Raw genomic sequence first — 56,679 nt, 5'->3', positions numbered from 1 at the left:
CTGAAAAAAGCAAGTGACGAAGATATCAAAGAAGCACTTATAAGTATCAAAGAGAGTGCTAAAATCTCCTCTATATTTATTGCTTTAATGATCTTAAGTACCCTGCTCGCGACAGTCGGCATCTTTCAGGACTCAACTCCCACAGTTATCGGAGCTATGATATTGGCTCCTTTGATGGCGCCTATCATCTCATTGTCCATGGGGATTGTGCGAAGCAACAAAACGATCACTCAAAGTGCCACCGTTACGTTGGCACTTGGTATTCTAAGTGCGCTGTTCTTCTCTTTTGCATTGACTTTTTTCATGCCTCTTGACATCATGACTTCACAAATGAGTTCACGCATCAATCCAAATCTGCTTGATCTCTTTGTAGCTATTTTTTCGGGTATTGCCGGTGCGTATGCAAGCTCGAAAGAAGAAGTGGCAAAATCGCTGGCCGGCGTAGCGATCGCTATCGCTTTGGTGCCGCCGCTTGCCGTTACGGGGATTGGGATTGGCTGGGGAGAGCTTTCGATGATCTACGGTTCTTTCTTGCTTTTTTTAACCAACCTTTTTGGCATGATCCTTGCCGCTTCTTTGACGTTTGTAATTTTGGGGTATGCTCCCGTCCAGCGCGCCAAAAAAGGTTTAGTTATGCCTGCGATCATGCTTGCTGCTGTGAGCATTCCGTTGATTTTTTCCTTTTATTCGCTTATGCTTCAAAGCAGCGATTATGCAAAACTCAATAAAATAAAAGAACTTTCCATGAAAGGGCAAAAAATAGAACTCAATATTCTTGCGATCCAGTCTTCGACCAAAAACAAAGCCGTCATTGAGTGTGAAGTAAGCGCCGATTCGCATTTGGATCAAGAAGCGTATCAAGCGCTTGGAGCGGAGCTCTCAAAAAGACTCCAAAAAAAAGTTACGCTGCATATTGTTCCAAAAATCGTAATTAAGCAAGAATGATATGCACACAATGTGATCTTTTCTTGCTCATTTGAAAGGACAATGTTTATTGATTAATGCAAATTTTCAAGATAAAACCATCTGCCATTCCGGGGTCATTCCAAAACCAAAGAGAGAGTTCTGTATAATTTTAGACATACATTTGCTTCACAGATGATATGTTCGGGTGTGGATATATAGAATTTGAGTATCAAAAACGCTAGAGCATAGAGATGCTTCAATCACACTTCCAACATACACAAAACTATCGAATAGCAGTTTCATGAAGAAAAAAGTTCCCTTGAAATTTTATCCAAGAAGATGAAGCAACAAGGTTTCAGAAATTAGAAAAATTTGGCACAGTTTTTGACATATTGACCAACACCGGACTGTCAAAGTTGCCTTAAATATAGGAGTTACAAGGTGCAGATACGAGTTTATTACGAAGACACCGATGCAGGCGGGATAGTTTATCATACCAATTACATCAAATATTGTGAAAGGGCGCGGTCGGAGATCTTTTTTTCCAAAGGATTGTGTCCGTTTGAGGAAGAACGAAGCGGTTTTGTGGTGCATAATCTCCATGCCGATTTTTTGGCTACTTCAAAACTGGGCGATCTGGTGGAGGTTAAAACAAGCGTTATTAAGATAAGCCGCTCAAGCGTTATGCTTCTCCAGGAGATTTTTAAAGAGGAGGTCAAAATATTTAGCATGAAAGTGACTTTAGTGTATCTCGCAGAAGGAAAGCCTGCACGCATCCCCGCTCTATTTAAAGAGATTTTTCAAAAAATATAAGCTTTCTATACACTCGCAGACAAAGAGATCTCTTTGTCTGCGAAAAAACAGCTTTCTTATCTCACCATCGCTTCAAGCGCTTCACTTGAAACCTGATCAAAATTAAGGTATTTATACACACTGTTTTTGTTGGCATCGTTGATCTTCTTAGTAACGATATTCATGTACTCCTCTTTGGTGGGGATTTTACCCAAGAGTGACGCTACGGCTGCCATCTCTGCCGAACCCAAATATACCTTGGTGTCTTTACCCAATCTGTTATCAAAGTTTCTTGTGCTGGTGCTAAAGACGGTTGCTCCTTTCGTGGCCTGCGCCTGGTTGCCCATACAAAGCGAACATCCCGGAATCTCCGTGCGTGCTCCTGCCGTACCGTAAATGGCATAATACCCCTCTTCAATGAGTGTTTTTTCATCCATTTTTGTCGGTGGAACAACCCATAGTTTGGTAGAAACCTGCCCTTCGCCTTTAAGCACTTCGCCCAATGCTCTAAAAAGTCCGATATTAGTCATGCAGCTTCCAACAAATACTTCGCTGATCTCTTTTGGTCTTTTCTCATCGGCCAATATTTCGCTCAATGTTGCAACATCGTCCGGATCATTCGGACAGGCAAGAATCGGCTCGGCAACTTCGTTAAGATCAATTTCGATCACCGCTGCATATTCTGCGTCTTTATCTGCCTCAAGAAGCTGCGGATTGGCAAGCCATGCTCTCATTTTGTCTGCCCTTCTTTGAAGCGTAGCCGCATCCTGGTAGCCCTCTTTAATCATCTCTTCGATAAGCGCGATATTTGAACCAAGATATTCCATTACCGGCTCTTTATCAAGCTTAACTGTACATGCTGCCGCTGAACGCTCCGCACTTGCATCGCTAAGCTCAAATGCCTGTTCGCATTTTAATGTTTCAAGTCCTTCGATCTCAAGTACGCGCCCTGCAAATATGTTTTTCTTACCTTTCTTTTCAACGGTAAGCAAACCTTGCTTGATCGCATAATAAGGAATCGCATTGACAAGATCGCGAAGCGTGATACCCGGCTGCATTTCACCCTTGAACCGCACCAAGACAGACTCCGGCATCGTAAGGGGCATCATGCCTGTTACACCCGCGAATGCCACAAGCCCAGATCCTGCCGGAAACGAGATACCGATTGGGAATCTGGTATGGCTGTCTCCTCCGGTACCTACTGTGTCTGGCAGACACAATCTATTGAGCCAAGAATGAATGACACCATCGCCGGGTCTCAGTATGACCCCTTTTCTGCTCGTCCAAAACTCAGGAAGTGTATGCTGAAGCTGAATGTCTGCCGGTTTCGGATAGGCTGCTGTATGACAAAAAGACTGCATTGTCATATCTGCGCCAAAGCTAAGTGCCGCAAGCTCTTTGATCTCATCTCTGGTCATAGGGCCGGTGGTATCTTGCGAACCAACCGTTGTTGCTATCGGCTCACAGTAAACGCCCGGCTTTACACCTTCCATGCCGCATGCTTTCCCTACCATTTTTTGCGCAAGCGTAAAGCCTTTGCCGTTATCCGCCGGTTGCTCGGGTGTCATAAAAATGCCTGAAGAAGGCAGACCAAGTGCTTCTCTGGCTTTGGCTGTTAATCCTTTACCGATAATCAACGGAATACGTCCTCCTGCCCTCATCTCATCAGGAAGTGTATTGGGAGTGATTTTAAATTCACTGACTGCTTTTCCTTCTTTTTCGATCACCCCCTTAAAAGGTTTCACCGTGATCACGTCACCCGTTTCCAGCGCATCGACGTTTGCTTCAATAGGCAAACACCCGCTGTCTTCTGCTGTATTGAAGAAAATTGGAGCGATAATAGAACCGATCACAACCCCGCCTGTTCTTTTATTGGGGATGCCCGGTATATCTTCACCCATATGCCACTGCACCGAGTTGATACCTGATTTTCTAGAACTTCCTGTACCGACAACATCTCCTACGTATGCAAGAGGATAGCCTTGTTCTTTTAAGCTTGCCATCGTTTCAAGCGGATTTTCCATACGTGAAACCAGCATAGAGTTTGCATGAAGCGGGATATCTGCTCTTGTGAATGCTTCAGATGCGGGAGAGAGGTCATCGGTATTGGTTTCTCCGGGAATTTTATAAACCGTAAGCGTAATTTCTGACGGAAGTTCCGGTTTATTGGTAAACCACTCGGCATTTGCCCAAGACTCAATCACCTCTTTTGCAAAAGCATTTCCATGATCCATAAGCTCTTTAACATCATTAAAGGAGTTATAGACCAAAATCGTATTTTTCAATTCATCGGCAGCTGCTTGTGCCACCTCAACATGAAGGTGTCTTAAGGCCTCCACTAGCGGACCAACGTTAAATCCGCCAAGCATTTTTCCTAAAATTTTGATCGCATGCACTTTATCAATGGCATGACATACCGCATCATCTTGAATGATGGCATTTAAAAATGCAGCTTTCACATACGCAGCATCATCGACACCTGCGGGAACTTTGTTTTCAATTAGATCCAAAAGATAGGTTTCTTCTTCCAATTTGTCTGCTTTGAGCAGCTCTACCAACTCTGCAGTTTGTTCTGCGGTAAGCGGCAACGGAGGTACACCAAGTTTTTCACGTTCTGCTGTATGTGCTTTATATTCTTCGATTAAGGCCATAATAAGGTCTCCTGAATGGGATTAAATTTTATACAGCAATAGTATCGTGATTGTGGGAAAATTTTATATGATATGGAAACAATAAAGAAGATATTGATTTTTTATGTAACATATAGTTACAAAATATGAGCATAAACCAGCTCATATCTACACAAAGATAAAAAAATCTCTTTTTACTTTTTCCTAAAGAGATGATATTGTTCTTTTTTGAGTAACTTCTCTACATATTCAGGATCGGCTTTTTTTACATTTTTCCAGATACCAGAAGGCAGCCTTACTTGCAGTTTGTTTTTCTCTCGCAGCTTAATAATCTTCTTGGGTGAAAGTATCTTGCCTACGGGAGAAAAATCTTCAGTACTCAGATCAACATCTTCTTTATAAAAAAGTGTCTGTTTTTTAAAATTTCCCCAGCCCGGTATCCCCTCTTCTGTGTAAGGCACCTCATAACCATTTTTAAACTCAACCACAATCGAATAAAAACTATCCGAAAACACGTTGACAATTTTTCCGGCTCCAAAAATAAGCCCGTATACTTTTTCTCCGACTTTAGCTTCTGTAAAATACGCCATTTTTACCCTCTTTTTTTATAGTATCTCTCTATTGCCTTTCGCATTGGGTTCGCTGAGTATACCCATCGCTTCAAGCTGCTCAATAATATTGGCTGATCTATTATAGCCTATTTGCAATTTGCGCTGCAAATAAGAGATAGACGTTTTATTGTCTGTCAAAATCACATTTTTTGCTTCTTCAAAAAGCGGGTCCAATTCCATATCGGCATTTTTCCCCTCAGAAGAGGCCCCTCCTGTAACTAAAAAACTTTCATCGTATTGCGGAACACGCTGCTCCTTAAGAAACTCAACAACTTCTTCTATCTCCTCTTCAGTGTTCCATGGTGCATGAATGCGCACAAGACCTACTGCTCCCGGGGGTGTAAAAAGCCCGTCTCCCCGCCCCAGCAAACTTTCCGCGCCCATCGTATCCAGGATGACTTTTGAGTCAATACGCTGTCCTACCCTGTAGCTCAGCCTTGAAGGCAGGTTGGCTTTAATGAGCCCGGTAACTACGTCCACACTGGGCCTTTGCGTGGCGACGATCAAGTGAATCCCGCATGCTCTTGCCATTTGGGCAAGTCTGGCAATGGAATACTCCACCTCCTTGCCTCCGTTCATCATCAAATCTGCCAACTCGTCTATCACTACTACGATAAACGGAAACGGATCGGCAGAACCGTCCTGTTTTACTTTTTCATTGTAATTATCGATATTTTTGGTGCGGTTCTTTGCCATCAGCTTATAACGGCGTTCCATTTCTCCCACCATGTTCGACAGGGCCGCAATGGCTTTTTTTGCCTCTGTAATCACAGGCGTAATAAGATGAGGAATATCGTTATAGATAGAAAACTCAAGCATTTTGGGATCTATAAGCATCAGCTTTAACTGATCGGGATCGTTTCTGTAGAGCAAAGAAAGTATCATTGCATTAATACCTACAGATTTACCCGAACCTGTTGTGCCGGCGATCAGCAAATGGGGCAATTTTTTAATATCCGTAATAAAAGGTTTCCCTACAATATCTTTACCCAAAGCCACCGTTAGAGGAGAGCTTGATTCTCTAAAAAGGTCGCTTTCAAGTATTTCACGCAAATAAATCGTTTCTATCGTGTCATTTGGTATCTCGATACCCACCACATCTCGACCCGGAATAGGCGCCTGTATGCGTATCGTTTCAGCACTAAGCGCCATGGCAAGATCATCTTGAAGGTTGAGTATTTTGGAAACTTTAACATTGGGAGCAGGCTTAAACTCAAAAGTAGTAACCAGCGGTCCGCTATACGTACGCACCACGTCTCCGTCTACATTAAACTGCTTAAGCTTAGAAAGCAAATCTTCTATTTTTCTGTCTATCTCGGCCTCATTGATTTTTTTGGTTGTCTTGGGTGCTTTTTGTAAAAAATCCAGCTTTGGCAATTTAAAGTTTTTTGGTTTGGCTACTGCGCCTTTTTCTATCTGTTCTAAAAGTTTTGAGTTTTCTTCCAGTTCTTCTACTCTTTGAACATGTGTGTTTTTAAGTTGCAAATCATGAAGTAATGAGTCTTCTTTTGCTGCTCGTTCGTCAACCACAAGATCATCTATCGGATGTATAGGTATTTTTTTGACCTCTTTCATGAAATGGTCTTCTTTTTTAAGAGGCATCTGAGAAATTCTTTGATTCTCAGAAGAAAACTGGAGTCTCTTTTGCGCTGTTTTGTCTTTTTTTTGTTCCAGAGGAGGCATCATGTCATTTTCCAAAGGCGGCGACGCAAAAGGATTGGTAAATAGCTTTCTAAAAAATACTTTTATTTTTTGCAAACTGTTTTGCAATCCCCGCCATATAGGTTTAAACGAAAATCGATGCAATTTTAAATCTCCGGGACTAAAATCATCATCCAGGATAAAAACCAAAGAGAGTGCTGTTATCATTAGCCACGAAAGCCACAATCCTGCTTTACCGATAAATGGCTGCAAAAACTCTACAATCTGTGTTCCGATATAGCCTGCCTCTTTGGATTCAACTATCAAAGATTGCAAAAAAATCAATCCTATAAAAAAGAGCAGCCATCCGAGATAAAAATCAATTTCTTTGAGCTTGCGAGAATCAGTAAAAAGCTTATACAGGGGATAAAAAAGTATTAAAATATTGATATAGGCCAAATACCCAAATAAAAAAACATTGACATCCCCGACCTTTTTTCCTATATTTCCAACCAATGCACTGTCATGAAATAACGTTGAAAACGCACCATAAATAAAAAGGACAGCAGTTATAATCAGTGTAATCTTCACGTGTACTCCCATATTAATAAATAATAAATGTATTATAACAAATTAAGATAAGTTGCCCTAGCCAAAGTATCAAATTGTCATAAAAATAAAAATTAGGCTGTTTTCTAAACATATTTTAAGAAAAAACATGTAGAATTCCGTTTACATTTTCAAAATGTATCTGCCTCGGTGGTGAAATTGGTAGACACGCCAGACTCAAAATCTGGTAAGCTTGCTTGTGTCGGTTCGAGTCCGACCCGGGGTACCATCCAATAAAATGTTTTTAATAAAGTAAAAAATTATGTTTAACCTGTATCGGCTTTAATAGCCAGATCACGGACTGATTGTATTTCATTGTTTAATAATCAGAAAACAACCAACAGATAACATTTGGTTTACCAAATAAACGGCGCGGGAGTAGCTCAGTTGGCTAGAGCGTCAGCCTTCCAAGCTGAGGGTCGCGGGTTCGAGTCCCGTCTCCCGCTCCACTTTTATTTTATTATTACGTTAGTTGCGGGCGTAGCTCAGGGGTAGAGCATAACCTTGCCAAGGTTAGGGTCGACGGTTCGAATCCGTTCGCCCGCTCCATTGATACTATTTATATTCATTTCTCATTCAAAAAACTAAATCAAACTTTCTTTTGCTATAATTCCCACAACAAAAAATAAGGCATTTTATGAAACTTGTAATAGCAATTACCGGTGCTAGCGGTGTTGATATGGGTAAAAAGTTTATCAACTGTTTGCCTCAGGACATCGAGGCACATGTAGTCGTTTCAGACAATGCCCTCACTGTAGAGTCGTTTGAAAACACGAAAGTTACTCTGCATCAAAACAACAACATTGCAGCATCCATTTCAAGCGGTTCATTTAAAGTGGATGCAACGGCCATCATTCCGTGCAGCATGAATACTCTGGCCAAAATAGCATGCGGCATCAGCGACAATCTTGCAACAAGAGTAGCTGCAGTTGCGCTTAAAGAACAAAAAAAGCTGCTGCTTGCTCCCAGAGAAATGCCCTTTTCCGCTATTGCATTAGAAAATATGCATAAGTTGGCTTCTTTGGGCGTTATTATCGCTCCGCCGGTGATAGGATACTACTCCGATTCGAGCACCCTTGAAGAGATGGAGCGCTTCATTATTGGAAAATGGTACGATGCGCTAGGCATTGATAACAGTTTATATAAAAGATGGGGAACACCATGAATACTTTTAGACGAGCAATCTATCCGGGAACATTTGATCCTGTCACCAATGGACATTTGGATATCCTAAGAAGAGCATGCAAAATGTTTGATGAAATTATCATTGCAGTAGCAGAAAGTGAAACTAAAAATCCTATGTTCAGCCTAGAACAGCGTATTGAAATGGCAAAAGCCGTCACCAAAATATTTCCTAAAGTAAAAGTGATCGGCTTCAACGGTCTGCTCGTTACCCTCTCTGACAATCTGGATGCCAATATTATCATCAGAGGATTGCGAGCGGTGAGCGACTTTGAGTATGAGCTGCAGATGGGATATGCCAATGCATCTCTTAAAAAAGATCTGGAGACCATCTATCTTATGCCTAGTCTCGAACATGCTTTTGTGAGCTCTTCTGTCGTGCGATCCATTTTGCATTTTGATGGAAAAATAGACCATCTTTTACCTCCGGAGGTCTACAAAATGATCCAAGGATATAAAAAATAATGTACATTTTGTTTGAAGGCATAGATACATGCGGTAAAACTACGCAAATTGAATTGATAGCCAAAAACCATCCTGAGGTAATCATCACAAAAGAGCCCGGCGGAACCTCATTTGGCAAAAAAGCCAGAGAGATATTGCTTAACGATTCACTTTCTTCCAAGCGAGCCGAACTTTTACTTTTTTTGGCAGACCGTGCTGAACATTATGAAGAGATTATCAAACCAAACAAAGACAAACTTATACTTTCTGACAGAGGTTTTCTCTCCGGTATAGGCTATGCCCTTGCCAATAGCGATTTTGACTTTGATCTGCTTGTCTCACTTAATAAATTTGCACTTCAAGATCACCTGCCCGATAAAGTGATATTGTTTTTGACAGATATGGAGACACTCAAAAAGAGAATATCACAAAAAAGTCTAGACGGTATAGAGTTAAGGGGCTTGGAATATTTGCTTCACGTACAAGAGCAGATGAAAAAAAGTCTTATCAAACTTAGCATCCCTCATCTTTTTGTGGATGCAACCCAATCCATAGACACCATACATACCCAAATAAACAACTTTTTAAGGAATACACTATGATCAATCCGCTTCGGGGCATGAAAGACCTTACTTTTGAAGAAAGCCGACGCCATGTACACATTCTTGATACTGCGGTAGATATTGCTAAAAGATACGGCTATAGCTATATAGAGACTCCTATTCTTGAAGAAACTGCGCTTTTCAAACGGTCCGTTGGCAACAGTTCTGATATTGTCAATAAAGAGATGTATCAATTTGAAGACAAAGGCGGATACGATGTCTGTATGCGCCCCGAAGGAACCGCCGGCGTAGCCCGAGCTTTCATCAGCGACAAACTTGACCGTCAGCCGGTCAAACAAAAATTCTACTATCACGGACCAATGTTTCGCTATGAAAGACCGCAAAAAGGACGTTTGAGAGAATTTCACCAATTTGGGTGCGAGAGTTTTGGAGAGGCATCGGTCTATGAAGATTTTACAATCATTGTGATGATAAGTCAAATCTTTGATGCTTTGGGCATCGGTTTTGATCTTCAAATAAACTCATTGGGCTGCACGGTATGTATGCCTCCCTATAAACAAAATCTTGTATCTTTTTTAACCGATATCAAAGAGGATCTTTGTGAAGATTGCAACAGACGCATAGACACCAATCCAATCCGTGTACTCGATTGCAAAAACAAGACATGCCAATTGCTTCTTAGCAATTCTCAAAAACTGATAGACAACCTTTGTGATGAGTGCGAGAACGACTTTAAAAAACTCACTATCTTGCTGGATCAGGCAGGCATTCATTACACAATAGATACCAATCTTGTAAGAGGATTGGACTATTACAATAAAACAGCATTCGAATTTGTAAGCAGCGAAATCGGATCGCAATCAGCCATTGCAGGCGGAGGGCGCTACGATCGACTTGTGGAGTTTCTTGATGGCAAACCCACTCCGGCAGTAGGTTTTGCCATCGGCATAGAGCGCATCATGGAGCTGGTAAAAATGCCGGAAACTGCACGTGAAGGCATCTATCTTGGTGCAATGAGTGATGACGCCATAGAACCGCTCCTCACCCTTGCCGCCCGAAAAAGACTGGAAACAAAAGTAACAATCGAATATAATGCAAAAGGCTTCAAGAGCCATATGAAAGGCGCAGATAAAGCTGAAGCCAGATATGTTGCGCTTATAGGAGAAGATGAATTCAAGAATGGCACCATCTGGGTCAAGGATATAGAAAGCCAAGAAGAAAAAATAGTTCCTTTGGAAACGTTTTAACTCTCCGCTTTTTTACTTTAAAGAACTCTTTCAAAAGTTCTTTTATGAAAAGAAAAATATATTTCCGCACTACCTCTCAAGCCAGGACACCAAATCCACACCTAGCTGATTGAGCGCTTTATTGGTGGCATCCGTATACCCTTTGGCATCTGTCGTTACTGTAGGAACCGCATAACCAAAGCGTCTGCTTTTAACCAATTTTCCGGAATCAGCATCAATAAGTGAAAAGTGAATTGAAACCACTGCCTCTGACACATCGCCTCTTACGCGATGCGAAAAGGCAAAAATAGTACTCTCCAGCCTGAAATCTTCGCGGACAGTTGAAGCAAAAGAGAGCACTGCGCCAAAGAGTCCGCTTTGCTGCAGTGTTTCAATAAAAGCACCTTGGAGTAATTGTCCTATATTGTTTGACCACCGGGCATTTTGATAACTTCCCTGTTCGCTGTCACTATAGGAAAAATTCATTTCTTGACCTATTTTCTCTTTAATGCTTTGGGGGTAGATCACTTTAACTGTTTTTTCTTTTAGTGAACTGCCGTGGGCTTTTATGGGGGCACCTATACTAAGAGTATAAATTTTCAAAGGGGGTTCTTTAATACTGCATCCCTGGAGCAATAAAACTATCGCCATCCATGACGTATTTTTAAAACTTAGCATTTGACATCTCCTCTTTGCTGAATTTTATTTCTTGTCATTCTCCGGGCCCCTTTCTTTGTTTTCTGGCTTTAAACAAGACGTCACTTGGACTTTGTTTTAACTGCTGTGCCAAATCATTGATCTGTGAAGAAAGTATCTGCACGTCCACCAATGCAGGCTCAAGAATATTTTTGATATTGTAGTCCCCTCTGTCTAGACTTTTTTCTGCCTTGGATATCAGCCTGTCAAGCCCTCTTGTAGTGACGGTAAGCTCTTCTAGAAGCGGATTGGCCCTATCTTTTATGGAGGCAAAATCTTTTGTTGCCCCCTCAAAAGAGTGCGTTGCGTCTTTCATGGAAACTCTCAGCTCTTGAAGTGTTTCATCCAATTGCGCCAAAGAGCCAATCGCTTTGATTTCCAACTCTTCACCGCGAGATGTTATTTTTTCTATATGGCCCAAGGTATTTTCAAAGGCTTGTATGTTTTTATCTGAAATGAGTTTTTTCGTTTGTATCAGAAATGCGTTTAAACTATCGGCAATCTCGCCCAGGCTTTCACTAACCCTTGAAACGTAGGAGGTTTTTGTTTGAATAAAAGGGATATATGTTTTGCTCGGCTGTAATGTCTTTGCGGTATTCGTTCCTCCGTCAATTTCGATCGACAAAAGTCCTGTGACTCCAAACATCTGTGTATGGGCCACCATATCCTCTTTGATGGGTGTGCCTTTTTTAATCTCCAAAAAGATTTCAACCGCTTCTATATTTTGAGGATTAATGCGGATTGTCTGCACCCTTCCGACATCTACCCCGCGAATTTTTACACTCGCATCTTCTGAAAGCCCTGAGACAGACTCTTTAATCTCTATTTTATAGATATCATACTCGTCCTGCAAACCCCACTTTGCGAGCCAAAAAGCAAACCATATCATGCCCGCTCCAAAGACCAATACAAAAATACCTACAACCATATAGTTTATTTTGTTATACATTTTTAATTTTGTCCTTGAATCTTTCTTTGGTGTATTTATTTTTGAAAAATGCCTCTACGAAAGGATGTTGTGATTGTAACACATTTTCAAGCCTGCCTTCTGCAACCACCTGCTTATCAGCCAGAACTGCCATCCTGTCAACAATTGTAAATATACTTTCTAGATCATGAGTAATCATTACCACCGTTATCCCTAGCAAATCCCGCAAATTAACAATCAGCTGATCAAAATTACGGGCGCCTATAGGATCCAGTCCTGAAGTAGGCTCATCTAAAAAAAGCAGTTTTGGCTCCATCGCCAAAGCACGTGCAAGCGCTGCTCTTTTTATCATCCCTCCGCTTAATTCGGATGGATATAATCCCCCCACATAGGCATCAAGTCCGACAAGATCCAGCTTTGAATAAATCAACTTATCTCTCATCTTTTTTGAAACATCGGTATACTCTTTGAGTTGAATCTCAATGTTTTCAGCGATCGTCAGCGAAGAAAATAGTGCGCCAAACTGAAAAAGCACCCCCCATTTTTTTCTTAGCTCTTGCGCCCTTTTTGCATTGATACTCTGAAGATTTTCCCCCAAAACATACATTTCTCCTTCTGTGGGCTCCAAGAGCATAATCATTTCTTTCATTAAGACAGATTTTCCAGAACCGCTTTCTCCTAAAATAGCATATATCTCATTTTCATTAATATGTAAATTTACGCCATCATGAATGGTTCTGTTGCCAAATCGTGTCACAATACCCTTTGCTTCAATTACACTCATAGATCAAGTTCCGTATAGATCACAGAAAAAAGTGCATCAAAAGCGATCACAAGAAAAATCGAATTTACCACGCTCTGCGTCGTATGCAATCCGATACTCTCTGTGTTTTCAGAAACCTGAAGCCCCCTAAAACTGCCTACCGCCGCAATAAGAAAAGCAAAAACAGGCCCTTTTATCATCCCTAAAATATAATGCTTAACCGCAACCACCTCCTGAGTACGGGCGATAAATTGATCGACAGAAATACCCAATTGCATTTTTGAAGCAACTATACCTCCAAGAATTCCCATTATATCAGCAAAAAAGATAAGCAGCGGCAATGCGATCATCAAAGCATAAATGCGAGGAAGCACCAAAAAATGGTACGGATCAAATCCCATCGTTCGCATCGCAGCTATCTCTTCGGTAATTTTCATGGCGCCTATCTCTGCGGTATAGGATGAACCGCTGCGCCCCGCGATCACAATGGCAGTGATCATCGGACCCAATTCTCTTGCAATGGACAAACCTACTGTATCAACGATAAAAATATCAGCGCCGAATTTGGCCAACTGAACAGATCCCTGATAGGCAATAACCATCCCCACCAAAAATGCGGTTAGGGAAACGATCACAAGCGCTGTAAAGCCGGAGTGATAGATATGATACACTGTTTCTTTGAAACGTATGCTTTTGGGATGAAGAACGTTATGAAGCATGGCCATAAAAAGCTCTCCCGAAAAATTAACAAACTCCTTAAAGTCGTTATAACGTTCCACGGCTTTTTTGCCTATATTTTCAATCCGGTTTTTTCGGGCAACCGGTATCGTCTCTTTTGATTTATACTCTGCTTTCAAGAGGCTATACATCTCTTTTTGCACAGAGGTATAGCCCGCAATCTCAACTTTTGTTTTTGCTGCAAAATAGGAAAAATATTCTATAAATAAAAGCATTCCCGCACTGTCAAACTCATCAATCAGCGAAACATCCCAAATAATTTTTTTATCACAGGGTATTTGGCGCAGCAAATTTTCTATTTTCTTCACGCTTTGAAGCATCCACTTGTCTTTTGAGATAAGCTTAATATAATCAGGATAAACTTCTAAAAAAAGATATTTTTCATTCATGATTAGATTATATTAAAGTTAATATTAAGTTTGGATATAATTGCATCTTAACAGTTAAACGAAGGCAGGTAAACATGAAACAATTTGGCTTGAATATTTGGGGTAATGATAATTTTATCATCAAAAACAATACGATAAATATCAATTATGCAAGCAAACCTTCTCTTTTGGAGATCGCCCAGGATATACGCGACAAAGGATACAAAGGCCCTCTTTTGCTTCGTTTTCCGCATCTGATAGAAAAACAGATTTCTACCCTTTTTACCGCTTTTGAAAAAGCCAAAAAAACATTTGGATATCAAGGAAAATTTCAAGCAGTTTTTCCGCTGAAAGTCAATCAATTCCCCAATTTTGTCCATGCGCTGATGGATGTTTCCCAAAAATACAATTACGGATTGGAAGCAGGAAGCAAGGCGGAACTTATCATTGCCATGAGCAAAACTCCCATTGGAGCACCTATTACGGTTAACGGATTTAAAGACAAGGAGATGATAGCGCTTTGTTTTATTGCTGCAAAAATGGGGCACAATATCACAGTGACGATCGAAGGTATCGGCGAACTTCAAACCATCATACAAGTCAATACGGAATTTAATGAAGATGTAGAAAATCCTATTCTTCCGAAAATAGGCGTACGGATACGGCTGCACAGCTCCGGTATTGGAATCTGGGCAAAAAGCGGAGGCTACAGTTCTAAATTTGGATTAACTTCCACTGAACTTTTGGAAGCCTATGAACTGCTTAAAAAACATAATCTTTTGACACATTTATCGATGATACACTTTCATATCGGTTCACAAATGAGTGACATCTCACCCCTCAAGAAGGCACTCAGAGAAGCAGGAAACATTTATGCGGATCTCAAAAAACGCGGTGCGGATGCACTATGTGCGATCAATATCGGCGGCGGACTTGCAGTAGAATACAGCCAGCACGCGCACAACAGAGACAGAAACTACTCTTTGGATGAATTCGCCAATGACGTAATTTATCTGATGCAAGAGATCGCCAAAAGCAGAGGAGTTGATGAACCTGATATTTTTACTGAATCCGGACGGTATGTTGCAGCTTCCCATGCTATACTTATCACTCCTGTGTTAGAACTTTTTTCTCAAGAATACCATGAAAAAAATCTTCGCCTCAAAGAGAACAATCCGCCGCTTATTCAAGAGCTTTACGATCTCTTCAGCTCGCTTACACGCGACAATGCCAGAGAGTATCTGCACGATGCCCTTGATCATATGGAGAGCCTCCTTACGCTGTTTGATTTGGGATATATTGACCTCGAAGACCGCTCAAATACAGAAATTTTAGTCAACCTTATCATCAAAAAATCGATTGCATTGCTTAAAAATGAAGATACAAACGAACTCAAAAGATTGCAAAACCGCATTCAGGAAAAATATCTCGTAAATTTTTCAGCGTTTCAGTCACTGCCTGATTTCTGGGGTCTCAAACAGCATTTTCCCATTATGCCTATAGACCATTTGGATGTCAGACCCACCAATCCTGCAAGCATATGGGATATTACGTGCGATAGTGACGGCGAAATCGATTTTAATCCTGATTTGCCTCTTTACCTGCACGATATTGACGTCAGCCAAGAAGAATATTTCCTTGCATTCTTTTTAACGGGTGCCTACCAAGAGGTTTTAGGAATGAAACACAATCTCTTTACCCATCCCACAGAAGCAGTAATTACCTTTGATGAAAAAGGGCATTATGCTGTCAACAATCTTATTGACGCACAAAACCTCATGGACGTATTGGATGACTTGGATTACGACACCAACATTGTGGATAAAGCACTCAAGTACAAAATCGAAGAATCAGAACATATCAGCAAAGAAGAAAAGAGAGAGCTTTTGGGAAAACTTTATCTTTATTTAAGTGAAAACAGCTATCTTAAAACCATTCAAGCCATTAGCGAAAATGATTAAGGAAGAACATTGAATCCATTGCGTCTGATCAAGGAGGATTTTGCAACGGTCAAAAAAAATGATCCTGCCCTCCATTCTACTTTTGAACTTTTTTTTAACTATCCTGGGCTTTGGGCACTCTTGTTTCATCGGATTGCCCACTGGCTGTATCAAAAAGAATTACGGTTTGTACCCCGTCTGATTTCGGCGCTAGGATTGTTTTTAACCACAATCGATATACATCCTGCAGCTTCTATAGGGCGCAGGGTTTTTATTGATCATGGTGTGGGAGTTGTCATTGGCGAAACAACTATTATTGAGGATGATGTGCTTATCTATCAACAAGTGACACTGGGCGGGGTAAGTCTTGAAAAAGGAAAAAGGCACCCTACGATTGAAAAAGGTGTTGTGATCGGTGCAGGAGCAAAAGTACTTGGCAATATCACCATCGGCGCAAACTCCAAAGTAGGCGCAAACTCGGTTGTCGTTAAAAATGTGCCTGCTGATTCTACGGCGGTGGGTATTCCCGCTCGTGTACTCAAACGCGGATTTGACAAAAACCCGCTCAGCCACAATAAGATTCCGGATGTCCATAAAGAGATTTTCGAATATCTTATCAAGCGTATTGAAGTATTGGAAGAAGCATTGCAAACAGGGGATTCCAAACATATCAAAGATAAAGACCATACCCTTGATGAAATTTATGATAATTTCATTCATTCTATGGATTAAAGAGATTCTCTATCCTTTTATATTAGCGAATTTAAGTTATAATTTTAATATTAGTCACATTCTATATATACAAGGTTTTTCATGCTATCTAAACGCATCAAATCATTATCGCCTTCATTGACCATCGCTGTTGCTTCACTTGCAAGGGATCTTAAAGCCCAAGGCAAAGATATTTTAAGTTTTTCGGCGGGAGAGCCGGATTTTGAAACCCCTTTGCTCATCAAAGAAGAAGCGATCAAGGCGATCAATGAAGGGTTTACGCGATATACCGCCGTAGCAGGCATTCCGGAGCTCTTAAAGGCAGTAAGCGGTAAACTAAAAAGAGAAAACGGATTAGACTATGCCCCTTCTGATATTATTGTCAGCAATGGAGCCAAACAGTCTTTATTTAATTTATTTCAGGCCACAATTGATCCCGGAGATGAAGTGATCATTCCTTCCCCTTATTGGGTGACCTATCCTGAACTTGTAATCTATTCAGAAGGTGTTCCTGTTATTGTTGAAACTGATGAAAAAAGCGGATTTAAAATGACTGCAGAGCAATTGAAAGCTGTGATTACCCCTCGGACCAAAATGGTCGTCTTAACTTCACCATCCAACCCTACAGGTTCGGTTTATTCAAAATCAGAACTTGAAGCTCTGGCGGAAGTTCTCAAGGGTACAAATATTATCGTAGCGAGCGATGAAATGTATGAAAAATTGCTTTACGGTATTGACTTTGTGGCTGCTGCAAGTATCAGTGAAGATATGTACCAAAGAACCGTTACCATCAATGGTCTGAGCAAATCAGTTGCGATGACGGGTTGGCGCTTTGGATACCTTGCGACTCCCAACAAAGAGCTTATTGCTGCTATGGACAAACTGCAAAGCCAAAGCACATCCAATATCAATTCTGTCACGCAAAAAGCAGCCATTGTTGCACTTACCGGTCAGGTAGATGAGGAGATTGAAACTATGAGAAAAGCCTTTGAAAACAGAGCGGAAGAGGCAGTAAGGCTTTTCAATGAAATTGACGGTCTTTCCGTACTAAAACCACAAGGTGCATTTTATCTTTTTGTCAACATCAAAGATATTTCCAACGATTCCATTACGTTCTGCAAAGAGTTATTGCAAGCTACGGGTGTCGCTGTGGTTCCGGGGATCGGGTTTGGAAGCGAAGGCTATTTTAGATTTTCATTTGCTACAGACATAACAACCATTCGTGAAGGCATCCGCCGCATAGAAAAATTTGTTAAACAGAAACGGTCTGTATAGGTCTTTATTTTTATCAGCATAAAGAGTATAATTTTTATATTTTTTGCAAAGAAAGGGATAGCATATGAAGAATTTTTATAAACTTTCTGTGCTTTTTCTTCTGCTCTCTTCTCTCTCTTGCGCCAAACCAAAAGAGATCGATGTTTCTATCGTGATCAGCGGCGGCGTCAGCTTAGGAGCTTATCAGGCGGGATACAACTGGGCTACGATCAGATTGCTTCACGCAGCACACCACAACAGTACCATTGTCCGGCCTCATTTGCGATCAGTAGCAGGCGCTTCTGCGGGCTCTATTAATGCGCTTTTGACCGCTATGTATTGGTGCCAGGAAGAAAGCATTCCCTATAAAAACAGCGTTGATGACAATCTCTTTTACGATACATGGGTTGACTTGGGACTGGAAGACCTTATCATAGAGGGAAAAGATCCGGTCAACAAAAGTACCCTCTTCTCAAGAAAAAAACTGCAAGAAAAAGCAGACAAGATCATTGAACACCTCAACAAACCCATTTACAGATCGGGCTGTGAAATACCGCTGGGCATCTCTGTCACCAAAGTAACGCCTATCATAGAAAAACTTCAAGGCATTCAAATTAAAAATCAAAATTTCTCTATTCCGCTTACGCTCAAAACAGATCACAAAAAAGCAAGTATACACAACAAAAAAATGCCTGCCAGTACAGATTTTTATCTTTCTGTCCCTGAAATAGAGAGAGAAAAAGAGAAAATCATCGATGTGCTTTTTGCTTCTTCTGCATTTCCGGGCGCATTCCAGCAGGTAAAGCTTGAGTATGACTATCAAGGAAAACAAGATTCCGATTACTTTATAGATGGAGCCACATACGACAACATCCCTTTGCAGCTCAGTATTGAACTCAATAAAAAATCGAAGTATTTTATTTATATGGATCCTAGCAACACAAGAAAACAACCCAAAGAACAAAAACAAGCCGAAGAAAAGTTTCCCATGGGATTTTTTAATGCCAATGCTATGCCCCTGCTCAATAGTTTAGAGATATTTCAATCGATGAAACTCTATCAGGCACTCCATCTCTACTTCAAAGACAGCTCTTCAAGAGTACTTGTTTTGTCCTCCAGACATCATCCGTTGGCAGGGAAATTTTTAGAGCATTTTGGCGCTTTTTTGGATAAAAATTTTCGTATCTATGACTATTACGTAGGTGTATATGATGGCATTTATCATCTTGCTGAGACCATGAAGAAAAATGGGTATTATCCCAACCTCACACAGATTGAACTTATGGATCAATTTAAAAAAAGTCTTGGTATAAACGAAAATCCCGAAGCGCTGGCTGCATACAATCTTTTTTTGGAAACAGAGTTCTATAGCAAGCATCCAAAAACGAACAATAAATTCACTGCTATTTACAATGCTTTCGATATCAAGAAGAGCGATTCAGTGCGCTACACACTCGATGAGTTTAAAAAGTTTCTTATTAGGCTGGATGCGAAATACCTTATGCCGGATAAAAAGTCGTTCCTTGGTTATGCCAAGAAAGATATTGACCAATGGTATAAGCAGCCGTTAAGAACGATTATCGGACGCATCACTACACTTGAAAACGAACGGGCTGAAGTGTACCCGGAATCAAGCTCCGTGGCCAAAGTAACAAGTATTGCCGCATGGGCAGGAAGCACGTTTGTCAAGGAGAAAGACGGATTTGACATTCTTCCCCTTAACGCTCCGGAGGATAAAGACAAGAAAGCTCTTAGAACTGCTCTAAGGCTCCTTCCCAATGAGATGGCAACCGATGTTAAAAACGGGGGTATCTCTTTGGGGTATAATGCCTATTGGTATAAAAATCTCATGATCATCAACGGGTTTGAAGCGAAAGCTGCTTACAGTTTCAATGACGGTATATCGGATTTTCTGCGCATTGACCTCAGCACCTTTAAAGAATATGATGATTTCATAAAGTTCGGCGCAGGAGTCACACTGTTTGGAGATATGGAAGGAGAGTTCTTTGACCCCGATACGGCTTATGGGTTCAATACCTATATTGACCTTATAGATATATTCAGGTTTACTTACGTCAGAAGATATGGCGATCCGGCACGAAACGACTATTTCTATTTTGGAGTAGAAAACATTCCAAGCCTGTTATATTGGCTTAATCGCTAGAGTATAAACGGAAAACATACCGGAAGAAGCGCGGCTACTTCTTTTTCGTCATTCTTTCCATTGCGTACCATATGATTCCAATGATACCAAAGACGATCACCGGCATCATCCAAGGGTTTGCTTTGATCTTATCAAAAAACGCCATAAACATTTCACCCGAATAATAACTTCCCGCACCAATCACCGATACAAACACAATCGAAGCGAATATATTAAAAAAGACAAACTTTTTAAAATCATATTTAGCCAGCGCCATCGAAAGGGGTATAAGGGTTTTAATGCCATAAATAAATTTTTGAATAAAGATTGCCAAAATTCCGTATTTGCGCATGATGAGCGTTGCTAAAGCAATTTTGCGTTTGTGTTTTGCAAAATAGGGGCGTACTTGTTTTTTTTGGTATTTTCCAAGATAGAAAAGAAAATTATCTCCCATAAAATTGGACACGGCGGCGACCGCCAAGGCTGTTGCCAAATCCATTTTCCCCAAATAGGATAAAATGCCCGCGGCAGCAACGACCACCAAAGATCCCCCGAAAGAGAAAAATGCGATAGCCAAATAGCCCCATGTCTCTAGTGACGTTAATGTACTTTCCAAACCATTCTCCTTCTAAAACAATACACGAATCATACCCAAAATATGCTATAGTTCCTCTCATGATTGACACACTACTCTCGCTCATCTTTGTGTATGTTTTTATTTTTCTTGGATACCTTGCAAAACGCATATTTAAAGAAGAGATGAATCCCAGGACGCTTACACTCTTTTCTGTCTATTTTCTCCAGCCATTCGTAACAGTGTGGGGCTTTAGTACTGCCAAGCTTCACGCTGAACATATTTTTGTACCCTTAATGTATCTGGGGATCATTTTTGCACTATTGATTCCCTCTTTGCTTATTGCCAAAATGCTTTTTGCTGACGCCAAAGAGAGAGCCATTTTTTCTATTGCGGGATTTGTCGGCAACACAGGAAATATCGGCATTCCTCTTGGGATAGCTCTTTTTGGCGAACAAAGCGTTATCTATACAACACTCATCAATATTGCTAATGTTTTTGTCGTCTATGTCATAGGGGTCTATGTTTACTCAAGAGGTTCTTTTAGCATCAAAAAGTCACTTTTGAACATTGTTAAAATTCCTATTATTCCGGCCTCATTGGTAGCTTTTATCATCAATATTTACGACATACCCCTAAGTTCATCTCTCCAGGAATTTTTTAAAATGGGCGCTTATGCGGGTATCGTACTTCAACTTTTTCTACTGGGCACATTTTTGTACGGCATTCGTCTCCAGGAACTTCGTCCCAAACTTTTTATTGGAACGATTTCGCAAAAATTCATTATCATTCCTTCTGCTGCAGCACTCCTTTTGAGCTTTACCTCTCTTTCGCCTTTTGTGCAGGGCATAATCTTTATGGAGATGATGGTGCCTATAGCCATCGCCAATATCAATCTGGCCTCCCTTTATGACTGTCGTCCCAAAGAGGTCACTTCGCTTATACTTTTAAGCACTTTACTCTTTATTCCTTTACTTTTTGTGTTAAGCTATGTTATAAATTTCTACTATTTATGATAAAATTGAACTTAAATTTTATTCTGTTTTTAAGACAAAAGTCAAAAAAATATACTAAAGGATCTCTATGTCAAAAAATACCCTCATCATCGGTGCAGGCGGTGTCGGAAATGTGGTTGCATTCAAATGCGCAATGAATGTGGACACTTTCGGAAATATTACTCTTGCAAGCAGAACTCTCAGCAAATGCGATGAGATTGCCAAAAACATCCAAGAGCGTCTGAGCATAACCATCGCTACAGCGCAGGTAGACGCAGACTCTGTTCCCGAACTCATTGACCTCATCAATAATACAAAGGCAGATATCGTCATCAATGTGGCGCTTCCTTATCAAGATCTGACCATCATGGATGCATGCAAAATCTGTCGAGTTGACTATCTGGATACCGCAAACTATGAGCACCCCGATACTGCAAAATTTGAATACAAAGAACAGTGGGCAAGAAATGAAGCCTTCAAGGAAGCCGGGATCATGGGTCTGCTTGGAAGCGGTTTTGATCCGGGGGCTACTAATGTTTTTTGTGCCTATGCGCAAAAACACTATTTTGACGAGATCCACACAATAGATATTCTTGATTGCAACGCAGGCGATCACGGCTATCCGTTTGCAACAAACTTCAATCCCGAAATCAACCTTCGTGAAGTCAGCGCCAAAGGAAGATATTGGGAAAACGGAACATGGATAGAAACTGAACCGATGGAAATCATGCAGGTATGGGATTATCCCGAAGTTGGACCAAAGGACAGCTACCTGCTTTATCACGAAGAGATGGAGTCGCTGGTTAAACACATCAAAGGACTCAAGCGTATCCGTTTCTTTATGACATTCGGGCAGAGTTATCTTACCCATATGCGATGTCTTGAAAATGTAGGTATGCTGGGTATCAAAGAAGTAGAACACAAAGGCATGAAAATCGTACCGATCGAATTTCTCAAAACACTTCTTCCTGATCCCGCAAGTCTTGGACCCCGCACTAAAGGAAAGACAAATATCGGTATCTTTGCCAAAGGAATCAAAGACGGCAAACCGCGGACCGTCTATATCTACCAAGTCAAAGACCACGAAGCATGCTATGCCGAAGTGTTGAGTCAGGGGGTAAGCTATACGACGGGCGTACCTGCAATGATAGGTGCCAAACTGATGCTTGAAGGCAAATGGCAAGGCAAAGGTGTCTTCAATATGGAACAGCTCGATCCGGATCCTTTTATGGAAGAAATGAACAAACAAGGACTTCCTTGGCAACTCATCGAGCTTGAAGCGGATGAAAGCAGAGAAGTGAAAGCTTAAGGCTTCTCTTCCTGTCCCCCCTCTTTTTTGTACTTTTTTTGCCTGCTTTTATCTGCAAAGAACCTCAGCTTATCCTCTATCTGATAACCGATACTTTTTTTAGGAAAATTACCTTTGCCATCTCTTTTTCCGCTTGCCATTCCTGTAAGTATTTCCATCCCCTCATCAACGTTCTCAATGGCATAAATTTCAAAGGTATTATTCCTTGCTGCAAGAAGCACTTCTTCTTTAAGCATTAAATGTTTTACATTTGACGCAGGGATGATAATACCATTTTTTTGGGTCCCGCCCAAAAGTCTGCACACATCAAAAAAACCTTCTATTTTCTCATTAATGCCGCCTACTGCTTGAACCTGGCCATTTTGATTTACGGAGCCCGTCACGGCTATAGATTGATCCAAGGCTATTTCACTCAGTGACGAAAGCAAAGCAAACAATTCTGCGCAGGAAGCGCTGTCGCCTTCGATCCTGCCGTATGACTGCTCAAATACCAAGGTTGCAGTAACACTCAGCGGAAAATCTTTTGCATATCGTGTAGCCAAAAAGGCTGAAAGTATCATTATTCCCTTATCATGCATGGGACCGCTCAGTTTTACTTCTCGTTCTATATTGACTATGCCATCTTTTCCCAATCTTGTTAAAGCAGTAATTTTAACAGGATGGCCAAAGGCATAATTGCCCAGATTTACAACCGAAACTCCATTTATTTGCCCTACCATCTTGCCTTTGGTTTGAATCAAAATGGTTTCTCTTTGGATCTCTTCGTAAATATAATCCTTAATCCTGTCTGATCTTTCAGTCTTCTGCGCAATAGCCTCATCTATTTCATTTTTAGTTATCTGTTTGATTTTTTTCTGTGCGGCAATAAAATCGGCTTCCTGAAGCAAATCGCCCAAACTTTTTAAATGTGTTGAAAGCTTCTGGCTGTCTTCGGCTATACGCGAACCATATTCAATGACCCTTCCGACGGCTTTTTTATCAAGAGGCAAAAGTTGATTTTTTTTAACCATCATCCCAATCATTTGCGCATACAAAAAACTATTTTGCTCATTTCGCTCAATTCGGTCTTCAAAATCTGCATTAACCTTAAAAAGTTCTTTAAATTCCGGATCATAATTATAGAGCAAATAGTAAAGCATTCTGTTGCCGATAAGAATAATCTTAACATCCAGCTCAATAGTTTGGGGTTCGAGCGTCAACGTACTGATCAAACTCAATGAGTGCGCTAATGATTCTATGCGAATGGCTCCGGCCTGCAGCATTCGCTTTAAACCGTCCCAGACAAAAGGCTGCAACAATACTTTTGAGGCATCAAGAATCAAATATCCCCCGTTGGCTCTGTGCAGTGCGCCGGGTTTAATCAAATTAAAATCAGTCAAAAGCATACCCATCTGCGCAACATGCTCTATCTCACCAAACAAATTTGCATAAGTCGGATTGTTCTCATAAGCAATCGGTACACTTTCTTTGTCTTTATGCGTCACTAGAACATTCACACGGTATCTGCTGAATATAGTGCTGTCACTTGCTGATCCTACTCCTATCGCTGAAAGCGCATTTTGTGCAGAGAGTAAAAAATCCTGGGCGTTTTTTATAATATCTTCTTTAACGCTCTGAAGATACATAACAACATTTGGGTAGGCTTCATATCTTTTTTTGAGCTCATCAATACTGTTATCCACTGCTTTTTTTGTCATATTTTGTTCGAGTTCTCTAATCTCTTTTAGTTGCACCTTGCTTTGGATAGCCATATCTTGTGCGGTATGCTCTATCTGAGTTTTAAACTTTTTGATTTTCTCTTGAATTTTCTCCTTCTCTTTATCGCTAAGAGCCACAAATTCTTGCGCTTCAAGAATTTTATTCTCTTTGCTCATAGGAGAAACCGTATAGCCTGTTGCTGTATAGTTAATTGCTATATATTCTTCTTTTGCTCTTTCTTTTATTTTTTGAAAAGATTCTTTCTTTATCTCATTAAGTTTGTCAACGATAGACTGTTTTTTTTCTCTATATTCTTCGCTCTCAAATACTGAGGGGATAATTCCCTGTAAATCCGCTATCAGTTCTTCCATGTCTTTTTTAAGTTGAACGCCCATGGAAGATGCAAGCTTCAATGAAATCGGTTTTCGCGGATCTTCAAAATTGTTAACATAACACCAATCTGCCGGCTTCTCCTGATCTTTTTCTTTTCCTTTGCTTTTAATAAACTGTTCAACAATACTATGCTTGCCGCTGCCAAGTTCGCCCATTACATAAAGATTGTAACCTTTTTGCTTGATTCCCACGCCAAAACTTATTGCTTTAAGCGCTCTGGCTTGCCCTATAATTGTGTCAAGATCCTTTAAATCTTCAGTGGTATTAAAATCGAATTTTTCTACATCACAATGATTATAAAGCTGATTAACATGAAGCGGTTTTATCATAAGTATCTCCGAATTTTGGACACATATCAATGACATCTTTTAACTCATGATATGCTATTTTATGCACCTTGGCCACAGATTTTTGTGTTACAAAGCCGCCTGCAACATTCACACCGCCATATACGGCATCATCTTGCAAACCGGCACTGCGCCATCCCAAATCCGCAATCTTTTTTACATAAGGTATCGTTGCATTTGCCAATGCGCATGTTGCAGTCACAGGATAGTCTCCGGGCATATTGGCAACGCAATAATGCACCACACCCCCCACTTCAAAAATAGGATCATCATGCGTTGTCGGTCTGGAAGTCTCCATACATCCGCCTTGATCGATAGCAACATCGACAAAAACAGCACCTTTTTTACACAAAGGGAGCATTTTTTTTGTGATCAAGTGGGGTGTTTTTTCACCGGTATTATAAACCGCACCTATCACAATATCTGCTGTAGGTAAAATTTTTTCCATATTATAGCGGTTGCTATAAACAGTTGAAACATTTGCCGGCATTGCCGATTCAAGTTCAGCCATGCTTTTTGGATTTCTTCCCATTACCACCACATTTGCACCCATCCCTGCTGCAATCTTGGCTGCATATTTGGCTACTGTACCGCTCCCCAAAATCAATACTGTTGATGGCGGCACGCCGCTGCATCCCCCCATCAGCACACCCATTGCATTTGCATGGGCCGAAAGAAAATAGGCTCCCGCCATCGGCGCCATTTTGCCTGCAATTTGACTCATGGGCTCAAGCAAAGGCGTCCGGTTTCCTTCCTGTATCGTTTCATATGCGATAGCTATCACTTTTCTTTTTTGAAGTATCTGGGTAAGCTCTTTTTGCGGAGCGAGATGAAGATAGGCAAAAAGTATCTGCCCCGCTTTTAAAAGATCATATTCTTGAGGCTGAGGCTCTTTGACTTTTAGAATCATTTCACAATTTTCATATATCTCTTTTGGATTTTGAAAGATAACAGCACCGACCTGCTTATACTCATCATCAGAAAATCCGCTTTTTTCTCCGGCATTTTTTTCTATGTACACCTCGTGCCCGTTTTGAACAAGCAAATCAACCCCCGCGGGAATGATTCCCACCCGATACTCCCTGCTCTTTATTTCTTTTGGAATACCAATTTTCATATCCCCTCCCTTGCTCTCTGCACTCAACAGAAAAACGTATTTAAAAACTTTCAGCTGCCATTTTAAAGCCGAACATTCTTTTTTTTAAAGCTGTCCAATTTTATGTTATTTTTATTGTACATTATGCAACATTTTTTCTCCCTGACGCCCTGCTTCTCTTTTATTTGCTGCCAAAGCATGGCTTGCCGGCCTATATGTTTTGCCTCAATCCTATCATGCTCATAAACCTTCCGCTGCACCCCTGCTCTTTTCGATAAGAAAAAAACCTCTTTGCCTCACATGCGGTACAGATACCGCTCATTTCTATATTCTCTTCAAGCAAACCTGCATTGAGAAGTTGAATTTTATTTGCTAAAGGCAAATCCAATCTGTATTTTTTATTTATCCGATCAAACACTTCGGTTTGTTTTAAAAAAAACTGCGCCACATCTTCTTCCACCTCATAGCAGCATCGTCCAATCGATGGAGCGATTCCTGCAACCATATCTTTGGGATTTGAATCAAATACCTCTTTCATCTTCTCTACTGTCTTCAAGACAATATTTGCCTGAGTTCCTCTCCAGCCTGCATGAATCGCAGCAACAACTTCCCGTCGGGTATCATATAAAAGTACAGGCACACAATCAGCGGTCAATACCGTCAAGATTAGACCCTTTGTATCCGTTATCAGAGCATCGCAATCCAAAACCGCATCATTCATAGTTTCCCAACCTCTATTTTTTCTTTTGGTTATCACTTCGATATGGGAGCTATGTGTTTGGCTGGCTGCGATAAAATGATATTTGGTGTCCAATTCCAGCAACGAAGCTATCTGCTTACGGTTTTGTATGATCTGGCTACATGCTTCTCCTGTATGAAGTGCCAAACTGCCCTCATGCGGTGCCTTGGGATTTTTGGTTGTCACGGCATGCACACACTGTTCATACTTTTGCAATCCCTTAAAACGATAAAATTCCGCCATTTTCTGCCTTAATGCATTTTCGATATAATATCCAAAAAAAGAGAGTACAAATGGAACATTGGTTTGATTTTGATAGACGCATCTTCAAACATTTTAATTATCTTCTTATGATCCAGCTTGTTCCTCTTTTTGTTATCTCTTCGTATCTTATACATGAGATGAACCCTTATCTTTTTAATAAGCAGATGGTGTACTATTTTCTTGCATCTATTGCTTTTTTTATTGCCGCATTTATTCCGTGGAGGCTTATCTTTTGGTGGTTTGTTCCTCTTTTTTACCTAGGCAATCTAGGCTTGCTCTTGGCAGTTGAATTCATAGGAAAAAGCATTCTTGGCGCCACAAGGTGGATTGAAATTCCGGGCATTGGATTAACCATTCAACCCTCTGAGTTTATGAAAGTCAGTGTCATCATGATGCTTGCCTATCTTATCAGCCGCAAACCTCCTTCTGCCAAAGGATATGGGATTTTGCAATTTATAAAACTCTCTATTGTTATTATCATTCCTTTTCTTCTTATCGCAAAAGAGCCGGACCTCGGTACAGCCTTGGTGCTTCTTATTGCCGGATATGGCGTACTTTTTATTGTAGGCATCAACTGGAAAATATGGATCACTCTTGCAGTTATAGGCGGTATCGGTGCACCGTTTATCTATCAATACGGCCTCAAACCTTACCAAAAAATACGTATCCATGACGCACTTAACAAACCAAGCTACCAGGTTAGACAGGCGCTCATTGCGATCGGTTCAGGCGGACTTGAAGGAAAAGAAAAAGAAGAAGCAACCCAAACCCAGCTCAAATTTCTTCCGGTCTCCTCTACAGACTTTATTTTTGCCTATCTTGGGGAAAGACTGGGCTTCAAAGGCATGACAACAGTGATTGCCTTGTATATCCTGCTCGTCTTTAATCTTCTCTATATTTCAGCCAAACACGCGCAGGATTATCTCATTAAGACATTCGCTGCAGGCATTGCTTTTTTGATCTTTGTCTATATGGGAGTCAATATCTATATGGTCATCGGATTGGCTCCTGTCGTGGGCCTTCCGCTTCCAATGTTTAGTCATGGCGGAACTTCTTTTATTATTTTTGCGATAATTTTTGGGATTTTGCAAAATTTAATTGCTTTTAAAGATTACAGCCGTTATAATGCGGACTCGAAAATCATTATGACTTCGAAAGACGAACCAACGATTAGATAAGGGTCTTTAGCTCAGTTGGTTAGAGCGCTCGGCTCATAACCGAGTGGTCCAGGGTTCAAGTCCCTGAGGACCCACCACTTATATTCCCCTACATATCGATATTGAATCAATATTCTCAAATATTTTTTTGGTTTAAGTTTTTATTAGGTGTTCACTTGGGTGTTCACTTTTAGTACTTCATACCAACAAAAAATTAACCACCTATCCCCCCATATACCCTATCTCGTCCATCAACGACACAAGCAATGCATCACACTCCTCTGCCGTTCCGCCATTGTCCCTCACGTATTCCACCTGCCTATATATGTTTCGTACCTGATCACTTGGCGCGATGAGCGCATCATAGGTTTGTTGATCTATCTCTGTAGCGTTTGTGCGTGGATCTTGGGCGGATATGAGTGCATCTATCGCTTCTTCCTCACCGCTAATTGCAACGACTGGTTTTTCTGTGTAGGTAAAGTAGCAGATCTTCACATCCTCATGCCCTACTCTCACTTCCAGCACTGTGTAGCTTGTTTCTACTTTTTCGTAGGTGTAGTATTTAAGCATGCAATGCTCCTTTGTGGTAATTTATTTAAAATCTCAGGTTCAGCCAACAGCAGTCTCGCGTAATACGTCATCGTAGCCGTTTTCTTAGCGTGCCCAATGAGCGAGACGATTGACTCAAGTTTAGATTTTTTCAGTGACATTTTAAATGTGTACATACTGTGCTTTCTCACAAATTTAACTGACTTCCATGTGCGGTATCCTACGAAGTTGATGCCACGTTTTATCTTTGCCATCATCCATCGTGAATACTCCAAACGAAGATATTGCTTTAAAAATGACTCTACTTTCCCTATGATCTCTTTTGCCTTTGATTTTTCAACGCCTATGATCACCATATCATCCACATAGCGCACATAGTGCTTCATTTTTAAGTCACGTTTGATATAGTGATCTACTGGGTTCATATAAATAAGTGCGTAAAGCTGACTAAGAAGGTTGCCTATAGGTATCCCTTTTGGATCATTCATCTCCGCAAAAGCGCACATGAGATCGACAAACCGTTTGTCTTTGATTTTTTTCTCAAAGAGGGCGCGCAGGATAGACCGGTCTATCGAGTAAAAAAACTTCTTAACATCGAGTTTAACATAGTAGTCTTCACCATCGTAGTGGCGCATTGCCTTTTGGGTATAGGCGCTTGCCTTATGTGTTCCACCACCTTTACGACAGGCGTAAGAAGTCGCAATGAAGCTTCGGTCAAAGAGATCGTATATCGCTGCATAGATGCAGTGTTGAACGACGAGGTCTCTGAACGCAGGTGCATTTATGACTCTTTTTTTTGGCTCATAGACTTCAAACTGTGCATAGGGTCTAGGCATGTAAGTGCCGTCATGCAGTTCATCGTATAATGCTTGAAGCTCTGCGCCTAGGTTGCTTTCGAACCTCATCGTCGCACGTTTTTTACGCTTCCCCTTTCGTGCGGTTATGTAGGCTTCATAGAGATTATCCATCGTGAATGTCAGTTCAAATAGACGCCCTTCACGTTTTGGTGCTCGAGAGACTTGGTGACGTTCGGCATAGCTACTTGAAACTCTGTCATCTCTTTTTATTTCGCTTATCGCAGGACAACATACCCCTCTGGCACCAGTATCTGCCATTGCAGTTTCAGGCTTGGTTCCGGAGTCGCGCGCCCCCACATTGTTGTTCGAGTTCGTACGGTTATTGTTCAGATTCATAGCGAACGGCCCCGCATTGGAAGAGTTGTTCCAATTCCCGCCACAAAACGCGGCCAATTCGTTTATTAGGTATTTGTATAATCCGTCGTTACCAAACTCCGCAGTTCCACTGCCACTTACACCATTTGCAAGCGGTATGCCTACAGAAGTTCGTTTGTATGCAGCTGAATTTCTATCTGTTGAAAAGCCGAACACATTACTCGTTCCGTTTCCGATGTAGGTCCATCCGCTATTAGTATTGATAAGATCGGAGATGTCTATGACATCATATAAATCGCGGTCATATGCACCACCACCGCCTGTTATGATTGAGTCGTTTAGGATGGTAGTGATGTCTACCGACTCTTTGATGACGAGGAAGCCAGTGCTATCAAAGCGTATGAGACCGCTTCCAACTTCAAACATATTTCCAGTCAGGTCTGCGATACCGCATTTTTGGCCGTTGTGCGTGGTTTTGGCGAAGTTTGATCCGCTGCCAGTCAATGCACAATTTGAGTATCCTGAAGCAGTGAAAGTGACGCTAGTGTCATTATAGTCTTTCAATGCGTTTGCCAAGTTTCCTTTTGGCATTTTTGGAACAACGTCTATGTAGGCGCACACGTCAGTCGTTAGAGAGGCCTCTCCGTGAGCTTTTGCCATACGGGCCAACATATTATATGTCCAAATTGGAGTGACAATGGCATCGATTGACATCGTCTTTACGGCCGTATAGAGTCCGCCGTAAGTATTTAAAGGCGTACCGTTGAGGGCTGAGATTGGATTGTGCGCACTATTCGTGGACAGCGGGTCTTTCCCTTGCTGTGATGAGAAGATACCGCCATTGTTTGTGCCACCGTATTTGGAAACGAAGATGCCCCTAATCTCTGCGCCAGCATTAATAAATGTGCGATCTAGTACATAGCCATCTGCCGCGGTATCTGAGTAGGTGAACGTGTTCCCGGCTATTTTGTAATAATGTTTTGGTATGTAGACGCAGATAGCACCAGAAGCAACGTGCAAATAGTTTCCATAGTTGTCGCGGCCTATTGTATTGTGACCTTCCAGCGGGATAAACCCAGCAGCAGTATACACACTCTCAGGCGCAGCAGCCACACCAAAACCAAGTTCGCCGGGCTTCCCTAAAAAATAAGCGCGGGAGAAGATGGAAATCTCACTCAGGGTGGGTCCAAGGAACAAGCGTAACATTTAATATACCTTGTAATAATATACAACAACATTATCGCCGAAAAAGTATGCCGTTTCGCCATCTGCGACGGTAAACCTAAAAGCCGCAGAGCTATCGATATGTATAGCATCTAAAACGTTTGTAGGTTGTGAAGGCCCTCTGCCAATGTATAGATCGCCGGTGCTTTTTTTCTGCATATCATATGTACCTGCTGGTATTGTTGCTGTCCATTCTGTATCAGTAGTTAATTTAGCCATTTCTTATCCTTTTATGTATTATTCGACTCTGTTTAAAAACCAGCCAAAAATAAATGCCTCATCTTTTTCTCTTCGTTCTGAAAGCTCAACATAGTAAGCACCCTGTAGTGAATTTAGCATACGTAGCAGCACTTTTTCACCGTCTAAGCCCCTTACTTTAAAGTATGATCTTAGGGCTATAAGCGTCTTACCCCCTATATCACCGTCTACTGTTAGATCATAGTAGTATCTCTGTCTATCGTTAAGCGCATTAAGAGACCTTTGTAGAAACTTTGCAGCAGTTCCTACACCCATATTTATAGCCGTATCTGCCAGCTCTGCTGCCAGTAAAGTAGATAAAGACTCTATGTTGTCTAGCATCAGCTTATCCCAGTATAGTTTGCTATAAATGGTAAACGCTGCAGATCTATGTAGTTTTTTCATCTCTCCAGTATAGCCGTATGCTCTGGCTACTGCTACGGTTATGCCATAATTTGTTTCGCCGCCACTGTCGCGTGGGTCATTTATGTAACTGCCCTCACGCTCGATGATATCGTTTATCACTTTTCTCTTTAAATCACTCATCATCAAGCTCTAAAAAAAGTTCTCTCATCGTGTTCACCTTTCTTGCCAACATTGAAACTCTCTACCGGTCTGTGATATCCCATCACTCTGGTATACACAAGGCACCTGGTTCTTTTGTCTTGATGCTCTTTAAGTGTTTTTTTACGTTCTGTTTTTGTCATTTTTTTGTCCTCCAAACTTTTTGTTATAGTCGTTGATCTGGTTATTTAAAAACTCATTGATCTTACGTAGTTCCCTGTTTTGTCTTCTTACCATAATATAGTTCTTGATAAGTATTTTGAACTTCTCTACACTAATCTCTACGATCTTTGCCATGCTGCACCCCCACTTCTTTTACTGTGTACTCCAGGTCAAAGTCAACTACTGGTTTTTCTGTATATTCCCAGGTTACCAGTTTGGGCCGTACTTCTATATTCTCACCTGCACCAGTGCCGAAAACACTACAGCCGTTTAGTATGAGTACCGATATTAGTATCGATAGTGCCGTTATACTCTTCATAGCTAATCCCTTTCAGTGCTTCTTTTTTCTCTATATGCTTCTCAGTGAAGAGCTTCGCCTTTTGTACAACTGTCTCTTTTTTTGCAGTTTTGGTAGCCTGTAACTGCTCTTGGTAAGCTGCTTCTATGTTAGCGATTGGTTTGTAATGCCAAAAGTAGAGAAACGCAGCCATGACGAATGCAGTCGCGGCATACAAATATAACCTTAATTTATAGATTAATGCCGCCATGTAAATAACCTTTCATTCTCTCTCTTAAAAGCAGCGCGGTGATAAATGAAGATCATGCCTATTATTAAGATGAAATGCGCCAGCGCTTCATTGATTCTCACTGCTATTACAGCAGCAAAAATCACATTTATTATAATGAATGTGGATAGGCTTTTTTTGTATAGCTTGTTCACGAAAGACAGAAACCATAAAAAAGTCAGAACAGCCTGTAAAGCAAAAAAACTCATCTTCTCCACTCCATAATCATGTTCTGCACCTTTTGTATTATTGTATCAAGCAGACGAATAATGTAATACGAAGCAAAAACACCGATAAACAGTCTCCCTGATACGTCATTTGTGATGTGTTCTCCGGCAGCTACGTACGCGCTTGGCAAAGCAAGTGTCCCGAACAAGATGTATTTTATAATCTCTGACATGCTATGCGCCTTGTCTTCTGTGTGCTCTATGTCGTAGTGATAACTCAGTATGCTCACTACAAGCCCTATCAACCCAAGTATGATAAGCTCTACGTTGATATTATCAAGAAACCCGACACCGATCATCCCTGCGCTTGTAGATGCTGCTAGCGCTTTTGCTCCAATTGTAGTAGTTTCATTTAGCATAATTTACCTTTTTTTGTTATCATTTTTAATGCTCCTTATCTTGTTATTTCTGCCCATGTAACCCACCCATTGCTGCTATCTATGGTATGGCTTATCCTTTTTATGCTGTACTCCCCGTCATCGTCCACAGTTCCTACCAACTCCACTACGCCTCCAGCATACATCACTGCCCCGTCTATCTCAAAGCTTCCGCCCACGTGGCATCCTTTTGTTTTCTCAAGCAAAGCAGTAGCTTTTGCAGCTGCTTCTGCTTCGTCCTTAAATTGTCCATAATGCACTATACTCGGGTCACCATCACCTACTATTACCTCTTTTTTTATATTGTCTATCGTGCAGTGCCAGCAGCATTTACAACTGTTATAGAGTGCTTTTTTGCTATGGGTTATGGTGAGATTGTGTACATCGTTCTTATGAACCATATACCTTGGCAGTTCATTACTTGCTTTACCGTCTTTGATGCGGTGCAGAAATATAAGCGTCCTGTTTTTGATGTTGAAAATAGCGTTATACTCACCGGCCACTCGGTTTAAAAAGTGTATGTCACTCTCTTTGTCCTGGCTTAGGCTTTTTATGGTGATATCATCATAGTCGCACTTAAGTTTAAGATCGTGACGTTTTGCAATTTGTGTACATATATCTTTGATGGTTACCTTTTCGTAAGTGATCTCACGCTTTACTTTAAGCGCGCTGGAAAAGTTTACGCCGGTTGCTTTTACCGTCAGTGTATAGTCATCATCCTTTGTAGTTTCCTGTACCACAAAAGACCCAAAATATACCAAGGTTAGACCGTACCCCATCCACAGTTCCAAGGTATCGTCTGCCTGTGGTCTTGCTATCGCGCCCTCTACGGTAATACACAGCTGATCTGCTTCTTCGTTTGCTTCATCTTCAAGAGAGATAGACGCGCTGTTATTTTGCAGTGTGGCAGTTATATCTGTACCGTTTGCCAGTATCTTATACGTGGGTTTTTTTGGGATGCCAAACAGTTCTACCATAGTGTTTTTACCTTGATCTCTTGTACTTGCATTGTTATGGTAGGCATATTTACGATATCGCCGTTTTCTAAGATAGGCTTTGCTGATAGGTGTAGGTTTGCATCCATCACCTTATTGAAGTATTCAAGCGTGCCATATTCGCTATAGGCGATCTGGTCTAACCTGTCACCGTGCTGTGCCGTAACCTGTTTCATAGAAGACCGCCTAAAAAGCTTGCTGCCATACCTGCTATGTCAAGATTGAAGCCGTCGCCGACTACAGCTATAGACAGCGCGTATTCCTGTCTTAGAAATTCACCCGTTTTTAAAAATGTAGATTTGTCTGTATCTAGTGTAGTTATAATGATAGTTTTGCACGTTCCGTCCGGCAGCGTCAAGATATGCTGCGTTTTCATCTTGCCAAGCAGCTCGAAGCTTTTTAGCTGATGCTGACTTTGGCAGATCAGCGTACCGTGTATAGTGATCTCTTCCTCGTATCTCCCTATGTTTTGGAAGCTATCAAAATTCCCAAGCTTTTCATGCCGTGCGAACTTGAAAGTAAGGTAGCTGCTGATGCTGTCTATATCTCTATTGTCTATGTCAAACGTGAAAAAATCTATCATAGCCAGCATAGTGTTACCCACCCCCTGCACATTTTCCCTATTTTAGTAAAAGTTTTCATATTTTTAAAGCCCTCTAAACATCATCGCTAAGCGATCTGCTGTTGCACATCCTTATGGCTTTCTGTACCGCCTTTTCTACATTTACGCCTTTTGCAGGATTATTTACGGTTAGATTTACATTATAGTTATGGTTTGAGCCAGCGCCGCTTTTTTTGCTCTTTTGCTGCTCTGGTGTGTATGCTGACTTCTCTTTAAATAGTGGCTCTGTTTTAAACAGCGGCTTTGATGGCTGCGCTGCAACAGCAGCACCAACTTTAGATGTTTTGCCGCCTTTGCTTGCAGCACCTGATGACTGTTGCTTGCCATCACCGCCACCAAGACCTAGCCAGTCTATAGTGCTACCTACCCATCCTGATACGGTGTTGAATTTATCTGCCAGCCACTCGAATTTCACAGAAAACCAATTTAGCAGCGTTTCCCACCCTGCTTTTATAGAAGCTATAGGGCTTTGTATCACTTCATTAATGTAGCTGCTTGATTTGCTAAAAATATCATTAATGCTAGTCCACAGGCTGCTAAACCATACTTTTAGCTTATCCCAGTTTGTATAGATAAGATATGCTGCTGCTGCTATCGCAGTAACGGCTAAACCTATTGGGTTAAGTAGTAGTATCTTACCTACAAAACCAAGTGCAGCACCAACAAATTTTATAGCACCACCCAACACTAAAAAGCCTTTACTAAGCATAGGTATAGCCATAGTCAAAGCCCCTATAGAGATAGCAACTGTACCAAGTACCACAGCAGTAGCACCAAACAGTGCTATACCACCAGTGACCCATCTTGTAAGCTCAGGGTATTCTTTTATCATCCCGCCAAGCTTCATGGTTACTTTCCCTATCACCTTTCCTATATTGTTCACTATGGGCGCAAACCCAGTGCCGATCACTGTAATAAGGTTACCTATGCGCTGCTGTAGCAGTTCCATTTCATGGCCGTCATTCATGGCTTTTGCCATACGCTCTACTTCATCAGTTCCGTTTGCCATAGAGTTGCTAACGCTGTTTATACCGTCTTTAAGTTGTCCTGTTTTGTCATAAAGCGCTGTTATATATCCAGCCGCCTCATCTGAGCCAAACGCTTTTGTAATTTCCATCTTTTCCATGTCATCAAGTACGTTGCCATAATGTGCATGGAGTTTTTCAAGTATCTGTGGCGTTGACAACAGCTGGTTGTTTTGGTCAACAAAACTCATATTTAAATCTTCTTGTGCTTTGGCCGCACCTTTTAAAAATGCCTTATATTTTGTAGCGCCCTCCGAGCCGCTCATGATCCCATTAAGCGTTCCAAGTATTGCAAGCTGGTTAGATAGCGGTACGTTTGATGTAGTAGCAGCTGCACCGAGCGTCTCTATTGCGCTTTGCATTTCGCTCCCAGTGGTTTTAAACTGCTTTACGGCTGCGCCGATACCTGCACTAAACGCCTGACCGAATTTGATATCTTTTTCTTCTTGGCTTAGTTTATTCCACCCGGCTGCCGTCTGGCTTTGCAGTTCGTCAAACTGTTTGGTATAAATACCGTACCCGGTAGCAAAAAAAGATGTCATCTGCTCTGTAGTTGACTTTGTGGCTTTACCGGTTAGGGATGCAAGCCGTGTAAACTCCGCTACCCCTGTATCGCTCAGTGAAGCGATACCACTTTTGATATCGTAAGAGGCGCGCACAAAGTCCGGGGCTGTAGTGCCGCTGAACGTGTTTGAAAACTTAACGGCTGCATCTGTGATCTTACTTATGCCAAGATCGCCTATATCAAGTGATTTTATCTCGCCCTGTGCTGCTTTAAGATCACTAAACGCCTCATAAGGCTGTTTGAGTGCAGCACCAATGGCCATACCAGCACCAAGCGTTACCGTGCCAAGCTTTGTCATGCTGCTGCCAAGCTTTTTGATTTTCCCCTCATACTTGTTTATAGCCTCTCCAGCCTTGCCAAGTGACGGTGTTAGCATATCTTTAGCCGATAGGATTATCCCAAGTGCCAGCATCTTTTCCATTTTTTACACTCCTGTGGTATAATAGACCTATGAAAGAGATTATTTTTTATATAAAGTCCTTGATAGGGCTATTTTTCGCTTGTATCATTGTATCTGTGATCGTTGGTATGCTGACAGGCTCTACTACTGCTGTATCGGTTACTGTGGTAGCTGCTACGGTAGTAGGCTTTGGGCTTATTGTTCGCTCAGCTCTTGTGCGATCTTCACAAACTCTCTAAACTCATCCGTTTCCATTTCTAACATATCGCTATAACTAAAGTGCATGGTATGACCCACCAGAGCCATACCCATACGCGCATCGTCATAGCTTATGATAAAAAACCCTGTAGCATCATCTGGTAGATAGCGTAGTCTTCAATGTCAAGTGCGTACAGTTCTTCTTCTGTCAGCTCTGTAAGATTACGCATCAAGATAAGCTCTTTTCCTGCATCGGTATTACCCTCGTTTGATAGCTTCATATCCCTAACGGTAGGCTTTCTCATCTTTGCAGTTTTACCGTTTGACAATATGTTACTGTCAGCTCTTTTTAGCTGTTCAAGCCTTTTTTCAAGTGCTTTACGCTGTGCTGCTTCTTCAAGTTCCGCTACCTCTTTTTCAAGTGCTTCTAGTGTTTTTGTTTCAGCCATGACTCACGCCCCCTTATAGTATATGCTGTCTGAGTACTTCAAGGTGATCTACGCCAGCGATCTTTGCGATCATATTGCGCGTATCCATGTGCACCAACTCTTCACCGTTCAACTCATATGAAAAACGCTCTGCTGTTCCCTTAAGCGTGGTAGTGCCTCCGTCACCTGCACCGATGCCGCCAAGCGCGACACCTGACTTACCTTGTATTGTCGCTACAAAAGGTATCTTAGTGCCATCCTGCAGGATAGACCCCTTAAGTACGATACCGATACCTTTCCCGCTGGCGATACCTGTAGAAGCAGCAGTATAGATGATCTTATTGAACTCTTTTACCCCTACTTCAAACTCCATTTTTTTGAATACGCCCGTATCTACGTCACGCTCAAAGCCGCCAGCCTTTGAAGTCTCTAAAATACGTTCAATGTCTGGTAGGCTGATCTTATCCGTAAGACCTGCAAACCCGTTGCCCTCGATAAATACAGAAACGTCCACTACGCTCTGTGGTAGTCTAACCTGTGTTCCCATTTCTCAACCCTCCTTAGCCGTTGATATAGTTGATAAGTGTCTCATTGTAAGCATCTGAGTAAACAAGCTCTATATTAAGCTCTCTGATACTTGGCATATCCTGTACCTCTACTGTCAAGTAGAATTTACCAGCCGTTACCGTTGCCAGTGTGTTTTTCAATGGGTCAAAGAATACATCAAACCCGATAACCACACCATTGCCTTTTAGCTCGTTCATAAACTCTACGATTGTCTTTTTGACCCAGATAAGCTGATCTGCTTCTCTATCCCTAGCCCACTTACTGGCTTTGATGATAGCATCAAGCAGCCTGTGAAATGTCCTTACCCTGTCTAGTGCTTGCCAAATAGGGTCAATGTCTGTAGTTTCAAACCCGTAAGTACGCCAGCCAACATCTTTGACGATACAGCCTACTCCACTTTGTCTAAGTCTTCTAGCCTCACAGTCCTGACCCTCTAGGTACTCTATGACCCTGGTCGTACCTGCCACACCTTTAGCGATACGGTTAGAGTGGTTTTGCGCCCATCCAAAAGGCGTATTACCGTCATGGTATGCGATCACTCCAGCCATCAAAGCACTGTAAGGTATCTCCAGCCCGTCAGCGTTGTACTTTCCAGTACCTACAAGCAGGTACATACTCCCGAAGTTTTCTACAAACGTAGCTACCCCTGCCTCATCTTCGCTAAAGTTATCTACGATACCAATACACCACAGTGCTGTAGCGATAGCATCCACTTTTGCCGCCACCGTAACGTCAGCAGAGTACTCCGGCGTAATAATCAAACCGTTCTTAAGCTCGATGCCAGTTACCGGGTCAGCTTGCTTAAGCATATCAAGACCGGCAAGCACATTAGTAATGTTATTCGCTTCTGTAGCATCTATCGTAGAAACGTGTACTACCAGTGGGCAGTTTACACCTTGGAGATAGATACCAGTTAAGGCAGCTTTAAGCGTTCCGTCTGTAATGTTGTTATCCGTGACATACTTTAGCCCCTCTTCTGCATTGTTGAATTTCATAAGCCCTGTAGTGCCAGCGTTAGCCGTTGCTACGATACCGATAGGCGCAGAGCTGCTTACCGTCACAGGTCTTGCAGCTGTTACACCAAAACTACCATTAATACCGTAATTCAAATCCATGTTTTTGTTTCCTTTCTTTATGTATTTAAAGTATTTATATTCTCACCAAAAGTGACACGCTTTTAAAACCCCTTTTTATATTGCAAAAAAACTCGTTATAGATAGTCCCATTCTTGCTTATCTATTGACTTAATGCAGTGATCTTTTTCATTAAAAACCACATCAAGCAACATGCAAAAGTACTTTCTCATCTTGCAGCATCCAAGCTTTCCTTTTTGCAGATAGTATCCATCCTCCCCGCTGACAGTCTCGTCTACTTTTCCCCCTCTTTTTGCATTTGAGTATTGATCTCTTCCTAAGGCTGCATTGTAGAAATATTGCGGTAGATTCTTTCTATTTATCAAGACGGCTCTTGGCATCATAAATAGATCGTATATTCCAAATACAATGAGTGAAGCAATGTATATAAAAAACGCCCTCATAGTTCCCCCATATTGAGCTGATCTTCTTTCGCTTGTCTTTCACCAGTAAGTTGAGCAATTGCAATAGTATAGGCATCTGCCTTTTCTATGATCTTCCCAATAAGATACACCTTATCAACTCCTCTTGCTGTTGCTATGCCGTCTATAAGTGGGGTTGATACCGTATTGTTGGCAACGTATGCCCTGGCTTCTGCTTCTTGTTTGCTCCATGTGCCTTTCTCACTATCGGGCACACCAGCAGTGAGTTGAGCAATTGCGCTTTCGTATTCCCTGTTAATTTTTTTGATATTCTTCGTATATATCTCTTCCGTGCTCATATCAAGCACATTCTTGGTGCGTGTGACTGTTCTTGAAGCTTCGTCTATCTCTATGACCTCTCCGCCAAGCCTTTGATACTCTGTTACTGTAGGAGCTACATCGATAAGCTTATACAATCCTGCATCAAAATACTCTTTGTCTTCTGCAAGTTTACCAAAAGAGATATTTTTATAGCTCCCGCCTACACTTACTATTTTCGTAACTTTTCCGTCTGTTATTTCTGCGTACATTTTAGTTTCCTCTTATTATTAGATACATTGCAACTGCTTGCTGGTAGACATCAGTCGCGTTGAAAGTGAATGAAGGCTGGGTATTATCATCAACATCGATCGTAAATATTTTAAACCTAGGATATGTTTCTGTTGTATCTGAAAACAGTAGGTTAACCTCGTGTGTTGTTGATGAAACGTTTAATGTGTCTGCATCTGCGCTATGCCGTATGTTCATAATAGCAACAATCAAATCACCTTTTTGTGCTTCAATGGGTGATACCGTAATAGGATAGAGAGTTGTTCCAGTGAACTCTTCTTGTTTTACAACTGTCATGTTTCTTTTTTTTAAAACTCTGCAATAAGATAGCCTGAAGTCAGTTTCTATATACTGATCTCCAAACGCTGTATTTTCTGGGTCAACATCAACAGAAATTGTCTTTATATAATCCCCATTGGTTATACTTTGAACTCCCACAAATATACCCATATGCTCTTCATCCGTATTATCAACCACATCATATAGAAAATCAGGAGTAACCCCGTCAATATGGAAATAATTAAGAACATCATACTCTGGGTCGTATGAGCTTGCAATTGCGATTAAAAGCATTTCTTCGTTAGGAATAGCACTCCCAGCAGTTGTATCCATTGTGATACCAGTAGCCCCGTCTGCTCTATGGTTTGCTCCAAATTCGATAAACAACTTCTTCTTGTTGCCAGCCATCAAAAGTGACCGTATCATACGATCACTCCTATATTTTGTGCAATTACAGACAGGGTATAGGTTCCGTTCTTATCTACTTCTATCGCTATCAAGTCCGTGCCACTCACGGTAAATTCTGGCAGTGCTCCGTCTTCTACTTTCAAGCCTGCGGGGAATGTGATCGTATATGCCCCCCAGTTGACCGCTTCAATGATGTACACGTTTTGATTTGCAGATACTCCTCCGAAAGCAATCGTGAAGTTACCACCAGCAGTGATTTTCTTCCTGTTACCATCTGAAAAGTATATCGTATGGGTTCCTGTAGATACAGTAACATCTGCAAGTTGGTTGTACCACACGTCTTTAATGTAGTTCCCGTCACCGTCCAAAGAGCCGCCTAGTTGTGGCGTTGTGTCTTCAACGATATTCGTCAACCTTAACGATATAGAATATAAAATTCCGGTAATATCGTTATCGTTTGCCTGTATCTCTTGCTGTAGCTCCAAAAGAGTATCATACGCCGCACCGGCACCGTTAGTAATAGCATTTATGATAAGCGTCTGTATATCTGATACTGTCTTACCCTGTAGTGTATTTGCGTCTACGATAGATAAACTCTGTGCCAGTGCTTCTATCTGTGCTTTTAGCCAAAGTGTTCTGTTTGCAAGGTGTTTATGCGGTGTATTATCTATACCGTTTGTGCCACCCTCTACCGGGTCTGTAGTTTCAAGCTGGTATATTCCATCTTCCCACTGTTCTGTCTCTGCTATGGTTGCCATATCGCTTATCCTCCTATTAGTTGATTAAGCCGTGGGTATGCTCAGCGTTATAGTAAATGCTTCCATCCCTAGCCTGCAGCGTGTCGTATACAAAACCAAGCAGCTTAGAGCGCACAGGTTTGTACATTTCGATAAGTTTGCGTGCCAGTTCCGCTTTTACCGATGTAAGCGGCACTTTAAGCTCTACGATAAATTCAGTCCAGTGTGTGAACTCTAAAGGGTATATAGGTGAGCCGTCATTATGAAGCACTGTAGCGTCATAACTGTAAGTACCGTCACGCTTTACAGTGTATTTTGCTTTTTCCCTGTCTTTGTATTCCAGTAGTATCGCCTCTTGCGATGCGCTACTAAGCCCTATGGCTTTAAGTATCTCCAGTACAGCCCAAACCGTACCCTTATGCCTGTGCAGGTTTTTACTCTGCAAAATAAGCTGCCGCTTTTCATCATCATGGAGTACGTCAGTCCATAGATCAGCTTTGTGTGCATACGCCAAAAACTGCAAAAACCTTGCATTACATAGCAGAGGGTCGCGCAGTTTTTTGATCTCTTGTATCTCAGTGCTAAGCTGCTGCCTCGTATCGTTGCTTATGTGGCTAAGAGCGTGCAGCTCTTTAGGCTCAAAGGACGGTAAAAGTGATAGTATTTGCGGCTGCATCGTTTATCCCTATTTTATTGTCATCTATGTGTATGTTTGCTGCTGGTGAAGAGATAACTACCTCTTTCACTCCATCCACTTTTAAAAATTCGTTGATCTCACTAAGCGTGATATCCGTACCGATCTGTTTAAGAGACTCCAGCCCTGCATTAAAGGCTGCAACGGCATTTGCATACACGGTTGCAGTATCAAGGTTTGGCAATATTTTTACCTGTGCTGTAACACTGTAGCTTACCTGTGTTGCTGGTGCTACCACTACGTCATCACTGATAGGGCGTACCTTTGTATCGTTAAGCGCATCTGTGATACGTGTAGTGATAAGCGCATCTTCAATACTGCTGTAGTAATACACGTTGACTACACCGTTTTCGCCCCTTAGTATCTTCACATCTTCTATACGGCTGTCTGCTTTGAGTGTGAAGCTCTCGTAGGTTTCCTCACTCCCTGCCGTTGACTTATCAGCTTTTGATATAAGCAGCCTGTAAAGTAGGCTTTTGTCATCTTCTGCATCTGCACCGTTTGTAAACTCTTCGAGTGCTTTAGGCTCTACAACGTAAGGCAGTGTTGTTGTAAGCTGCTCTGTTTTTACTTTGCTGCTGGCTGTGTAAACTTGCAGCTCTACAGTACCGTTTGCTTTTGTTTCGCCTGATATAATGGTAACATCGTCAAGCAGCACGCCTTGGTACTCACCCATACTGTCTTGCAGTACGATGTTTTTAGGTATCACAACATCAAAACCAAATGCAGCACTTAGTGAAAACTCGTACAGTGCGTAAGGCTTGCTGCCTTGTAACCTCTCTATACCATCATCTGCTGCGTGGTTATCAAGGTCTGCCCCGGTAGCGGTTGCAACAAAATATGCCAAAGTGATCTTGTTTAGTTCTGCTCTTAGGTTTAGCTCTTGGTATGCTGCATCCTCTAAGATCATTTTAAACTCATCACTCTCTAGCGGTTGCCAGTCTGGTACAAGCTCTTTAGCTTTTGCTATCTTATTTGCCAGTATGGTTTCGTAGCAAAGCTCTTGGAGTACTTTAGGCTCTGGTAGTGCGTTAATATCAATCATTTGTTACCTCTACTGTTTCACCGTTGGTAAGGTGTACGCTGATCTGTACCGTACCTTTTACAGGGTCCGTATCAAAATTTACTCGGTCTACTTTTACTCGCGGCTCGTTGATACTGATCGCTTCAAATACGTACCGCGTAGCCAAAAGCTGCCACTCTTTACTAAATTTTCTGTCTCTAAGCAGGTAAAGCCTAGAACCGTACAACGGCCTCATTACTCGCGAGCCTACTGGTGTCTTGAGAATACGGTTAATGCTGTCTGCTATGGTTATCAAGTACATCACGCGCCACCGTCACCGTCACTGTCTGTGACGCTACCGCCAGCAGTGATATTTCCATCTGCTGTAACGTCTTGTTTAAACGTAGTAGGTGCATCTATCACAACGGAAGCCGCCTTGATCGTCACAACACCTACACACTCTACGTTAAGCGCACCTGAGGCAGTAGAGTAGCTGACCCTAGTACCGTCGCTGTACTCTATTATCTCCGTACTTTCATCTGCACCTGCCGGCTCTTTCTCGCCACGGTTAAAGATACTCCTAAATACTATGCCGCTGCTGCTCTCTCCAAATGGTCTAAGCACTATGCACTGCTCACCGACTGTGGTAGGTATCCAGTGCTTTTTGAAGCCGTTAGATAGTGAAGATACTGGCAGCCAGTCGGTTTCCAAGTCCATTACTTTCACCCTTACAAGTGCCTTGCCATCTCCACTTTTTACCTGTGATACAGTGCCAAATGCTATGATGTTAGCGATACGTCTTTTTATCTCTGCTATCGGCATTACTGTTCCCACCTTTTGCTTTGGTATTCGATCTCAAATTCAAGCCTTACCCCAGCATAAAGTTTCTCTTTATGCTCGATTAAAGTCTCACTGCCTAGATACCTGCATACCTGCGATACCTCTTCTTCAAAAAGCCCAAATGCTTTGAGTATGTCAGAGCTTACCATTCTCATATCCATGGTAGTTTGCTTGCCGCTGCTTACAGCTATGTCTATCTCTATTTTGAGCTTATGCTTTAGCGTCTGGCTGTCATCTACTGCGTTGTCTTCAGGGTCGCATACTATAATGGCAGGTAGCAGGTCATCTTCAATGGCTTTTGCCCTCCACTCAAATACGTTTGCGCCGGCTTCGGTATAAAAACCGTTTGCACTGCTGATCTGCTGCAAGTGAGATATAAGAATTGTTACTATGTCATGTCTACGCATCTTGTACCTCTAGGTATATGGTCTTAGTACCATCCTTTTGCAGCGGCTTTTCAGTAGGTGCATACGTTTTGCCGTTTATGATAAATGAAGACTTTAGGTTGATATTCGCCGCCAAGTGTGCTGGAACTGAAAATGACGGTACAGTAACCGCTACGCCTGTATGGCTACTATCATCCAATACCACTTCTGTGAACTCGTCAAAGATAACAGCTAGCTGCTCACTTTCGCCAGCGAAAATATGCTCTATGGTCATGCTAAACCCTGCTGTGCTGTAGCACGCTTCAAGATCGGCAGCCACCATGTCTTCAAAACTCATTTGCTTACTCTTCGTCTTGCGCGTTGATTACTTCAATGATCTCTGCTTTTGTCATAGAGTCATCTGCTTCTACTCCGATGGACTCGGCATAAGTCAAAAGCTCTGATTTGTTCATCTTCTCGATAGGCTTTGTAATATCATTTTCAATACTGTAAATATCGCCTACATGATCTTCTATCGCTACGGCCGCACCGCGGCCAATAAGCTCTTTTGCTTCGCGCGGGTTTATCTTATTGTCTTTTATATCTGCACCGTCTTCTACCGTGAGAATTGTATTTTCTGCTACAATAACACCGTGTACAAAGATGGTTGCTGCCATCTTGATTCCTTTCATTTATCTATCTCCTTATTGATCGATATTGTTGGTTGCGCTGAACGATTCTGGATGTCTTATTGCAACATCTACAGATTGGAATGCCCGGATCACAACGCCGGCGCTGTCTGCTTTCGCATACGGATCTATCATGATATCAAGCCCGCCCCACAATCCGTATAAAAGCTGGCTGAAGTCTCCGAATATGAGAGTATTCGCAGGCACCTGGTTACTTCTTGTGTGGTTATATCCATTTACCTCGCCGTCTTTTAAAAGTTTTTCAGGATGGCCAGATTCTACAGGTATTTTTTTGAGCTTTCCTGTTACGGATGCACCTGACACATAATGCATATTTTCAACATCTGCATTCCCGTTTGCGATTGCTGTCTCAAGATCGACGACCTTGTTAAAATTGATGCCACCTAAAGCAGTAGAGCAGTCCACAGCTCCAATACCTGTAGTATATAGTATGCCTTTTGGTTGCCCGTCAAGCCCTGTTCCTGCAATTCCTGCTGCATCAATAGCTAAAGCGATCTCTTCGGCCAAGTCACTCATTAACAAGTTTTCGACATCTATATTCCCCTGCAGCAACATTTGTCTTGAATATCCTGTTTTTGCACTTACCGTTTTTGGTGTCAAAGGCAGCATACCGAGAACTAGATCACTTCCTGTTGTGTTGTCTTCTTCATTGATCCAATATGCGGTTGATTTGCCTGTCTTTTTTGGCACTGAAACATTACCGCTCAATCCTCCGATCACGACTGCGCCAAGTTTTTGTGTTACAAGTTTGTTTTTTAGAATATCGATAAACGAGATGCCGCCGTCATTAGTGCTGATTATTGCAGCGCCGCCTGTTGTATTTAGGTCTCTTTCAAGCACTTGATGTGGCACATAAAACCCTCTTGCATCTTTGCCTAACAGCTTAGCTACCTTTTGGCTTGCTCTTTGCTCAACCTGCGCTTCGCTCCAATCACCTATTAGTGCCGCACGTATCGCTTTGCCAAGAGAATACGCACGGACTTCTTTTTCATCCAATACATTATTTGCTTTAGTGTCTACCGGCTTTGCACTCCCTATCTTTTGCAGAACTAAAGCCCTAAATTCATCGACTGTCGTATCCTCTTCAATTGCTTTTTGCCCCTCTTCCTCCATGTCATGTTTTTTAGCGATAGCCGCGATCTCTCTTACTCTTGTTTTTTCAGCTGCTCTTGCTTCACGCTTAGCTGCTTCTTCTGCTACTCTTTTTTCTTCTTCATTCATATTCTGCTCTCCCTTTTTGTTTAGTTTATTGATTATCTTTACGTCAGACTCCTTAGGGTCTTCTGCGCCTCGTCCGATACCTACCGTGGTATCTGCCGGTATCGAAACTACCGATATCTCAAATGGCCGCCAAGAGGTGACACGATACGTTTCCATCCCATCCTTTTCACTCTCAAGTATCATTTCATCGATCTGATATCCCACAGATACATTTTTCATAATACCGTCAACCACATCACTAAATACCTCTTTGGCTTTAGCACTGTTCCCGAAACGTACTACAGCGATACCGCGCTTATCTGCGATCTTTGCAGATACTACCACCCCGATGACTTCATCCCTGTTATGGTTAAAGAGAAGCGGTGCGGCATTGTTTAAGCGGCTCATATCCACTGATGTAGTTGAGTGATCCAGTATCTCTACCCCCCAGTATCTCTCATACGGGTCTTCACTACTGAAAGACAGCTCTACGGTTTTTTCATCTTGGTTTATACTTCTTACTTCTAAATCTCTGAACTCTTTAAAAACTTTTTTTGTGTTTTCTATATATTGCTTATTCATCGTTATGTCCTCCTTGTTCACTTTGGATTACGACTGTCATGATCTGCGCTATCTCTGCTTCACTCATAGTAAGGATGCCGTACTGCTCTCTAAGTTTTTTCTCTTTTTGCAACTGCTGATATAGTTCTTCTAAGTCCATACCCATTTCATTAGCTATCTGTGTATCTGTCTTAAGACCCTCTTTTTTTGCCAGAATGTTCGCCAGCATATCTTTATATGGGTCAACCCAAGCAAACCCGCGCCCCAAAAATGAAGGTGCGTTGAATTTTTCATACTTTGAATACGGCAATGGAACGGCTTGCTTAAGTAGCGCCATATCCAGCCAGTCTCCAAACACTGGTGCGGCTGCATGATCTATCATCCACTGCTGTAGCTCTTTCCAGATGTCGCGCTCTTCAAGCTTCCCGCTTCTAAGGCTTGAAAAATTGACACCTTCAAGATCGTTTGCCAGGGAATTGTAACTGATATCAAGACCGCTTGATACACCGCGCAAAACAACTTTTATAAAGTCTTTAAACGCTGTAGTGGGGTGTGTCGGGTCATAACTTTGAAATTCATACCCGTCAGGCAATATCTCAAACTCCCCTGGGCTTAGTTCGTTAACAAAACCGCCATCAATTTTCTCATCACCCAAAAACTCACCGCTCTCGTTTTTAATGCGCTTGTAAAAGCCGCCTTTGCTGGCGGCTACGCGTGATGCTACCAGTTCTGCTTCTTCATAGCCGTTGAGCATCTTCATGCGCGTCATGGCTGTGTGCATCCAAGGCATACCACGTGAAGATGAAATTCGTGTAGGTAGAAACAAATGCACTATCTGATCGGCAGGTATGCGCTCTCTTGCTATATCCATACGCTGCATGCCGTTACTGTGTGGGTGTGATTTGTAAATATGATAAGCAATAGGCTTGCCCCATGCGTCGAACTCTATGCCCATCATAATATTACGTTCTGGGTCATTGAATTGTTCGTCAAGGTGATCTGCCTCTATAAGCTGTACGGCGAAACCAAACTTATTTGGGAACCCTTTTACCTTACGGATAAGCACTTCGCCGTCTTCTGCCGCTGCGCCTATAGCCATTTTCCACACGTCATCTATAGTGTATTTTCCTGTTACGTCACAGATACCTTTTTTACCCCACTCTTTCCAGGCCTCCTCTATTAAGTTGTTAGCCGCCCTGTCAAGGTTTCCGTTTGTGTCTTTAGCCCTGTTTTGAAGTCTAAGCCCTGTGCTTCCGATGACATTCGTTTTTAATATACGTTTAAATCGCTTTGCATAGTCATCATTCATCATTAAATCGCGGCTTCTGTTTCGCACGCTTCTTAGATCGCGCCTTATGCTTACGTCTGCTGTAGCTTGTACAGGTATCCAATTTGCGTATAGTGTGCCGGTACTGGATGCGTTAAAGTGTCTTTTCTGAGGGAGAGTTTGTTTTACCCTTGTAATCTCTAATCCAAATAATTTCAAGATGAAAACCTTACAAGTACACGGCGATTTGGTTTTATGCCTGCTTCAAGATTGGCGGCTGCCTTTTCTGCTGCCACCTCTTTTTTATACTTCTGTCTTAGGATTTCAAGATCACCAAAGGTATATTTTTTTAGCTGTCTGCCATTTATCTCATATTCAAGCACATCATTATCTGCTTTTTTGAGTAGTACTGCTTCTATCTTCGCTACCATCTGCTCTGCGAAAGTTTGAACGTCAGCCAAGAGTACCCCTTTGATGTATTATGGTGCTATTTTTGCCAAAAATACAGGTACTTAAAAAGCCCTAAAAAATAATTTCAATCTCCCAGATAGTTCTGTGCTCTTCCAGCGCTTTTTCTATGGCTGTTTCTACAAACTCTGTTTTTGAGACCCCCAAAGCATCATACGTTATATCAAGTTTGACAGCCAAAGATGATCGAAGTCTGACATTATCTAGCTTTACCTTCGGGTCTTCTGACCTTGGTCTTCCTGATCTTATGTCACATCTACCTGTACCCATTTACCCATCCCCCTTGTTTTTTTTGTTTTTTAAACTGCCTTTTCGGCTGTATTGCATCATCTTTTTGGGCCGGTTTTAAGTTTTCTTGTATCTTTTCATAGTTCGGGTTGAGTATTGCAAGCGCAGCAAGATTATATACGGTATAGTCTAGTGCTTCGTTTCTTGGTCGTGTAGGCTTCCATATGCGTAACGGTCTGCCTTTGCTGAATGTTGTTACAAGCTTCTCTGATGTTAGCTGCTTAAAGTACTCTTCATCATAGTTTTTATTGAAGTGCATGAAACCTTCTCCAAACTCTTCTAGATTCAGCCTGGAAAATATCAGCTCTTTTGCTGTATCAGTGCCTAAAGTAAAAAGTTTTACCTTACCTTTATTGCTTGTACTAGGCCTTGATATAAGAGGTTTCCCGATCACACTAGACCCCTTGATAGCGAACACTCTTTTGTGTTCACGTTTTTTGCAGTAATTGTATACCTGGTCTGTGAAGTGACCTCCTGAGTCTATGCAGGTACAGCTTACTCTTAGTTCTACCCCATCTTCACGTATGTATATAGCATCTATGATATTATCCAAGTCGTTCCATATCTGGCTTTGTGACGGTATACCCTCTATCCTGAATGGCTTGATACCCCAGCTCTCATGGCCTTTGCCCCATGCTTTGATTTCCCCCTCCAGCCTGTCATCTTGTACGTCTATACCGCAGGTAAGTATCACTGCTTCATTTGGTATTGCCATGTAGTCTTCACAGTTTTTAAGCAGGTTGTCATCTTCTATCTGTTTGCCTTGGTCTTCTATCCATGTTTCGCCTAGGGAGGTGTTAATAAAAGTCTTGAGGGTATACTGGCTTTTTTTTGCTTCCATAAAATTTTTTGCCATTTCCTTAAGTGTTACCCATGGGCTGTAAATCTCATTAAGCCAAAACCCGGCTACACCGTTAAATGGTTTTGTTGCCCTCCACTCCCCTTTTTTGATAGCGTTCCATAGTGCAGTATCATCCATGCCGACACCGCATTTTTCACAGTAGTACTTAGCTGTATCAGGCTGATCGTTAAATACTACATTTTTCCATACCAGTACTTGGCCCTCGTTGCACTCTTGGCAAGGTACGTAATACTTTCTCTGGTCGCTTGCCTCGTATGCTACCTCTATTCTGCTTATATCTTTAACCGTCGGTGTAGATACCAATATTGTTTTTTTGTTCCAAAATGTAGTACTACGTTTTATGGCAAGATTTACTGGATCACCCTCAGCGCCGGCGCTTGCAGGATATCTGTCTACCTCATCACACATGACTACTCTTACAGGTCTTGAAGCCAGAGATGCCGGAGAGTTTGCGCCAGCCATAGTGATATGGCCGCCTGAAAATGTCTTATGCAAAATAGTGTTGCCGCTATCTTTTGCCTTACTGTCCTTGATCTTATTGGTCAGTACTTTTGTGTCGCGCGTCATTGGTGCTAACCTATCCTTACTGAACGCCTGTGCCATATCTAGGGTTGGCTGTAGCAATAGCATGGGGCTAGGGTCTTGATCTACAAAATATCCTATGATGTTTAATAGCAGCTCTGTTTTCCCAACCTGTGCAGAACTCATAAAAACTATAGTGTGGACAGTAGGATCGCTGACTGCATTCATAATACCGCGCTGGTACTCAGCCCTGCTGGTGCGCCACTTTCCGCTTTCCGATGATGCTTCACTGCTCAGTTGCCTGTACTCATCAGCCCACTCTGATACAGTTAATTTCTTGGGTGGTTTAACAACTCTTACACAATCAGCTACTATCATTGATTTTCGTCCTCCAGTTGGCTAAGTTCCTCCAGTAGTTCATAGATATAGCTCTCTATTATTGCAGCTGCTTCTTTTTTGTCTTTAAGCCCTAAAAGGTCTAATGACATTTTTGTAGGTAATGCAAGTGCCTTGTCTCTAAAAGCTTTCAGTATCCTCTGGTTATCTTTGATTATCTGTTCTTTAGGCATGAGCCGCTTTTCACCCTCCATGTACTTTTGTTGGTTTAGCTTGCCTGCCCAAAATGTGTTGATGATCTGTACTTTTTGACCGCTAGTTAATTTTCCTCTAAGTAGTAACTTTAGCTCTCTGATGTTATCTCCGTTATAAAGATAACTATCTTTGATCTCGGTATCTGTGCCTGTCTCTATTTCTACAGTTGTCTCATCGATCTCTTTGTCTTTGTCTTTTTGGTTTGCTTCACGTTGCGAATCCCTTGCAGGATCCTTGCTAGAAATGTATGCCTGTAGCGCACAGTCGCGTAAAATTTTTTTGCCGTCCATGCAAGCATCAAAAATCCCGCGTTTTTTTAAATTCGTTATGTGCTGCTTGCTGACTCCGTTTGCTGCTGCCAGCTCTACTTGCGAAATGTACTTTTTCCCCATAAGTAAACCTTTAAATCCCAAAGTAAACTAAGTTTTGAACTAGTTTACTTTTTGGCTCCAGCCTCGGCATGATCGTGCTTTGATGGATAATTGCTAAACTAAAAAAGTAAACTAACTTTAAAATTTGTATATCTAGGACATTTTCGCACTCGCTAGTACCCTTAACTGCATAACCTCCAGGAAGTACCTTTTTAAGGGCTTTTCCACATATTGCTTTTATTTTTATATAATCCATAGAGTTATATTTATTAACGTCTTGACTAAATCTATTTGAAACAACTGCAGCACGGTTTGTAGCGCACTCTTTCGCTAGCGAAAATAATCTAAATTTTTCTAATCTATTTCTAACCATAACTTTTACGCCTTACCTATGTAGTAATTAAAGTTATTTTGTAGGCTTGTTCTAAGCTCTTTTTGGGCATGTTTATCTGCATCTTTTAGCAGCTTATCGTTAAACATTTGAGGTATAGAAACGGTAGTGACTGCTCTTATCTCCTGTGCACCTTTTACTCTCTGCAATACTGCACCATTCTTTGCCGTAAATGCTCTTTTCAATACTTTACGCCCGGTGTCTTTTCTGATCTTAACACTCACGTTACCGCGCTGTTTCAACACCTTAGCACCAAATCTCATAGCATTAAACCGTCTTGATCTAACATCTATGGTGTATCTTATGTCAGAGTACCGTGACTTTCGTACCTTCATAAACTTGTTAAGATCACCTGCTTTAATGTTATATGTACGTCTTACACCTTTTGATAGGCGCGTTTTTGTCTTGCTGCCTACATCGTTTATAGTACGGTTAAGTGCTTGCATATATGCGCGTGGGTTTAAATGCGCCAGCACCTTATCAACACCCTCTAATATTACTGCCTCCATTTCATCGTTTCCCTTTATAAAGTTTTTTTACGTGATCTCTCCCACTGTCCGGGGCTAATTTCGCGTATTTGAGTGTTTGGTTTATATCTTTGTGATTAAGCAGCTTTTGTATCTCCTGTATGCTAACACCAGAGATAGCCAAGTGTGAGGCAAAAGTATGCCTAAGCGTATGTATCACCACCCGGTGTTGCTTATCGTTTCCTGTCAGATCATCGTTAAATACTTCAAGGAATGGCTTAAGCTTTTTGTACAATGTTTGGTACTTTGTCTTTTTACCGTTTACAGATACCACATAGTGGTTTAGCTTCATGTTTTTCATGTGATCTACTAGCATCGTGAAGCTATCATCATCAAGGTAAGCCACATAGGTATTACCACGTTTAAAGTCGTTGATCGTGATACTTTTGTGTGACTGGTTTATGTGCTTCTTTTGTATTGCCAGCACTCCCTCAGCTCTAGCACCTGTACCAAGTGCCACAGCGGTAAAGAGTTTCAATACAAGATCATCATTAACCATGTCTCTGAGGTGTTCTATCTCTTCATGGCTTAGGTATCTAAGGCGTGTGTTACTCACTTTGAAGTGCTTTATGTTTCTAAACGGGCTGTACTTTATGATGCCGCGTTTTATGCCAAAGTTCACCAGCCTTACTATCAGCTTTATGATGCCGTTTATCGTAGACTTTTTAAGCCCATGAGCGATCTTGATAGTCTGTAGGTCCGTGATATCTTCATCATTAAGGTTTGCTACAGCTATATCTCCGAAATGCGGCTCTATGTGTTTTTTGTATGTCTGCTGGTACTGCTTGATACTCTTAACATGTACAGCGTTTGTTCTAAAATACGACTCTGCAAGTTTCCCGAAAGTAAGCCGCTTCATATCCTTTTGGCTAAGGTCTAAGCCGTGTCTTTGTTCGCTAAGCTTCTGGTTGCGTATCTCTATGCACTTTGCCTCTGTTATTCCCTCCGATCTCTTGCCGATCTTAAGCCAAGTGTTTTGGCTATCCCCTGCTGTCTTATAGACGATGAAGTAGCTTACATCACCGTCTATAAGTTTGTTTAACATCACCTTAGAGCCATAACGGTTACTTGTTTTCATGAGCTACCTCTTGAACAGATTTTTTAACATTCGAATACGCTATTCCCTCTCTAATTTCTCCTGCAAAAATAAGCCCGGCTATTTTTTGCGCATTGGCAAGATCGCGTACATATGCACGCTTTGTTTTTACCCTTGTAAGTGACATATCGGCAGATAGGTGCAGCGGTATACCGTCTATGCCGCTTGGCGTTGAAATAAAGTATCTTTTTTCATAGTCGTTTTCTTCTATGTGGATATCTACTACTGTACGCATTTCATCCCACCATACTTTTAGCTGTTGGAGTTACGAGGTTCATAACGTCACGCTGTTTACTGTCAAGCTGCTTATCTTTTGATGTGACAAGGTACTGCTTCATAAATGACTCTATAAGAGCTGTTTTCAGATCTCCTCTCTCACAAAGCTCTATGATGTGTGCTGCTGTGCGAAGCGTCGCAAGGGCTTTAAGCTCTTGTATCGTGAAGTATCGCACACCTTCCAAATGCAGCTTTGAAAAAGGTGACACTTCATCGTTTTCTATCATGTTCTTTATTTTGATGCGTGATGTGTTCACCTTTTGTACGATCTTATCGCAAAAGCTATCAGCGGTTGCGTGCGGCAGCTTTGTTTGCTGTTGCTGCTTTTTGTACCGTGTAGCCAGTGCATCAAGTCTCTCTGGTTTTGTAGTGTATTCTATGCCGTCCTTTTTATCTCTACAAAACTGTAAAAACGCTTCTGTATCTTCTATGCCTATGAGTGCTTCATCTATGGCTACGCTGTGCTGTGCGTTATTGATATCAAGCCCAACGATGTTTGCCAGCCTGATCTGTACCATTATTCAGCCTCCACATCTATGATGTTTTTATCTTCTGCTGCTTGCTGCTGCATCCTCCATCCTATACTGCCTACCTGAGGCTCTTTTGTGTTTATAAAACCTTGCTTTGGTGAGTAAAAATCTTTCCAGTTTGCATTGATCGCATTTTCTATCACTGACGGATTACGTCCAAAGTCATGGTATTTCCCAAGTAGCCTTTTATGTGACTGGTAAGATGTCTTTAGTTTCAATGAATTTCTAAGCTCTATGTACTCCAAATACAGTGCTTTTTCTGTATCGATGAGTACTTTGTAAAGCTCGATGTTTTTGAAGTCTTCATCTTTTTTTGTAGTTTTTTTATTCTCTGTAGTATTCTCTGTAGTATTCTCTGTCAAAGATAATACTATATTAGTTTCCACGTTTTGTGGCGTACAGTTTCCACCAATGGTGGAAACTGTGTTACCCGTTTCGGTGATACAAGTTACCCACTTTTCCCAGTCTATCTCATAGTATGTTTGAGCAGGTATGCCCTCTCTTGTTACAGTGATAAAAGGTAAGTTTTTGATGAGTTTTTTAGCGTTTTCAAGCTCTTTTTTTGTCAGTAGCGTTTCTGTTTTTATCTCTTCGTCTGTTTTATAAAACTTGTCAGATTTACTAAACCAGTACATAAGCTGAGATAGTAGTATTCCGCCAGTAGTAGAGTTTGTAATTTGTTTGTAAACCGGGTAGTAAGCTATGGGCTTATGGTTAAGCTGCTTAAATAGTTGTGTCATGTTTGTTTCTCCAGTTCCACCTAGGCATGAACCGATTAGACTTAAGCACAACAGATGGGCCATGCTTCAAGTTTGAGCCAGCCAGAACTGGATATAATAACTGGCTCATGTCTAGGTATTAGATATGATGTGGTAGAGGCTTCGGGGGCTAGTTTTTCCAGTTCCAGACCCCTTAGTCTCATCAAAACCAGCCAAAGCTGGCTTCAATGAGACTAATCAAGATCGCGCACTGCTATATGAAGCACGGTATCTTTGAGTTTCGCGTTTGCTACCTGCGCTTCGTCTATCTCCTTAAGTATTTTTTCGCGCTCTTTTCCATCTATGGCGCCGTCTTCTATCGCGTTTTTTATCACCCTGAAAACATCGCTGTTTTCCATGTTTGCCCGGTCTACAAGCAAGTTTATGTCTTTGATGTCTGCCTCCGCTGTTTTTCGCTTCACGGCAACCATATCAAATACTTTGGCAAAGGCTTCAAGTATCCTCATATCCCCGGTGAGCCTGGTGATGGCTATGCACCTGTCAATGCTAAGCGGCATAAGCGTATCATCCGGGTTTAGCTGCCGGTACAGCACGTTTTTTGTTGTACCAAGATCGGCTGCCACTACGTCTATCTTGCATCGTTTTTTCTCCATATAGTCAAACACCACGCTGTGTGCCGCCTCGTACACTTCCATAGTCGGCAGTTCGCCGCTTTCAAAGATATCGTTCATCATCTTTTCCCCTTTATTTTGATGTGCGTTTATTGTGCTAAAACATACGCATCGTTTATAGTTGCGCCAGTCTCAGCCTTTGGTATATAATTGGCTATGAAAGATTTGATATCTATCCAAACATCAAAAGGCACACCGTGAACTTTATGCAGCTCTACGATCACCGTGTACTCAGGCCTTCTTTCGCCGCGCAGTATCATGTTGCGCATAGACACGCTGTAATAGTTGTTAAGTATTTCTTTAAGTTTTTTTCGTTCCATAATGAATAATACATTTTGTACTCTTAATTAAAGATTAATAAAGGTACATTTTGTATTTTTTAATTTTATATAATAAAACTAATCAAATAGGGGGGGGTGTTTTGAAAAATGTAAAAGATTTGCCTAACCTTTTTTCAGCTAAATTGCGTTTTTATATGGATAAACGTGATTTTACTGGAGAGAAAATAGCAGAAAAATTAGGGGTGAGTAAGTCTACTGTTATACACTGGGCTAATGGTCGCAGGTTTCCTAATGACATTTTGAAAATATCAGAGCTAGCAGAT

The 56,679-nt window shown here is 41.6% G+C and carries 64 protein-coding genes and 4 tRNA genes (2 of these 68 cut by a window edge); 18 read left to right on the top strand and 50 right to left on the bottom strand.

Annotated features, from left to right (window positions below; all coding sequences use genetic code 11):
- Window positions 1-945 carry the 3' portion of a TIGR00341 family protein gene (locus CFH81_00650; GenBank protein DAB40848.1) on the top strand. Its footprint begins 1,074 nt before the window's first position, so the window shows 945 of its 2,019 coding nt (coding positions 1,075-2,019); the start codon falls outside the window, past its left edge; the stop codon is at window positions 943-945.
- A gap of 402 nt (window positions 946-1,347) precedes the next feature.
- Window positions 1,348-1,719 (top strand): acyl-CoA thioester hydrolase, encoded by a 372-nt coding sequence (locus CFH81_00645; GenBank protein ID DAB40847.1) that lies wholly within the window; start codon window positions 1,348-1,350, stop codon window positions 1,717-1,719.
- Between the two features lie 56 nt (window positions 1,720-1,775).
- Here the strand turns inward: CFH81_00645 and CFH81_00640 are convergent, their stop codons facing one another.
- The 3 genes from CFH81_00640 to CFH81_00630 form a co-directional block, all read right to left on the bottom strand.
- Window positions 1,776-4,349, bottom strand: coding sequence for a bifunctional aconitate hydratase 2/2-methylisocitrate dehydratase (locus CFH81_00640; protein DAB40846.1), 2,574 nt, complete (start codon window positions 4,347-4,349; stop codon window positions 1,776-1,778).
- 173 nt (window positions 4,350-4,522) lie between these two features.
- Entirely contained in the window at window positions 4,523-4,918 is a 396-nt protein-coding gene (locus CFH81_00635; protein ID DAB40845.1) for a hypothetical protein, read from the bottom strand.
- A gap of 15 nt (window positions 4,919-4,933) precedes the next feature.
- A complete protein-coding gene (locus tag CFH81_00630; GenBank protein DAB40844.1) occupies window positions 4,934-7,171 on the bottom strand; it encodes a cell division protein FtsK in 2,238 nt (745 codons plus the stop codon).
- Between the two features lie 162 nt (window positions 7,172-7,333).
- Between CFH81_00630 and CFH81_00625 the strand changes: the two genes are divergently transcribed.
- The 7 genes from CFH81_00625 to CFH81_00595 all read left to right on the top strand — a co-directional run bounded on the left by CFH81_00625 (window position 7,334) and on the right by CFH81_00595 (window position 10,625).
- A tRNA-Leu gene (locus CFH81_00625) sits at window positions 7,334-7,418 on the top strand.
- A gap of 143 nt (window positions 7,419-7,561) precedes the next feature.
- Window positions 7,562-7,638 (top strand) — tRNA-Gly (locus CFH81_00620).
- 25 nt (window positions 7,639-7,663) lie between these two features.
- A tRNA-Gly gene (locus CFH81_00615) sits at window positions 7,664-7,738 on the top strand.
- Between the two features lie 88 nt (window positions 7,739-7,826).
- Window positions 7,827-8,354 carry a 3-octaprenyl-4-hydroxybenzoate carboxy-lyase gene (locus tag CFH81_00610; protein ID DAB40843.1) on the top strand — a complete coding sequence of 176 codons (528 nt, stop codon included), beginning with the start codon at window positions 7,827-7,829 and terminating at the stop codon, window positions 8,352-8,354.
- On the top strand, window positions 8,351-8,836 hold the full coding sequence (locus CFH81_00605) for a pantetheine-phosphate adenylyltransferase (GenBank protein ID DAB40842.1): 486 nt from the start codon (window positions 8,351-8,353) through the stop codon (window positions 8,834-8,836). Before CFH81_00610 ends, CFH81_00605 begins: the two co-directional genes overlap by 4 nt.
- Window positions 8,836-9,417, top strand: coding sequence for a dTMP kinase (locus tag CFH81_00600; GenBank protein DAB40841.1), 582 nt, complete (start codon window positions 8,836-8,838; stop codon window positions 9,415-9,417). Before CFH81_00605 ends, CFH81_00600 begins: the two co-directional genes overlap by 1 nt.
- Window positions 9,414-10,625: a histidine--tRNA ligase gene (locus CFH81_00595; GenBank protein ID DAB40840.1), complete on the top strand. Its 1,212-nt coding sequence runs from the start codon at window positions 9,414-9,416 to the stop codon at window positions 10,623-10,625. Before CFH81_00600 ends, CFH81_00595 begins: the two co-directional genes overlap by 4 nt.
- A gap of 69 nt (window positions 10,626-10,694) precedes the next feature.
- Here the strand turns inward: CFH81_00595 and CFH81_00590 are convergent, their stop codons facing one another.
- The 4 genes from CFH81_00590 to CFH81_00575 are packed head-to-tail and all read right to left on the bottom strand — an operon-like array spanning window position 10,695 to window position 14,118.
- Complete coding sequence (locus tag CFH81_00590) at window positions 10,695-11,282, bottom strand: hypothetical protein (GenBank protein DAB40839.1); 588 nt, start codon at window positions 11,280-11,282, stop codon at window positions 10,695-10,697.
- Between the two features lie 34 nt (window positions 11,283-11,316).
- On the bottom strand, window positions 11,317-12,249 hold the full coding sequence (locus tag CFH81_00585) for an ABC transporter substrate-binding protein (protein ID DAB40838.1): 933 nt from the start codon (window positions 12,247-12,249) through the stop codon (window positions 11,317-11,319).
- Complete coding sequence (locus CFH81_00580; protein ID DAB40837.1) at window positions 12,242-13,012, bottom strand: sulfate ABC transporter ATP-binding protein; 771 nt, start codon at window positions 13,010-13,012, stop codon at window positions 12,242-12,244. Before CFH81_00580 ends, CFH81_00585 begins: the two co-directional genes overlap by 8 nt.
- Window positions 13,009-14,118, bottom strand: coding sequence for an ABC transporter permease (locus CFH81_00575; GenBank protein ID DAB40836.1), 1,110 nt, complete (start codon window positions 14,116-14,118; stop codon window positions 13,009-13,011). The genes CFH81_00580 and CFH81_00575 overlap by 4 nt, the downstream gene beginning before the upstream one ends.
- Before the next feature lie 74 nt (window positions 14,119-14,192).
- On the opposite strand from CFH81_00575, the gene CFH81_00570 reads away from it, so the two are divergent.
- The 4 genes from CFH81_00570 (at window position 14,193) to CFH81_00555 (ending at window position 20,166) form a co-directional block, all read left to right on the top strand.
- Entirely contained in the window at window positions 14,193-16,058 is a 1,866-nt protein-coding gene (locus tag CFH81_00570; protein ID DAB40835.1) for an arginine decarboxylase, read from the top strand.
- A 9-nt stretch (window positions 16,059-16,067) separates the two neighbouring features.
- Entirely contained in the window at window positions 16,068-16,769 is a 702-nt protein-coding gene (gene cysE / locus CFH81_00565; GenBank protein DAB40834.1) for a serine O-acetyltransferase, read from the top strand.
- Window positions 16,770-16,850: 81 nt separating this feature from the next.
- On the top strand, window positions 16,851-18,023 hold the full coding sequence (locus CFH81_00560) for an aspartate aminotransferase (GenBank protein DAB40833.1): 1,173 nt from the start codon (window positions 16,851-16,853) through the stop codon (window positions 18,021-18,023).
- Window positions 18,024-18,087: 64 nt separating this feature from the next.
- Complete coding sequence (locus CFH81_00555; protein DAB40832.1) at window positions 18,088-20,166, top strand: hypothetical protein; 2,079 nt, start codon at window positions 18,088-18,090, stop codon at window positions 20,164-20,166.
- A gap of 34 nt (window positions 20,167-20,200) precedes the next feature.
- Here the strand turns inward: CFH81_00555 and CFH81_00550 are convergent, their stop codons facing one another.
- Window positions 20,201-20,761, bottom strand: coding sequence for a hypothetical protein (locus tag CFH81_00550; protein DAB40831.1), 561 nt, complete (start codon window positions 20,759-20,761; stop codon window positions 20,201-20,203).
- On the opposite strand from CFH81_00550, the gene CFH81_00545 reads away from it, so the two are divergent.
- Both CFH81_00545 and CFH81_00540 read left to right on the top strand, forming a co-directional pair.
- Window positions 20,749-21,735: a transporter gene (locus tag CFH81_00545; protein DAB40830.1), complete on the top strand. Its 987-nt coding sequence runs from the start codon at window positions 20,749-20,751 to the stop codon at window positions 21,733-21,735. The genes CFH81_00550 and CFH81_00545 overlap by 13 nt on opposite strands.
- A gap of 67 nt (window positions 21,736-21,802) precedes the next feature.
- Window positions 21,803-23,023, top strand: a complete 1,221-nt coding sequence (locus CFH81_00540; protein ID DAB40829.1) for a saccharopine dehydrogenase — start codon at window positions 21,803-21,805, stop codon at window positions 23,021-23,023.
- On the opposite strand, the gene CFH81_00535 is transcribed toward CFH81_00540, so the two are convergent.
- The 3 genes from CFH81_00535 to CFH81_00525 form a co-directional block, all read right to left on the bottom strand.
- Window positions 23,020-25,443 carry an ATP-dependent protease gene (locus CFH81_00535; GenBank protein DAB40828.1) on the bottom strand — a complete coding sequence of 808 codons (2,424 nt, stop codon included), beginning with the start codon at window positions 25,441-25,443 and terminating at the stop codon, window positions 23,020-23,022. The genes CFH81_00540 and CFH81_00535 overlap by 4 nt on opposite strands.
- Window positions 25,421-26,578: an alanine dehydrogenase gene (ald, locus tag CFH81_00530; protein DAB40827.1), complete on the bottom strand. Its 1,158-nt coding sequence runs from the start codon at window positions 26,576-26,578 to the stop codon at window positions 25,421-25,423. The genes CFH81_00535 and ald overlap by 23 nt, the downstream gene beginning before the upstream one ends.
- Window positions 26,579-26,768: 190 nt before the next feature.
- Window positions 26,769-27,539 carry a hypothetical protein gene (locus CFH81_00525; protein ID DAB40826.1) on the bottom strand — a complete coding sequence of 257 codons (771 nt, stop codon included), beginning with the start codon at window positions 27,537-27,539 and terminating at the stop codon, window positions 26,769-26,771.
- A 50-nt stretch (window positions 27,540-27,589) separates the two neighbouring features.
- Here CFH81_00525 and CFH81_00520 point away from each other — a divergent pair, with 50 nt between their 5' ends.
- Together CFH81_00520 and CFH81_00515 are read left to right on the top strand one after the other, a co-directional pair.
- Window positions 27,590-28,738 carry a rod shape-determining protein RodA gene (locus CFH81_00520; protein ID DAB40825.1) on the top strand — a complete coding sequence of 383 codons (1,149 nt, stop codon included), beginning with the start codon at window positions 27,590-27,592 and terminating at the stop codon, window positions 28,736-28,738.
- Window positions 28,739-28,815, top strand: a tRNA-Met gene (locus CFH81_00515).
- Between the two features lie 124 nt (window positions 28,816-28,939).
- Here CFH81_00515 and CFH81_00510 read toward each other — a convergent pair.
- The 39 genes from CFH81_00510 to CFH81_00320 form a co-directional block, all read right to left on the bottom strand.
- Window positions 28,940-29,287 (bottom strand): hypothetical protein, encoded by a 348-nt coding sequence (locus tag CFH81_00510; GenBank protein ID DAB40824.1) that lies wholly within the window; start codon window positions 29,285-29,287, stop codon window positions 28,940-28,942.
- The gene (locus tag CFH81_00505) at window positions 29,257-31,644 is read right to left on the bottom strand and encodes a hypothetical protein (GenBank protein DAB40823.1); all 2,388 of its coding nucleotides are present in this window, start codon (window positions 31,642-31,644) and stop codon (window positions 29,257-29,259) included. Before CFH81_00505 ends, CFH81_00510 begins: the two co-directional genes overlap by 31 nt.
- The gene (locus tag CFH81_00500) at window positions 31,645-31,881 is read right to left on the bottom strand and encodes a hypothetical protein (protein ID DAB40822.1); all 237 of its coding nucleotides are present in this window, start codon (window positions 31,879-31,881) and stop codon (window positions 31,645-31,647) included.
- An 18-nt stretch (window positions 31,882-31,899) separates the two neighbouring features.
- On the bottom strand, window positions 31,900-32,448 hold the full coding sequence (locus CFH81_00495) for a hypothetical protein (protein DAB40821.1): 549 nt from the start codon (window positions 32,446-32,448) through the stop codon (window positions 31,900-31,902).
- A gap of 437 nt (window positions 32,449-32,885) precedes the next feature.
- Window positions 32,886-33,173 carry a hypothetical protein gene (locus CFH81_00490; GenBank protein DAB40820.1) on the bottom strand — a complete coding sequence of 96 codons (288 nt, stop codon included), beginning with the start codon at window positions 33,171-33,173 and terminating at the stop codon, window positions 32,886-32,888.
- Entirely contained in the window at window positions 33,161-33,400 is a 240-nt protein-coding gene (locus tag CFH81_00485; GenBank protein ID DAB40819.1) for a hypothetical protein, read from the bottom strand. The genes CFH81_00490 and CFH81_00485 overlap by 13 nt, the downstream gene beginning before the upstream one ends.
- Window positions 33,397-33,777, bottom strand: coding sequence for a hypothetical protein (locus tag CFH81_00480; GenBank protein DAB40818.1), 381 nt, complete (start codon window positions 33,775-33,777; stop codon window positions 33,397-33,399). Before CFH81_00480 ends, CFH81_00485 begins: the two co-directional genes overlap by 4 nt.
- A gap of 35 nt (window positions 33,778-33,812) precedes the next feature.
- On the bottom strand, window positions 33,813-34,772 hold the full coding sequence (locus CFH81_00475) for a phage tail protein (protein DAB40817.1): 960 nt from the start codon (window positions 34,770-34,772) through the stop codon (window positions 33,813-33,815).
- Window positions 34,766-34,966: a phage tail protein gene (locus CFH81_00470; protein ID DAB40816.1), complete on the bottom strand. Its 201-nt coding sequence runs from the start codon at window positions 34,964-34,966 to the stop codon at window positions 34,766-34,768. Before CFH81_00470 ends, CFH81_00475 begins: the two co-directional genes overlap by 7 nt.
- Window positions 34,963-35,382: a hypothetical protein gene (locus tag CFH81_00465; GenBank protein DAB40815.1), complete on the bottom strand. Its 420-nt coding sequence runs from the start codon at window positions 35,380-35,382 to the stop codon at window positions 34,963-34,965. Before CFH81_00465 ends, CFH81_00470 begins: the two co-directional genes overlap by 4 nt.
- Window positions 35,383-35,446: 64 nt before the next feature.
- Window positions 35,447-37,423, bottom strand: a complete 1,977-nt coding sequence (locus CFH81_00460; protein DAB40814.1) for a phage tail tape measure protein — start codon at window positions 37,421-37,423, stop codon at window positions 35,447-35,449.
- A gap of 308 nt (window positions 37,424-37,731) precedes the next feature.
- Window positions 37,732-38,049 carry a hypothetical protein gene (locus tag CFH81_00455; protein ID DAB40813.1) on the bottom strand — a complete coding sequence of 106 codons (318 nt, stop codon included), beginning with the start codon at window positions 38,047-38,049 and terminating at the stop codon, window positions 37,732-37,734.
- Window positions 38,050-38,062: 13 nt separating this feature from the next.
- Window positions 38,063-38,575, bottom strand: coding sequence for a hypothetical protein (locus tag CFH81_00450; protein ID DAB40812.1), 513 nt, complete (start codon window positions 38,573-38,575; stop codon window positions 38,063-38,065).
- A 13-nt stretch (window positions 38,576-38,588) separates the two neighbouring features.
- On the bottom strand, window positions 38,589-39,710 hold the full coding sequence (locus tag CFH81_00445; protein ID DAB40811.1) for a phage tail protein: 1,122 nt from the start codon (window positions 39,708-39,710) through the stop codon (window positions 38,589-38,591).
- 95 nt (window positions 39,711-39,805) lie between these two features.
- A complete protein-coding gene (locus CFH81_00440) occupies window positions 39,806-40,132 on the bottom strand; it encodes a hypothetical protein (GenBank protein DAB40810.1) in 327 nt (108 codons plus the stop codon).
- Entirely contained in the window at window positions 40,129-40,680 is a 552-nt protein-coding gene (locus CFH81_00435; GenBank protein DAB40809.1) for a hypothetical protein, read from the bottom strand. The genes CFH81_00440 and CFH81_00435 overlap by 4 nt, the downstream gene beginning before the upstream one ends.
- A gap of 1 nt (window position 40,681) precedes the next feature.
- The gene (locus tag CFH81_00430) at window positions 40,682-41,404 is read right to left on the bottom strand and encodes a hypothetical protein (GenBank protein DAB40808.1); all 723 of its coding nucleotides are present in this window, start codon (window positions 41,402-41,404) and stop codon (window positions 40,682-40,684) included.
- Window positions 41,401-42,144, bottom strand: a complete 744-nt coding sequence (locus tag CFH81_00425) for a hypothetical protein (GenBank protein DAB40807.1) — start codon at window positions 42,142-42,144, stop codon at window positions 41,401-41,403. Before CFH81_00425 ends, CFH81_00430 begins: the two co-directional genes overlap by 4 nt.
- A gap of 16 nt (window positions 42,145-42,160) precedes the next feature.
- Entirely contained in the window at window positions 42,161-42,799 is a 639-nt protein-coding gene (locus tag CFH81_00420; protein ID DAB40806.1) for a phage tail protein I, read from the bottom strand.
- A complete protein-coding gene (locus CFH81_00415; protein DAB40805.1) occupies window positions 42,762-43,862 on the bottom strand; it encodes a baseplate assembly protein in 1,101 nt (366 codons plus the stop codon). The genes CFH81_00420 and CFH81_00415 overlap by 38 nt, the downstream gene beginning before the upstream one ends.
- A complete protein-coding gene (locus CFH81_00410) occupies window positions 43,855-44,142 on the bottom strand; it encodes a baseplate assembly protein (protein DAB40804.1) in 288 nt (95 codons plus the stop codon). The genes CFH81_00415 and CFH81_00410 overlap by 8 nt, the downstream gene beginning before the upstream one ends.
- Complete coding sequence (locus CFH81_00405; protein ID DAB40803.1) at window positions 44,142-44,642, bottom strand: hypothetical protein; 501 nt, start codon at window positions 44,640-44,642, stop codon at window positions 44,142-44,144. The genes CFH81_00410 and CFH81_00405 overlap by 1 nt, the downstream gene beginning before the upstream one ends.
- Window positions 44,642-45,067 (bottom strand): hypothetical protein, encoded by a 426-nt coding sequence (locus tag CFH81_00400; protein DAB40802.1) that lies wholly within the window; start codon window positions 45,065-45,067, stop codon window positions 44,642-44,644. Before CFH81_00400 ends, CFH81_00405 begins: the two co-directional genes overlap by 1 nt.
- A complete protein-coding gene (locus CFH81_00395) occupies window positions 45,060-45,383 on the bottom strand; it encodes a hypothetical protein (GenBank protein DAB40801.1) in 324 nt (107 codons plus the stop codon). Before CFH81_00395 ends, CFH81_00400 begins: the two co-directional genes overlap by 8 nt.
- A gap of 4 nt (window positions 45,384-45,387) precedes the next feature.
- Window positions 45,388-45,717, bottom strand: coding sequence for a hypothetical protein (locus CFH81_00390; protein DAB40800.1), 330 nt, complete (start codon window positions 45,715-45,717; stop codon window positions 45,388-45,390).
- A 12-nt stretch (window positions 45,718-45,729) separates the two neighbouring features.
- Window positions 45,730-47,517 carry a phage major capsid protein gene (locus CFH81_00385; GenBank protein DAB40799.1) on the bottom strand — a complete coding sequence of 596 codons (1,788 nt, stop codon included), beginning with the start codon at window positions 47,515-47,517 and terminating at the stop codon, window positions 45,730-45,732.
- Entirely contained in the window at window positions 47,510-48,985 is a 1,476-nt protein-coding gene (locus CFH81_00380; GenBank protein ID DAB40798.1) for a phage portal protein, read from the bottom strand. The genes CFH81_00385 and CFH81_00380 overlap by 8 nt, the downstream gene beginning before the upstream one ends.
- Window positions 48,979-49,224 carry a hypothetical protein gene (locus tag CFH81_00375; GenBank protein DAB40797.1) on the bottom strand — a complete coding sequence of 82 codons (246 nt, stop codon included), beginning with the start codon at window positions 49,222-49,224 and terminating at the stop codon, window positions 48,979-48,981. The genes CFH81_00380 and CFH81_00375 overlap by 7 nt, the downstream gene beginning before the upstream one ends.
- Before the next feature lie 61 nt (window positions 49,225-49,285).
- Window positions 49,286-49,501, bottom strand: coding sequence for a hypothetical protein (locus CFH81_00370; protein DAB40796.1), 216 nt, complete (start codon window positions 49,499-49,501; stop codon window positions 49,286-49,288).
- Complete coding sequence (locus CFH81_00365; GenBank protein ID DAB40795.1) at window positions 49,488-51,281, bottom strand: terminase; 1,794 nt, start codon at window positions 51,279-51,281, stop codon at window positions 49,488-49,490. The genes CFH81_00370 and CFH81_00365 overlap by 14 nt, the downstream gene beginning before the upstream one ends.
- Entirely contained in the window at window positions 51,278-51,886 is a 609-nt protein-coding gene (locus tag CFH81_00360; GenBank protein DAB40794.1) for a hypothetical protein, read from the bottom strand. The genes CFH81_00365 and CFH81_00360 overlap by 4 nt, the downstream gene beginning before the upstream one ends.
- Before the next feature lie 10 nt (window positions 51,887-51,896).
- Window positions 51,897-52,238 (bottom strand): hypothetical protein, encoded by a 342-nt coding sequence (locus tag CFH81_00355; GenBank protein DAB40793.1) that lies wholly within the window; start codon window positions 52,236-52,238, stop codon window positions 51,897-51,899.
- Window positions 52,239-52,243: 5 nt separating this feature from the next.
- Complete coding sequence (locus CFH81_00350; GenBank protein ID DAB40792.1) at window positions 52,244-52,765, bottom strand: hypothetical protein; 522 nt, start codon at window positions 52,763-52,765, stop codon at window positions 52,244-52,246.
- Between the two features lies 1 nt (window position 52,766).
- Window positions 52,767-53,861, bottom strand: coding sequence for a hypothetical protein (locus tag CFH81_00345; protein ID DAB40791.1), 1,095 nt, complete (start codon window positions 53,859-53,861; stop codon window positions 52,767-52,769).
- Window positions 53,848-54,114 (bottom strand): hypothetical protein, encoded by a 267-nt coding sequence (locus CFH81_00340; GenBank protein ID DAB40790.1) that lies wholly within the window; start codon window positions 54,112-54,114, stop codon window positions 53,848-53,850. The genes CFH81_00345 and CFH81_00340 overlap by 14 nt, the downstream gene beginning before the upstream one ends.
- Before the next feature lies 1 nt (window position 54,115).
- A complete protein-coding gene (locus CFH81_00335) occupies window positions 54,116-54,673 on the bottom strand; it encodes a hypothetical protein (GenBank protein ID DAB40789.1) in 558 nt (185 codons plus the stop codon).
- Window positions 54,673-55,425 (bottom strand): hypothetical protein, encoded by a 753-nt coding sequence (locus CFH81_00330; GenBank protein DAB40788.1) that lies wholly within the window; start codon window positions 55,423-55,425, stop codon window positions 54,673-54,675. Before CFH81_00330 ends, CFH81_00335 begins: the two co-directional genes overlap by 1 nt.
- 212 nt (window positions 55,426-55,637) lie before the next feature.
- Complete coding sequence (locus CFH81_00325) at window positions 55,638-56,138, bottom strand: hypothetical protein (GenBank protein DAB40787.1); 501 nt, start codon at window positions 56,136-56,138, stop codon at window positions 55,638-55,640.
- A 26-nt stretch (window positions 56,139-56,164) separates the two neighbouring features.
- Complete coding sequence (locus CFH81_00320; protein ID DAB40786.1) at window positions 56,165-56,395, bottom strand: hypothetical protein; 231 nt, start codon at window positions 56,393-56,395, stop codon at window positions 56,165-56,167.
- Between the two features lie 50 nt (window positions 56,396-56,445).
- On the opposite strand from CFH81_00320, the gene CFH81_00315 reads away from it, so the two are divergent.
- On the top strand, window positions 56,446-56,679 hold the start of the coding sequence (locus CFH81_00315; protein ID DAB40785.1) for a hypothetical protein. Its footprint extends 555 nt past the window's final position; 234 of the gene's 789 nt are visible here — the first part of the coding sequence; its start codon is at window positions 56,446-56,448; the stop codon falls past the right edge of the window.

The organism is Sulfurovum sp. UBA12169, from assembly GCA_002742845.1.
In the GTDB taxonomy this organism is placed as follows: Bacteria; Campylobacterota; Campylobacteria; order Campylobacterales; family Sulfurovaceae; genus Sulfurovum.
This window is presented reverse-complemented; position numbering and strand designations above follow the sequence as displayed.

Excerpts from the sequence above, each read along its gene's own strand:
- CFH81_00500 (DAB40822.1), bottom strand. The coding sequence starts at position 31,881 with ATGGCTAAATTAACTACTGATACAGAATGGACAGCAACAATACCAGCA.
- CFH81_00470 (DAB40816.1), bottom strand. The coding sequence starts at position 34,966 with ATGAAACAGGTTACGGCACAGCACGGTGACAGGTTAGACCAGATCGCC.
- CFH81_00535 (DAB40828.1), bottom strand. The coding sequence starts at position 25,443 with ATGATAAAACCGCTTCATGTTAATCAGCTTTATAATCATTGTGATGTA.
- CFH81_00555 (DAB40832.1), top strand. The coding sequence starts at position 18,088 with ATGAAGAATTTTTATAAACTTTCTGTGCTTTTTCTTCTGCTCTCTTCT.
- CFH81_00365 (DAB40795.1), bottom strand. The coding sequence starts at position 51,281 with ATGATAGTAGCTGATTGTGTAAGAGTTGTTAAACCACCCAAGAAATTA.
- CFH81_00635 (DAB40845.1), bottom strand. The coding sequence starts at position 4,918 with ATGGCGTATTTTACAGAAGCTAAAGTCGGAGAAAAAGTATACGGGCTT.
- CFH81_00415 (DAB40805.1), bottom strand. The coding sequence starts at position 43,862 with ATGATTGATATTAACGCACTACCAGAGCCTAAAGTACTCCAAGAGCTT.
- CFH81_00595 (DAB40840.1), top strand. The coding sequence starts at position 9,414 with ATGATCAATCCGCTTCGGGGCATGAAAGACCTTACTTTTGAAGAAAGC.
- CFH81_00525 (DAB40826.1), bottom strand. The coding sequence starts at position 27,539 with ATGGCGGAATTTTATCGTTTTAAGGGATTGCAAAAGTATGAACAGTGT.
- CFH81_00320 (DAB40786.1), bottom strand. The coding sequence starts at position 56,395 with ATGGAACGAAAAAAACTTAAAGAAATACTTAACAACTATTACAGCGTG.
- CFH81_00600 (DAB40841.1), top strand. The coding sequence starts at position 8,836 with ATGTACATTTTGTTTGAAGGCATAGATACATGCGGTAAAACTACGCAA.
- CFH81_00450 (DAB40812.1), bottom strand. The coding sequence starts at position 38,575 with ATGGGAACACAGGTTAGACTACCACAGAGCGTAGTGGACGTTTCTGTA.
- CFH81_00340 (DAB40790.1), bottom strand. The coding sequence starts at position 54,114 with ATGCGTACAGTAGTAGATATCCACATAGAAGAAAACGACTATGAAAAA.
- CFH81_00575 (DAB40836.1), bottom strand. The coding sequence starts at position 14,118 with ATGAATGAAAAATATCTTTTTTTAGAAGTTTATCCTGATTATATTAAG.
- CFH81_00425 (DAB40807.1), bottom strand. The coding sequence starts at position 42,144 with ATGGCAACCATAGCAGAGACAGAACAGTGGGAAGATGGAATATACCAG.
- CFH81_00410 (DAB40804.1), bottom strand. The coding sequence starts at position 44,142 with ATGTACTTGATAACCATAGCAGACAGCATTAACCGTATTCTCAAGACA.
- CFH81_00385 (DAB40799.1), bottom strand. The coding sequence starts at position 47,517 with ATGAATAAGCAATATATAGAAAACACAAAAAAAGTTTTTAAAGAGTTC.
- CFH81_00460 (DAB40814.1), bottom strand. The coding sequence starts at position 37,423 with ATGGAAAAGATGCTGGCACTTGGGATAATCCTATCGGCTAAAGATATG.
- CFH81_00540 (DAB40829.1), top strand. The coding sequence starts at position 21,803 with ATGTCAAAAAATACCCTCATCATCGGTGCAGGCGGTGTCGGAAATGTG.
- CFH81_00325 (DAB40787.1), bottom strand. The coding sequence starts at position 56,138 with ATGATGAACGATATCTTTGAAAGCGGCGAACTGCCGACTATGGAAGTG.
- CFH81_00395 (DAB40801.1), bottom strand. The coding sequence starts at position 45,383 with ATGAGTTTTGAAGACATGGTGGCTGCCGATCTTGAAGCGTGCTACAGC.
- CFH81_00330 (DAB40788.1), bottom strand. The coding sequence starts at position 55,425 with ATGACACAACTATTTAAGCAGCTTAACCATAAGCCCATAGCTTACTAC.
- CFH81_00610 (DAB40843.1), top strand. The coding sequence starts at position 7,827 with ATGAAACTTGTAATAGCAATTACCGGTGCTAGCGGTGTTGATATGGGT.
- CFH81_00585 (DAB40838.1), bottom strand. The coding sequence starts at position 12,249 with ATGTATAACAAAATAAACTATATGGTTGTAGGTATTTTTGTATTGGTC.
- CFH81_00580 (DAB40837.1), bottom strand. The coding sequence starts at position 13,012 with ATGAGTGTAATTGAAGCAAAGGGTATTGTGACACGATTTGGCAACAGA.
- CFH81_00430 (DAB40808.1), bottom strand. The coding sequence starts at position 41,404 with ATGATACGGTCACTTTTGATGGCTGGCAACAAGAAGAAGTTGTTTATC.
- CFH81_00445 (DAB40811.1), bottom strand. The coding sequence starts at position 39,710 with ATGGATTTGAATTACGGTATTAATGGTAGTTTTGGTGTAACAGCTGCA.
- CFH81_00465 (DAB40815.1), bottom strand. The coding sequence starts at position 35,382 with ATGCTGGCTATGATAGATTTTTTCACGTTTGACATAGACAATAGAGAT.
- CFH81_00355 (DAB40793.1), bottom strand. The coding sequence starts at position 52,238 with ATGGTTAGAAATAGATTAGAAAAATTTAGATTATTTTCGCTAGCGAAA.
- CFH81_00435 (DAB40809.1), bottom strand. The coding sequence starts at position 40,680 with ATGTACGCAGAAATAACAGACGGAAAAGTTACGAAAATAGTAAGTGTA.
- CFH81_00360 (DAB40794.1), bottom strand. The coding sequence starts at position 51,886 with ATGGGGAAAAAGTACATTTCGCAAGTAGAGCTGGCAGCAGCAAACGGA.
- CFH81_00605 (DAB40842.1), top strand. The coding sequence starts at position 8,351 with ATGAATACTTTTAGACGAGCAATCTATCCGGGAACATTTGATCCTGTC.
- CFH81_00560 (DAB40833.1), top strand. The coding sequence starts at position 16,851 with ATGCTATCTAAACGCATCAAATCATTATCGCCTTCATTGACCATCGCT.
- CFH81_00420 (DAB40806.1), bottom strand. The coding sequence starts at position 42,799 with ATGCAGCCGCAAATACTATCACTTTTACCGTCCTTTGAGCCTAAAGAG.
- CFH81_00520 (DAB40825.1), top strand. The coding sequence starts at position 27,590 with ATGGAACATTGGTTTGATTTTGATAGACGCATCTTCAAACATTTTAAT.
- CFH81_00640 (DAB40846.1), bottom strand. The coding sequence starts at position 4,349 with ATGGCCTTAATCGAAGAATATAAAGCACATACAGCAGAACGTGAAAAA.
- CFH81_00570 (DAB40835.1), top strand. The coding sequence starts at position 14,193 with ATGAAACAATTTGGCTTGAATATTTGGGGTAATGATAATTTTATCATC.
- CFH81_00495 (DAB40821.1), bottom strand. The coding sequence starts at position 32,448 with ATGATGAGTGATTTAAAGAGAAAAGTGATAAACGATATCATCGAGCGT.
- CFH81_00335 (DAB40789.1), bottom strand. The coding sequence starts at position 54,673 with ATGGTACAGATCAGGCTGGCAAACATCGTTGGGCTTGATATCAATAAC.
- CFH81_00440 (DAB40810.1), bottom strand. The coding sequence starts at position 40,132 with ATGAGGGCGTTTTTTATATACATTGCTTCACTCATTGTATTTGGAATA.
- CFH81_00370 (DAB40796.1), bottom strand. The coding sequence starts at position 49,501 with ATGGGTACAGGTAGATGTGACATAAGATCAGGAAGACCAAGGTCAGAA.
- CFH81_00510 (DAB40824.1), bottom strand. The coding sequence starts at position 29,287 with ATGCTTAAATACTACACCTACGAAAAAGTAGAAACAAGCTACACAGTG.
- CFH81_00545 (DAB40830.1), top strand. The coding sequence starts at position 20,749 with ATGTACTTTCCAAACCATTCTCCTTCTAAAACAATACACGAATCATAC.
- CFH81_00505 (DAB40823.1), bottom strand. The coding sequence starts at position 31,644 with ATGTTACGCTTGTTCCTTGGACCCACCCTGAGTGAGATTTCCATCTTC.
- CFH81_00400 (DAB40802.1), bottom strand. The coding sequence starts at position 45,067 with ATGCGTAGACATGACATAGTAACAATTCTTATATCTCACTTGCAGCAG.
- CFH81_00390 (DAB40800.1), bottom strand. The coding sequence starts at position 45,717 with ATGAAAGGAATCAAGATGGCAGCAACCATCTTTGTACACGGTGTTATT.
- CFH81_00345 (DAB40791.1), bottom strand. The coding sequence starts at position 53,861 with ATGAAAACAAGTAACCGTTATGGCTCTAAGGTGATGTTAAACAAACTT.
- CFH81_00590 (DAB40839.1), bottom strand. The coding sequence starts at position 11,282 with ATGCTAAGTTTTAAAAATACGTCATGGATGGCGATAGTTTTATTGCTC.
- CFH81_00405 (DAB40803.1), bottom strand. The coding sequence starts at position 44,642 with ATGCCGATAGCAGAGATAAAAAGACGTATCGCTAACATCATAGCATTT.
- CFH81_00475 (DAB40817.1), bottom strand. The coding sequence starts at position 34,772 with ATGGTAGAACTGTTTGGCATCCCAAAAAAACCCACGTATAAGATACTG.
- CFH81_00490 (DAB40820.1), bottom strand. The coding sequence starts at position 33,173 with ATGGCGGCATTAATCTATAAATTAAGGTTATATTTGTATGCCGCGACT.
- ald (DAB40827.1), bottom strand. The coding sequence starts at position 26,578 with ATGAAAATTGGTATTCCAAAAGAAATAAAGAGCAGGGAGTATCGGGTG.
- CFH81_00350 (DAB40792.1), bottom strand. The coding sequence starts at position 52,765 with ATGGAGGCAGTAATATTAGAGGGTGTTGATAAGGTGCTGGCGCATTTA.
- CFH81_00480 (DAB40818.1), bottom strand. The coding sequence starts at position 33,777 with ATGCTAAATGAAACTACTACAATTGGAGCAAAAGCGCTAGCAGCATCT.
- CFH81_00455 (DAB40813.1), bottom strand. The coding sequence starts at position 38,049 with ATGGCTGAAACAAAAACACTAGAAGCACTTGAAAAAGAGGTAGCGGAA.
- CFH81_00485 (DAB40819.1), bottom strand. The coding sequence starts at position 33,400 with ATGAGTTTTTTTGCTTTACAGGCTGTTCTGACTTTTTTATGGTTTCTG.